This is a genomic window from Paenibacillus sp. JDR-2 (assembly GCF_000023585.1).
Classification (GTDB): domain Bacteria; phylum Bacillota; class Bacilli; order Paenibacillales; family Paenibacillaceae; genus Pristimantibacillus.
The window spans coordinates 3130001-3186845 of sequence record NC_012914.1 but is presented as its reverse complement, the minus strand read 5'-3'; the positions used below and the strand labels follow the sequence as shown (position 1 = coordinate 3186845).

Here is a 56845-nt window from a genome sequence, read left to right as displayed (position 1 = left end):
GGGAAATGAATCAACGCCTGCTCCATCACCTGAATACTCGTCAAATCAAGGTGATTCGTTGGTTCGTCCAATATGATGACGGCCGCACCGGAGAGAAGGCATTTGGCCAGCGCAACGCGGGCCTTCTGCCCGCCCGACAGGTTGCCGATAAATTTGCTCAGATCACTTTCCGAGAATTGCAGCATAGACAGGAACTTATTGACCTTTTTCCTCGGAGCGTCCAGTCCAAGACCATACGTATTCACCGCGTGGCTGACCGTGTCCTTCGGATCAAGCTCCTCCCACATCCGGTTGAAATAAGCATAGCTTACCCCTCTCTCCCAGACGACTTCGCCGGACTCCTGCTTCTCCTGCCCCGTCAACACTTTGATGAGAGTGGATTTCCCGCTCCCGTTAGGGCCAACGATCACAAGGCGGTCTTCCTTTTGAATATCAAAGCTGATATTCTCGAAAATCTGCCTGCCGTCATAGGTTTGGCTGATCTGCTTCACTTCGCATAATTTGTCCGGAAAACGAAGCTTCTCGTATATATCGGTGATCAGCACATTAACGGGATGCGGCTCAATCCGTTTCTTATTGTCCGCTAGTTTACGAGAAAGACGGTCTTTCGAGGTCTTTTTGCTGCTTCGGCTATCTATGGCTTCAGCCTCCATCAGGAGAAGCTCCTCTTCCCACTCGAACTGGCGGTCCAGCTCCTTCTTGCGCATTTTCTTCTTGCGGACGTAATCGGTATAATTGCCGTCGTATTCCTGAAAATGATAGTTCTCGATCTCAATCGTTTTCGTAACGACTTTGTCGATGAATTCCCTGTCATGGGAAACCAGAATCATGGCCCCTTTGAACCGGAACAGCCAATGTTCCAGCCAAGCAATCCCCTCCATATCCAGATAGTTCGTAGGTTCGTCGAGCAAAACAACATCCGGCGTCTGAATGAGCATCTTGGCTAGTGCCGCACGGTTTCTCCAGCCTCCGGACAACTCGTCGACCGGCTGATTGCGCGAATTATCATTGAACCCCAGCTTCGTAAGCACGGTGTTAATCTCGACGGACACATTCCAGCCGTCCAAATGCTCCATCTGCTCGAACAATTCCGCCTGTCTCGACAGCAGCTTGTCCATCTCTCCGTCGTCCGTCACCGATCCCAGCTTCTCCGCAACTTCCTGAAGCTCTCTTTCAATGAGGGCAACTTGCTCGAAGCACATCTCCAGCTCCTGTTGAACGGATAAGCTGCCGCTTAGTTCGGAGAACTGCGAGAAATAGCCGATCTTCACTTGAGGATCAATTTCTACTTTGCCTGACGTTGGCTCTTCCTTGCCCATAATAAGCCTGAATACCGTCGACTTACCGGCACCATTCCGGCCAATCAGGCCAACGCGCTCCCCTTGACTCAGGCGAAAATAAATATCGCGAAAGATCATAGCGTCTTCATATTTTTTCGTCACGTTCTCTAGTCTAATTACGCTCATCGCTATCATCCTTTCATTCTTCTAACGATTATAACACTATCAAGTAAGATTCCGGGTATAATGAACAAGTATAGGCCTAAAATGTACGGCATAGTACGGCGAATATCATGCAGAAGAGGTTAGAGATGACGGTATTTAAGGAATTAAGCAAGGAAATTACGACAGCCCTGAGCAGCTTGGGCTTTGACACTCCAACGGAAGTGCAAGCGAAAGTTATCCCCATTGCGCTTGAGAAAAGGGATTTGGTCGTCAAATCGCAAACCGGCAGCGGCAAAACAGCCGCTTACGGCATTCCGCTCTGCGAGCTTGTGGAATGGAACGAGAATAAGCCGCAAGCTTTAATCTTGACGCCAACCCGCGAGTTAGCGGTTCAGGTCACGGAGGACATTACCAATATCGGCCGGTTTAAACGAATCAAAGCGACGGCCCTTTACGGGAAATCCCCTTTTCATATTCAAAGGGCTGAGCTCAAGCAAAGGACGCATATGGTTGTCGGTACGCCGGGACGTGTGCTTGATCATATTGAGCGCGGCACGCTTGCGCTGGACAAGCTGGCTTATCTGGTCATTGACGAAGCCGATGAAATGCTGAATATGGGTTTTATTGAACAAGTCCAATCGATTATTCAAGCTTTACCGAAGGGCCGGGTAACGATGCTGTTTTCCGCCACCTTCCCCGAGGATGTCGCCAAGCTGTCGAGACGATATATGGACAGCCCCGCGCAAATCGAGATCCAGGCAAGCGGATTAACGACGGCAACCATCGAACATTCCCTTATTGAAGTAAAGGAAGCGGATAAGCTGGCCTTGCTGCAGGACGTTCTTGTTGTGGAGAATCCGGACAGCTGCATTATTTTCTGCCGGACGCAAGAGAATGTCGATAAGCTGTTCCGGTCGATGGCCGAACTCGACTATCCGTGCGACCGCATCCACGGCGGTTTGGAGCAGGAGGAACGCTTCGAAGTAATGAACGCGTTCAGAAGAGGCCAATTCCGCTATCTCATTGCGACGGATGTTGCGGCAAGAGGCATCGACATTACGAATATCACCCATGTCATTAACTACGATATCCCGCTGGAGAAGGAAAGCTATGTGCACCGGACGGGGCGTACAGGGCGGGCTGGCAAGAACGGGAAGGCGATTACTTTCCTCGCGCCAAATGACGGCAAGCGACTCGCGGAGATTGAAGACTATATTGGTTTCTCGATTCCGAGAGTACAAGCTCCATCTGAAGAAGCCGTTAACAATCGCCTTGAAGAATTCGAACGCAAAATTAATGTTGGGGTTGAGCTGAAGAAGGACCGACGCGAGCAATTGAACAAGCAGATTATGAAGCTTAACTTCAACGGCGGGAAGAAAAAGAAATTCAGGGCGGTAGACTTCGTCGGAACCATCGCGAAGCTTGAAGGGGTAACGGCTGACGATATTGGGATCATTACCATACTCGACCATGTGACCGATGTTGAGATTCTGAACGGCAAAGGATCGCTGGTGCTTGAGCTGATGAAGAATACGACGATAAAAGGCAAGCAATTAAAGGTACGCAGAGGAAATAAATAAATTTTTCCTTTAAAGACGAAAAGCCGCTTCCGCTCTATCCGACAATAGAGCCAAGCGGCTTTTTAACATGCAACGATTAGAATACGCGCGGGCGAAGCGTTTCTCTTTTTTCCCCGAATACGCGCTGCTCCAGGTCTTCCAGACGGCGTTTGATCATGAAGTAATCGAAGGCTTCCTTGTCCTTCATCAGTTCCTTATGTATGTTCGCCAGGTCAGCTTCAAACTTCACGATCAGCTCCTGCATGCGGCTGTAGTCCTTGATAATCTCGTCGAGGAACTCATCCACCTGCTCTTGGCTGTAGCCTCTCATCTTCTTCTCAAATTGCTTAGCATGTATGATTTGTGCTGTTAATTGGATACCGTATTGACTCAACTCGCTCATGGTATAAATGCTCCTCTCAAAACTCGATAAAAATGACGCTTAGTCTATATAATACGACGATTTTCGACTTTCTGCAAAGCCGCTCTCTTCCAGTTAACAAAAAAGGACCGCTTAACGCGAAATCGCGTCAAGCAGCCCTGGATAAATTCAACTTATTATTAAGGGTTATTTCAGGTAAAAGACTTCTCTTAGCGGACGAATCGGCTCGGCTTCGCGGAAGTCGAATGAGCCCTCCACCATTTGCGAGGTAATGGCATTCCAACGGTTGCATGGCTCGCTCTCGGCGATCATGCTGAACGCCTTTTCTACATCATCGCATTCGAAGCAATAGAAAAACTGGTTGCCATTTTGAAAGATCGAATAATTACGGATCCCTGCGCGCGAATGCTCTTCCATAATTTCAGGCCATGGGGCCAGATGCATGGCTACGTATTCCTCAAGCATTTCCTCTTTGATTTTCCAGGTCCAAGCGAATTTATTGCTGTTCTCCATTTGCTACCTCTCCTTCTCTTTCCTTCATTGCTGAACGTCAAACATGTCTTTCCTTATGAAGACGTTTTCAATAATGCTGACAGGTTCAATATAGGCTATCCATGTCATGGTGTAAAGAGAAGATTTTTCGCGCGATATTATAAGCGGTCTGCGGGCAATCTAATTTCGCCACAGGATGTAGGCGCCATTCTATCGCAGGGAGGAATAACAAACATGTCGCATAATAAACGACGCTCTTTCCAAGGTAAAATGCATGCACTGCAGTTCAACTCGTTAGAAGCTGAAAATAATGTGGCGGGGTCAACCGACCGGAACCGCAACCAGAAAGGCCATGTTCCGAACGGTCCCTCGACGGGCTAGCTGTTACGTTAAGCCTGAAATTGGTTGAAGCAATGAAACGAAGGAGCTCCGTCATTGGAGCTCCTTCGTTCAATTGTTCAAATAACCAATCATGTCGCTCCAATTCGCCCTGCCGTAATAATCCTCGGCAACGGTCAACTTTGTGATCCAGGATAAGGACCTTCTTGCACCCGGTTTGATCAGCTTAACCTCCGCGGAGCCTTGACCGGACTGTACAAAAGCAATCATCCCGTTGTTCATGATTGTTGGCGCGTAATCGCCATAGCCTTCGATGGCTCTCGTCACATTTTTGCTCTGCCCTGTTCGAAGATTAACTTTGGCCAGCAGAGGCAATGATCTGTCCTCTTCGTCCCCCGACCAGGCCGCTTCTTTCCTTCGGGACACGATAACCGCTTCATCGCGGTCCCAAGTAAAGTCGTTGTCGGCATAGCCTTGAGGCGTCAGCACGCGTTTCTTCAGCGAAGAGATGTCTTCAAGGATAGTCAGCTTTTTGTTTGACGTAGCTTCCCTGCCCGTACCTTCGATGAAGGCTAGCTGGCCGCTTGACGGCGCCCATTGGAACCAGTCAGCATAGCGTAGCATCTGACCGGCTTTCACAAAGCTCTGCCCATCCGAAGAGAGCAGGATCAATGTGTTGGCATCGGAAGACAAGGAAGCTGTCGGCTTTGCAATAAACGCAATCCATCTTCCGTCCGGCGACCATTTGAACGGACTTGTCTGAATCGCGAAAAAATCATCCGATTGGGCAGGCAACCGGTAAAACAGCTGCTTTGACCAGACCCCAGTCGTACCGTTAGGCTTTAATACATACAGCTCAATTGGAGCCCAGCCTCCTTCCGGCCGCAGCTCCGCCGCAGTAGATACAAGCAGTCCGCTGCCGTCCGGCAGCCACGAGAACTCCCCTGCATTGTCCATAATATTGTCCTGCGAATGGTCGCTTGGCCTGTCGGCCGACATGACGCTCAGCGTTCTTCCCGACAGGATGGCTAATCGATTGTCGTTTGGAGCCCATTTGGCATTTGCACCTTCCCCAAGCCTTCTAATGCCGCCGGTTGCAGCTTCATAGCTCCACACTTCCGGCCTGTTCTCATCCCGGAGGAAGGTCATCCATCTTCCGTCATTTGACCATTGGGGGCTTCGAATATATTCTTCCTTCGTCAGCGGCTTCTGAACCTCATCGATGGCCAGCCATAAGTTATCGGTCCGGATAAAAGCAGCCTGCAGTGCTTCCCGTTCCCCTTCCGCCGCTGCGCTTGTCACAGCCAACAAGGACGAGCCGACAACCGCGGCAATCATTAAAGCCGTTAATTTTTTGATCACGGAAGCAACCCCTTCCCTTCGTTAACATCATGATGATGGGCTTTGAAAGCAACTTCCTCGGGCAGCTTTCTCGACATGCTTGGGATATGGCGGTGTTTGTACTCAATTAGCTCTGAGGAGTAAACGGAAACAAAGACACGCCCGCTTCCGGCGAAAGCACGGATCAGAACCGGTTGATTGTATTGATTCTTGAATACGAAGTCCGGTCCGTCCCAGCTTACCGTAGCATCCCTCCCAGGCATCACGTAAGGCACATGCCGGCTATGCGAGTATCGCTGGATGATTTTGAGACCCGCGCTGTCAATGGCATTAAACAAAGTGGAAGATACTTGGCAAATGCCGCCGCCCACTCCCTCGGACAGCTCCCCGCGGACGATTATCGGCGCACTCAAATATCCTTTCTCCGGCGTTCTTGGCCCCACGGTACGGTTAAACGAAAACGTCTCCCCGGGAAAAACGACCGTATTGGAAATCGCTTTTGCGGCTAAGGAAATGTTATGGGAGCGGTTCTTATTGTTGCTGTTGTAATAAGTGACATAGTTACCGATCGCTTTTTCCTTAATACTGGCTAGCAATTCGCTGTCCACCCTCGCGTGCACGTGAGTTAAGGGCACCTCAATGGTCGAAGGCTTGTTATTAAAGAAATAGCTGTAAAATTGCGTGGCAAATTGATCGCGATCCAGTTGATATCCCGACTGTTCCGGAACGATCGTCCCCCTATCTCCGATATAAGCGTTAACGGGGGGCATATTGATCTTTTTCTCCAGCTTGGTCTGCAGGTTATCGAACTTCCCGATATCCAAAAAGGACGTTCCCGGAAGATCGTAATCCCCCCGCTTGATCTGGGCAAGCGGTTGTCCGCGGAACTCAATAGTCAGGTGTTCAGGTACGATATAAGGCCGCTCGGGCTGTACGGGTTGTACAGGCTGCTGCAGCAAGATAGCTAGTCCAGCTATCCAGATTCCGTTAAATCCCATTCTTCACTTCTCCTATCGTCACATAAGCACTAATTCAGCCGAGAATAATAATGGACAAGGGATAGTATGGTTCGCCGAAGCTTCAATTATTTAGTAACAGGAGGAAAATATGCTTTTTCAGCGATTTAAGCGTATTAAGGCTTGCAGAATGATCGTGCTTGCGCTCATCCTTGCTTGGCTGCCGGAAAACAATCTCCATGCAAGGTCTGCTGTGATGAAAGAAGAAATGAACGGTCAATCCGTTCTGCAGTTAACCGTCAAATCAAGTCCTACCGCCATATTCGAGGACCGTGACAAGATAAAAGACCCGGATATCGTTAACGCCATTAATTCTCCGAGGTGGCAAGCATCCGATGAAATCCCGCGGTTTTCCGATTTGTATATTTCCCCGGAAGGAAACGCTGCTCCGTCTTTTCGCGTAGATGTCAGCGGCCGCGTATGGGATGAAGCGCAGTCAAAAATGCTCGTTCTCCCGGATAAAGCAGTCGCAAAGCTGCAGCAGTCTGCCGAAGCATTGCGTGCTCAGCATTATGGACAATTACTGGATTGGCAGGATGCGGAGAAGCTTTTTTCCAGGAAAGCCTATTTTGTAATCAAGGATATGGAGACCGGGTTATCGTTCCGCGTGCAACGCAGAGCCGGACATGATCATGCGGATGTTCAACCCGTGACCAAGGCGGATACCGAAATTATGAAGCAGATCTACAACAAAGGCTGGACTTGGGACAGAAAGGCGATTATCGCGGAAAAGGACGGCAGGCAAATTGCGGCTTCCATGAACGGGATGCCGCACGGCGGAGACGGAATACCGGAGAATGGCTTTTCGGGGCATTTTTGCGTGCATTTCCTGAACAGCTCTACCCATAAATCCGAAAACCCGGATTTGCCTCATCAACTAATGGTTTACAAGGCTGCGGGAAAGATTCGAAATTATTTTGCAGGCTCTTCCCCATTTCTTCTTGGTCAAGCTTTGATTGAAGCCATTCACCATGAAGAACCCGAGATGACCCGCCTTCTAACGGAAGGGCTTCCCAAAGAGCAGTTGGAGGCGCTGCTTTCGCAGCAGCAGGATTGGCGTTCTATACGGCGGAAGGACGGCCGTGAACTACCCCAGGAGGAATCTTGGCTATCCGAGGTGCAAATGGAGGCCGAGACACTACACGCAACACGGGGCAAACGGCTGGTACGATTCCAATCCCGGTTCGTGCGTACGAGTCCGATCAGCCCGTGGGAAATGAAAGAATTAATTCTTTCTTGAAAAACAAATAACGTCCGCTTCCTTCTTTATGAAGAAGGAGCGGACGTTATTATGTCTAGCTTAGAATGGGCCATTAACGGATGTCCCGTGGATATGAGGATTTGCCATATTTGGGCTTACCATGTTTGGGTTTGCCATGTTTGGGTTTGCCATATTCGGACTTGTCATGCTGGGGCTCACCATGTTTGGCTGCACGTTAGGCTGGGTATTACTTTGTTGAAGCGATTGCGTTGCCGGAAGATCCATGTATGTTTTGTGGCAATACATATTGGAGATTCGCGGAATGACAACAGTCTCGCCATGCTTGAGGGATTTTGGATTCGCAATATGCAGGTTGGCTTCCTCTAGCAGCGTGTTTGGAATGTTGTACGCATGGGCGATTTGCTCCATCGTATCTCCTGCCTGCGCTTGGTGATGAGCGTAGTAGTAATTGCGGTCGTCCTCCCGGAAGAAAGGGAAGAAGAACGGCGAAAAGAAGAAGAACGGGAACAGGAAACGACCTGGAAAGAAAGGATGCGGGAAAGGCCGGAATGGTGGACGAAATCCGCCGCCAAAGCCGCCGCCGCCAAAAGGAACAAAACCACGATTATCCATCTTGATACCTCCGTCATATAGTCATTTGACTATATAACTTATTGAATCCTGGGCCAAAAGGTTCCTGTTGCCCGTTAAGTTATGTTAGAGCTTCTTATAATCGCGTTTCATAATATTCATAACCAGACCTGCCCACTTCGGATTGGCCGGACAGTACTTACTCGCTACTTTGTCAATCGTCGTGTAGCCTTTATCGATATAATTTTTTGCCAGCAGCTGGCCAAACTTGCGGACGCTGTCACCTTTCGTTTCGAAGGCAAATGCTTTGTTATATTTGTCGCTATCTAATGCATTAAGGCCAAACAGATTGTTTTTCTTCTTGGCCAGCGTACTCTTGCCGTTACCGCTTTCCAGCTTCATGACGGCAATCGTAAAGTATGCGTTAATGCCGTATTCCTCTTCGATTTCGAGAACGGCCTGCTCTAAGCCGTGATCCGCAAGAGCCGTTTTCTCAAACAGCTTCGCAATATGCTCTTCCGTGAGTCCCGAGTCCGATTCCACAACGGATGTTGGCTTCTCAGGGTCGGAAGACAATGATAATATTTTAACGGGCTTGATCTCTAACGTATCGTTAAGCGGCGGCGCTGCTTCCGCAGTTGAATTCGCTTTCGCCAAAACTTCTACCGCAGGAGCCTTTTCGGAAACAGAAGCCGCTTTTCCTTCAATCTGCTGGGCGTAACGTCCATGGACAAAGCCTTGATCCTTCAGAGCCAGCCATCCGTTATCCGTTGCGTGGTCCACCTCGATGGTGTCCCCTTGCTTAAGCACTTGAATAATATTGGAGTTTGCATCCGGCTTCTCGCGGACGTTGAGGTAAAACGCGGTTACTGCGTATGTAAGAATGGGCGGTTCTTGCACAGAGGGTTGCGCGGCTGCGCTATGTATTTCGGGGATTATACTTGGCTCTGGTTCCGGCAGCGCTGCTTCTTGCCTCTCTACAGACTTTATTTCAGCGGCTTCCGGCAGCTGCGGCGTAAACAGCTGTAAAGCGTCACTTACCACGATATTGCCGTCAGCGATGGATAAATGAGCAGTCGATAAATCATGCGTTACTTCAGCAGACACTTTATTTGAAGGTAAAAAACGCGTGCTCAAGGTCATGAACAAAGCTATACAAAGTAAATATACGAGCACTTTTGAATTGATTTTTGTACGCATCGTTACACCTCTTCCTCGTTTTTGTAAATCAGACATACCTGCTGTGGTATAGGTTAGATTGTACATAGGAGGATTTGAAAAACGTGTCAAATATCCTGCGCGGCTCACTTGTTTCTTTGTCGGAGCTTCATGCCAAACTTTGGCTGAAAAAGCGGATTTTGAGCAGATGCCGTCCGTTCGAATCGCTTTGACCGAAAAACGCACGAAAAAGTTGCTCCTATCTGACCCTATCCGCGAAAATTAGTAAAATAAAAACAAAAGAACCGCACCCTGGTGCGGTTCTCTAGCTTTATTTGTATTATTTTTCCGGCATTTGAGGTCCGGGATGGGACTTGAGAAACTGCTCGATCTGCTCAGGCGTCCAGCTTGGCCCTTGAAAAAGGCTGCCGCTCCTTACCAGCTCCAGCAGTTCCAGCAGCCACTCCTTCTCCGCCTCTCCGAATTTCTTGATTCCGTTAATCATCATTCGGGAGCCGGTCGGAAGAAAGGTCCCTTTTAAATCCAGTACCGCTTCCATGCGTTTAATACGCTCTTCGCATGCGGCCAGCTGCTTCTGCAGCAGCTGCTCGGTCTGCCCCTGATCGCCGTGACGAATGAAAGCCAACGCGAGGAAAACGGGATGCTGCGGATAAGAAACCTGGCTGAGCTGTTCATAAAGCAGTTTATGGAATGCTTCTTTGCCTGACTCCGTAATCCGGTAAATCGTCTTGTCGGGCCGGTTATCGCCCGGAACCGCTACAATCTCCGCCGTTTCAATCAGTGCGTGATCCCGCAGCTGGTCTACCGCGTAATACAAGGAACCGTCACGAAGCCGAAACGATTCATTCCAATTCCGTTGCTTAATCGTTTGTCTTATATCGTAAGGATGTCTGTCCCGTTCCATTAGAAGCCCCAATATTAACAGCTTCATTGACATGGTCCTTATCTCCCCGAGAAAGAAGGCTCCGGCTTGCCTGCATCCTCTTTGGCTGGAGCCTGATTCGATTTGGGTGGAAGCTCAAGACGGGCGCGGCCCATCAGAATCGCGAATACAAACGCCAATATCGGCAGGATGACATTCCATTGGAAAATAAACAGTATGGAATCGGACAGCTTGCCAAGCAGAAGCGTCACGAAATCAGCCGGCAGCCCCATTTTAGCCTGAACCGTCGGATCAAGCAGCGCCTGTCCGCCTTTGATCTGTGCCGCCATTTCCGGCTTGATGCCTTGCACGTCTTGCAGCGAGTTCTGGAAATGCGATTTCTGCATCGCGCCAAACACGGTAATGCCTAGCGCGGAACCGATTGTGCGGAAGAACGTGATCAAGGACGACGCCGAACCCTTGTATTGAGGAGGAACGGAGTTCAATGTCGAGATATTCAGCAAGGAGAAGGATACGCCAATACCGAGGCCTATGATAACCATAAATACGGTAATCAGAGCACGGCTCGAGGAGGCATCCATCACATAGCCAAGCAAATACGTTCCGACCATCAGTACGATCGAAGATACGATCATAACGTCGCGGAAACGGACTTTGTTCGCAATCCGGCCGCCGACCTGCGCACTGATTACGACTCCAAGCATCATCGGTGTCAGAACCGTACTTGTGCTGGTCGCCGACAGATGGAATACGCCTTGCATGAACAGCGGAATATAAGTTGCGACGGCAATCATAATACCGCCGTACAGAAGGCTGATCATCATGCTGCTGGTGAAAAGCTGCTTCTTGAACAAGGTCAGCGGAATAATCGGATCCTTCGCCATTTTCTCAACAATCAGGAAGACAATAGCCAGAATACCCGCGCCGGCAAGCAGAGAAATTGTTTTGAACGAATCCCATGCCCAGCCGTCGGTGCCGCCAAGCTCGAGACCAAACATCAGAAGCAGAACCGCCGCCATCAGGATAATAGCACCTGCCCAGTCAATGGCTTGTTTCCGGTGATTTTTCGATTCCTGATAGCCTCTCATAATAAAGATCAGAGACAAGATGCCAATTGGAACGTTGATGTAGAAAATCCAGCGCCAGCTGATATTATCGGTAATGGCACCGCCCATAATCGGACCAAATACGCTCGAGATGCCAAACACGGCACCAAACAGACCCATCATCTTGCCACGCTTCTCGGGCGGGAACAAGTCGAAGATAATGGTGAAGACAATCGGCATAATCGCGCCGCCGCCGACACCTTGAATAGCACGGTAGATAATCAACTGATTCATGTCGGTTGCCGTGCCGCAAAGTATGGAACCGATCAGGAAAAAGATCAGGCCTGAAATAAAGAACCGCTTCCGTCCGTACATATCGGACAGCTTGCCGAAGATAGGCGTTGCGACCACCATTGCGATCATGTAAGCGGAATAAACCCATACGAATTTATCCATTCCGCCCAGCTTCTCGATGATCTTGGCCATCGCCGTCGATACGATCGTTTGATCGAGCGCCGACATAAACAAGCCAAGCAAAAGGCCCGCGATTACTAATTTGACACTACTTTTTTTCGCGTCCATAAGAACTTCCCTTCTATAGTCATTTGTCCGTACTCAAATTTGAATACCCTAGCTTATTATACTCAAATTTGAGTGATGATCAATCCCTAAAATGAATAAATTAATCCCTAGATTGAATAAATTAATTGTTAACCTATCTGATGTATAATGACAGAGAGAAAACAATCGATAAGGTGGGATTTGTACATATGTCATATTTATCGTTAAGTACCTGGAGCCTGCACCGCAATCTCGGACCGTTACGCTGGACCGTATGGAATGAAGAAACCGGCACTCTCGATACGGCCGTTCAGGAACAGCCGTTACTGCATTCTCTTCTCGAGCTGCCCTCGGAAGCTGCCAAACGCGGTTATCAAGCCGTTGAGGTCTGCCACTTCCATTTTCCGTCGACCGAACCTGACTATCTGGCACAAGTGAAGCAGGCATTCGCGGCAGCAGGCTTGTCCTTCGATACCTTGCTCCTTGATTACGGTGATATCACTTCCTCGAATCCAGCCCGCGTAGAAGCTGATATGGCCTATATCCGCCAATGGATTGAAATCGCTTCCTTAAGCGGGGCAAAGCAGATCCGGGTTGTTGCAGGCGAGGCTTCTCCTACGAATGAAGAGGCTGTAACGTTCTCCGCAGCCAGATTGGCCGAGCTTTCGGAATATGGCCGCACGCTTGGCGTGAAGGTGATCACGGAAAACTTCAAGGCACTTACCTCTACTGGCGCAAGCTCCAAAAAGCTTCTCGACCAATGGGGCGAATACGCGGCAACGATTACGGATTTCGGCAACTTTAAAGGCCAATTGAAATATGAAGAGATTGCTCTTACGACTCCGCTTAGCGTATCCGTCCATGTCAAACCGCAATATGATGCAGACGGCATTCCGGATCAAGCCGAGCTTCGCCTCTGTCTGGATACCGTCGCATCCGCGGGATTTGACGGTGCTTATGTATTGATCTACGACGGTCCCGGTGATATGTGGGAAGGCATGGAACGCGTGAAACGGATCGTTTCCTCTTATCTGGCTTCCTAGACGGCAAAAAGCGATACAGGGTAATCCCTGCATCGCTTTTTTTGTAATAACTATCCTTTTATTTTCATTCCTGATGTATGCGCCGCAATGATGCGGTCCATTTGCTCGTTCCAGGCTTCGTCCTCCATACATTTCTCCGGATGAGCTTCGAACCATTCAATGGTCCGTTTAATCCCTTCCGCAAATGGCACAGTAGCCACAAAGTCCGGAACCAGTTTCTTGATTTTGCTGTTGTCAAATACCGCGCTTACCGCTTTATCGCCAAGCAGACCGCCTTCCAAATCCGGGTCGTAGGTGATCAGGAATTCTGAAGAAATATGTACCAGGTTCGGCTTAACTCCGGCAGCAGAGCCAATCGCCTCGTAAATCTGATTCCAAGTCAAAACTTCATCGGATGTAATATGGTACGCTTCTCCAATCGCGGTCTGCTCGCCAAGCAACCCCACGAAACCTTTTGCAAAGTCCGAATTATGTGTCATCGTCCATAGGGATGTACCGTCTCCGTGAACAATAATCGGCTTGCCCTCGCGCATACGCGCAACAAGCGAATAAGGATGCGACCAGCTGTTAAGCGATGCCGGGATCATCGTATCCCCGTACGTAAAGGAAGGACGGACAATCGTAACCGGGAAGCCGGTTGCGGCATACTCCTTCATAAGAAGCTGCTCACAGTCGATTTTATCTCTAGAATATTGCCAATACGGATTTTCAAGCGGCGTTGCATGCTCCGTTATGATATAATGCTGCAGCGGCTTCTGATAAGCCGAGGCCGAGCTGATAAAGATATATTGCTTCGTGCGTCCCCGGAACAAATCAATGTCGGTCTGAACATGCTCCGGCGTAAAAGCGATCCAATCCACCACGACATCGAATTGATAGTCTTCCAGCGCTGCCGCGGCGGACTCGGGATCTCGAATATCCCCGGTAATGATCTTCGCGCCTTCGGGCACAAATCCGTCCCGGTTTCCCCGGTTGAACAAATAAAGGTTAATTCCTTTCTGTACAGCAAGCTTGGATACGGCTTGGCTAATCAAGCCGGTACCGCCGATAAACAATACATTCATGTCTTATCGCTCCTCCAACCAACATAATGGCTTACTTCAGTACTAGTGTAAAGCTTAAAAGCAACAGGAGCAATGTTTAAGGTATAATAGAAAGATAGATCAATAGAATAGGAGATAAGTGATGGATATTGTACAACTCCCATTAAACCAAATCGACGAAGATACGGATCAGCCCCGCTACCAGTTCGATGAAGAAGCTTTGGTCGAACTGATGCGTAATATTGAAGAAATCGGGCTTCTCTCCCCCATTAAAGTAAGAACGATTGATGGCGGAAGATATAAAATTATTTACGGCAACCGCCGTTATAAGGCTTGCAAGCGGCTTGAACTTGACACGATTCCTTGTATCGTGACGAACATGACCGATGAGCAGGAGATCTATTTGGAGCAAATCGCCGAGAACCTGACGCGTCAAGGCTTCTCTCCGATTGAAGAAGCAGAGGCTTTCAACAAGCTGATGACCGACCCTAAATTTAGCCGATCCGTTAAATTCCTTGCCAGCAAGTTCGGCAAACCGGAATCGTACATAAAGAACAAATGCGAGCTGCTTAAATTTGGAAACTCGGTTCGAAAGCTTATCATTGGCGGCACGGAAATCCGCAAGGACCGTCTCACGGAGGATCAGCTGCTGCCGCTTAAGGATTTGCCAATGGAGCATCGCGATCCGCTGGCTCTTCTTATGGCAAGAGACGAAATGCCGCCTACAGACGTGAAGAAGATAGCCAAGCTGTTCAAGGACAAAGATATCTCTGCTGCTACAAAGGACAAGCTCCTTTACAAATCGGGTCCCGGATTACTGGAGACCTGGTCCATTCAGCAGCATAACAAGGCGGAGAAAGCGAAGCCGGCCGAACCGAAAGCACCTAAGGCGGAGAAGAATAAGACCGCCGAGGCGACTGAGACAGGAACAACAGCTGCAGTCGAGGCTACGCCTTCTCCGGTCAGCCCCTACGAGGCGGTGGATAAGAAGCTCAATCAGCTGCTGGCTGCTCTGCCCTCTTTCACCCCGCTGCCCAATGAAGCGGCTTTATCCTTGCAGGAGCTGAATGCCGAGGAGAGAGCGGAGCTTATTAGAAGGATGGAAGCGTTGTTAGAGCAATTGCGGAGCCATACCGAGGAATGGGACAAGCTGAAAAAAATCGCGGCATCCAATTAATTCGATACGCTTTGCTTGATTTGCCCCGCTATCCAGATCAGAATCGGACAGATGATCCCGAAGATCATCGCATAATATGGCCAAATGCGGAAGGTCGTGGACAAGACTGCCGTGTTTGGCCATACTGTTCCGGCCATCACATAGGAAATAAGGGCAATCGGTATTAATAAAGACCGGTAATCCTTTAAATTAAACACGGTCGTTAAACCTTTTGCGCATACGTACATAAGTAAAGACATGCGGAAAAAGATCGCGATAAACCAGATAACGGACACCGCGATCTCAAAACGTTCGAAGAAATCGCTGAAGCTGATCGTCCGGACGGCAAAATAGCTAGAAAAGCCTATGGTTGAGACGACACCTTGACTCAAAACGGCAATAACGATAACCGTGACGCACATAAACAGAAAACCAGAGAACAGCGAGCTTTTGATGACAAGCTTTTTCCACTCATGCGGCTTTTTCGTATGCGTGGCGAAGTACAGGAACAGTACGCTTTCAATATAGGGAAAAGCGATAGTGGTAAAGGAAGCATGAACAATCGGCTTCCAGCCAAACTCGAATACCGGGAGCAAATTGTCCAGGCTCATTTTGGGGATCAGAGGAACATAACCTAACGCTAACAGCCCCATGACCAGGAAAAAGAGTACTTCCGCCGCACGCCCGATTGTTGTTACCCCGCAGTACACCACGTATATGACCACGCCAAGCATCAGAGCAAAAATAGCCGACATAGGCGTTTCCGGCAAAATCACCGTTGTTATGTAATCCGCCAGATCGCGCAGAACCAGACCTAAGATGAGAAAAGGATACAATAGCGTAAAGAGCAGCAGAAGCAGCTTGCCGAACCATTGGCCAAATAACGTCTGTAAATATTGTTCAAACGGGACACCGTTCAGCTGTTTGACAATTCCGCCGTACACCGTAATCATCGTCAGTTGAACAAACAATACCACGCAAAGAGAAATCCAGGCATCCTGCTTGGCAATGGAAGCCAGATTAGAAGGCAGAACAAGAAATGCGCTGCCCAGCTGATACAGGATAAACCACATCGTCATCTGTCGGATCGTCAGCTTCTCATTTTCCATGCTCTGCCTCCCTTCTCTTTCTTCCTCGATTAAAAACTACTTAAGCAGGTTGGACATAAATAAATCAATCGGCTTGAATATGGCATTGATCCCCATTATTGGACTTGGCAGCTTCACTTGAAGCTGTTGAAGCAATACAAGCACAACTCCCACGGTAAGGAAACTCGCGCTGACTGCAATCTCGCGTATTTGCCGTTTCTTCATCAGGACGCGATACTCCATATAAGCTCCTGCCAGAAAAATCAGCAGAATAATCAAATGATCCATTTCGTCCGCCTCCCGAAAGATTAACCTCTCTTAGCTGTTACGGCTGCTTGTGAATCGTGTTCACGATCTTTCCTGTTTTGTGCAGCTCGCTTTTGATAACAACTTCCACCTGCAGATCATTTTTGAATATCTCAGGCCATTGCTTCTTCCATTTGCTCCATTGTTTCGGGTATTTCCGGTGAAAGGCTTCCCCAAAGCCGTAAATATCCGAGCCGTATTTCTGCTGCACATGACGGATGCTGTGCTCAAGCGTAATCTTTTGTTCTTCCCTGGCTCCCCGCTGCAATTGGCTGAATGCCTTCTCATCGCCAAGATCTTCTTCGCAATGATATTCGCCGATGTTGGCATCGCTTTTCATTTCTATTTTCACGTGCGGTTTGCCGTCTTTTATGGAAGGAATAATCTCGGCATGCGATTTATAGATCTCAATGACAAAATTATCCTTGCCGCTGGGGCATCTCACATGGCCAACTGTACTGCGTACATTGTTAGTCACATAACTGTAGCCTTTGCTGTCCGATTCGCCCAACCATCCCACAATACGGTCATCCAGAAGCACGCCGATTCCCGTATATTTGTATTCGGCATATGCTTTGGGCTGCTTCACATTATCCATCTTCATCCCTTTGTTTCTGTTGCCGATAAGCGTAATTCCCGTTAGAACCGGTTCGATTCCATCCTTCGTTACCTTCTGCATCATATCAACCACATTGACCGCGGAAGTAGGCGCCCAGGCACTCTCTGATACTTTAAGCGATTTGTATAAATCGATGGCTGGCAGCACTTCCATTGGCGTAACGAACGCTAGAATGTCTTGGGCGTCGCAGCCTTTCGCAACGGCCATGAAAAAGTCCGGACGGACCTCGTGATCCCGGAATAGAAAATCAAGAGGATTCCGAATCCCGCGCTCCGCAATCTTTTCATTAATAATGACGATCCGCATATGGGATAAATACATCCTTCGCGAAGCCTTGGTCGTAATTTTGCGCAGCGCTTCAAAAATTGTTGGCGCGCGTTCCGAGAAAATAATGGCAGGAGATCGCTCGCCTGAACGATTCATCGACATCTGGGACGGGTCTGATACTTGAACGGTCAATTGATACTGTTCGTCTACCCAATCTATTCCCATAGCCAGCACAACGGATATCGCGTTCAGCTCTCGCCGGTTCCAGCATCCCGTCAGGAGCGAAGCCACCAGTAATAAAGCGGTAAAAGCCAGTCCTATCCTTTTGCAAGCGTTCATGAAGACCGACCCTGCTTCGTCTGCCCTTTCGTTGATTTCCAATAAGGCAGGCGAAAGATCGCATCGCTTTGCTGGCTGGCATGGAAAGGAGCGCTTGGACTTAAGTACGGAATGCCGGCAGAACGAAGATGGCACAGATGCACAACAAGGACAATGATGCCGATAGTCAGGCCGTAAACGCCAAAGGAAGCCGACAAGACCATAAACGCGAAGCGTATGATCCGAATGGGTATTGACATGGCATACGCCGGAATGACAAAGCTGGAAATTGCGGTTATCGATACGATAATAACCATTGCCGCGGAGACGATACTAGCCTCTACAGCGGCCTGGCCGATCACAATCGTGCCAACAATCGATACCGCTTGGCCGATCGTACGCGGCATACGTATTCCGGCTTCCCGCAATATCTCGAACGTGCCCTCCATCAGCAGCGCTTCGATAAAGGCCGGAAGCGGTACGCCTTCCCGCTGGGCAGCCAGACTTAACAGCAGCTGAGTCGGCAGCATATCCTGATGAAAGGTCGTAAGAGCAATATAGACAGACGGAGCGAGTAGACAGATTGCAAGAGCCACGTAACGAAGCAGCCGAATAAGGTTGCTGTAAAAAGGACGCTGGTAATAATCCTCCGCCGACTGTATGAAATCAACAAACAGCGCAGGCGTCAGCATCACAAACGGGGTGCCGTCAACGAATAGAGCGATTTTCCCTTCCATAATGCCTGCTGCGATCGTATCCGGCCGGTCCGTGTTATAGATCGTCGGGAATATCGTATGCTGCTGCTTCTCACGCAGCACCTCTTCCAGGTATTCTCCCTCCAGAACCCGATCCTGCTTGCAAGCTTGCAGACGTCCAATTAGTCTATGCAATTGCTTTTCATCGGCAAGTGTGTCCATATACATAACCGCTACATCGGTTTTGGTCATTTTGCCGACCTTGAGCGAGACAATCCGTATTCTTGTATCCTTAATTCTGCGTCTGACCAGGGTAGTATTGGTGCGCAGAGTTTCCGTGAAGGAGTCTTGAGGACCGCGGACAACCGATTGGGTCTTGGACTCCGTAATGGCGCGGTCGTTCCAGCCTGGCAGCGCAACGCTTAATCCATCCACAATTCCATCCACCATAATAAATAAGCTGCCGGAGAAAATTTGCTCCAAAGCAGCTTCAAGCGTACGGATAACGCATACATCCCCTGCGTCCAGAACATGATCCTTCAGTTCCTGAAGCGTAACCGGCTCCTCAGGCGTCCGATCAAGCAATGCGGAAATAACACTGTCTTGAAGCTCCCTCTTGTCTACCATGCCATCAAGATAAAAGATAACCGTCTTCTTGTTGCCAGCGAGGATCAGCTCGCGGACGATAAAGTCCGAGCTGTATCCCATCATCAGCTTCATTCTTTCTATGTTGGCATGCAGCAATGGGGAGAAGCCATCCTCTTTCATCCTCATGTCCTCCTACTTGCAGACCGCGCCTACGCGCGGTCAGGATCCTTACCTTTTGTTTCCCGGCCAAACAACATGACCGTTAGCGCACCGATGACGATCGCAACAAAGAAAACAACAAAAACGGCATTAATCGTTGTGCCGTTATCAATTAGCAAGCCTACCAGATACGGTCCGATTATCCCGCCAATCCTCCCGAAGGCTGCGGCAAAGCCTACTCCGGTCGAGCGAACGCTTGTAGGGTACAGCTCCGGCGTATAAGCATACATGGCTCCCCATGCCCCCAAATTGAAGAAGGACAGGAAAATGCCTGCAGTAAGAAGCATGCCGGCGGTACTGGCATTACCGAACCAAATGGCACACGCGGCCGTCATAAGCAAATAAATGCCGAGTACCGCTTTTCTACCGACCCTTTCAATCAAATAGGCAGCCGTAAAATATCCCGGTAATTGGGCTAATGTAATAATAAGCACGTATTGAAAGCTCTTGACGAGCGTAAAGCCTTTCAAGACCATAACGGTTGGCAGCCACAGGAACATGCCGTAATAAGAGAAGACGACGGTGAACCAAAGAATCCACAATGTTACGGTGGCCCGTTGGTAGGGACCCGACCACAAGGAAGCCATACGCTCGCCAAAGCTAAGCCTTCTCCTGTCGGCCTGCTCTTTATAGCGCGGGGAATCTTCAATTGCCCGTCTTAGGAACAACGCATAGACCGCGGGTATAGCACCGATAACAAGTGCCATTCTCCATCCGTAATGCGGAATAAAAAAGTAGGAGATGAGAGCAGCAAGAATCCAGCCGCCTGCCCAGAAGCTCTCAAGCAGAACAATCGCTCTGCCTCTTACTTCAACTGGCACCGATTCGGATACTAACGTAGATGCAACCGGAAGCTCCCCGCCTAAACCAAATCCCGCAACAAAACGCAGCAAAGCCAGAACAAACAAATTGGGTGCAAGGGCAGATAATCCGCTGGCTACGGAAAACAGCAGCAAGGTCCATAGTAGCACGGCTTTTCGGCCGTAGCGGTCAGCAAGCGATCCGGATACCGCTGCGCCAAATGCCATTCCCGTAGAGTTTATCGCGGCAAGCAGACCAATCTGCTCAGCATTGAGGTTCCAATCGACGCTTAAAGCCGCTGCGATAAACGAGACAAGCCCAACATCCATGGCGTCAAATAACCAGCTAAATCCGGCGCTGAACAGCAATTTGCGGTTTTTTGACGTACGCAGTAACGCCGCAGCTTCACTCATCTACACCCAGCCTCCATTCTTAGCCAAATTGTTATTTACAATGTGCCCTGTGACGAATGCCATTATGTAACAGGTAATCCGAATGGGACAAATATAATCCGCAATAAGATGGGAAATAGAGATTATCGGAGCTGGAGGAAGCAGAAATGGGAAATAGACAATCGATTGTTATCGTGGTTATTCCGATAGCGGAGGTTAGAAAGTTCATTCTGATTGATATCGTTATCAGTACAGCTACATACTACGCCCTAATCATTCCCTTTCATTCGTTTATAGCAGCAACAGCCGGAAGCATGACCTTGCCTATGCTGATCCGGCGTACATTAAAACTCCGCAGCAACCGGTAGTTGTCAGTTGTACAGCCACTGGGTGAGCGTATGGCGAAGCAAATATACATAACTGCTGTTCTGCTGCAGCACTTCGCGGAACCGATCCGGATAATCCGTGTATATTCCGTCAACTCCCCAGCTCAAGGCCCGATCCATGTTTAATTGATAATTAACGGTATACGGGTAAATGCGAAGACCGGATTTTTGAACCTTATGAACATAGGCAGCATTAATTTTCGGAAAATTAGGGCTGATCCCTGTCGCGTATTTTTTAATTTTATTTAAAGAAACGCTGCTGATCCGGGCTGGCGTGTTGTACCACATCAACTGCAGTAATTCGATTCTGTCGTTCAGCCTATGGATTTTCTTTAAGCTCTTTGCGTCAAAAGACTGGATAATAACTTGATCCTCAAGCCGGTACTGGTAGATGGTCTCCAATAGCTTTTCTTCAATTCCCGGGTTGTAAGTCGAATCTTTTATCTCTAGAATATAATGCGTTTCTCGGCCAAAAGCGGTAAATATATCGGTTAGAGAGGGCACTTGCTGCCTCGCGTACTCTTCTCTGGCATACATCGGATGATGTTTATTAAACCAGGAGCCGGCATCCAGCTGCTTAATGACATCAAGGGTCATGGCCCCCACCTTGCCTTTTGCGTTTGTGGTACGGTTAACCGTATTGTCATGCATCGCAACGATCTGGCCGTCCTTCGTAAGCTGAAGATCAATCTCGATAAAATCCGCTCCCGCTTCAATGGCGCTGCGAAAAGCAGCAAGGGTATGCTCGGGGGCATAACCGGATGCTCCGCGATGGGCAATAATAGCTGCGTGCTTCGCAATCCTCTGACCGGCGGACACGGCCGGATGCTCCGCTAATGACAAGACTAGGACAAGAACTACAGCAACAAGCAAGCCATGCAGCATATAGAAATAAAAGGACGGTATTTCTTTCCTTCGCATTGCTGAACGCCTCCCTTCCCTTGCCATTAACGTGTCACGGCATTTCCCTTTTTATGCGATTTGCGGATAATCGAAAAAAGCTGCCTCCGTAATAAAACGGAAGCAGCTTTTCGTTTTAAATTAATAGGTTGCGCCCTGCAAAAACTTAACGCGCTCACCCATCGGAGGGACTTCGTTCCCCTCGACATTGATCTCGATGACGATTGGTCCCCTCGATTGGTCGAACCAGTCTTTTGCAAGCTCCGGACGGAGCTCGTCCAAAGATTCAGCCTGAGCGTACCGGACGCCAAGCGCTTTGGCAACATCCGCGATGCTTGTCCGCTGCTGGGAGAAATCCTCCAGGCAGCGTCTGTACTGCATCATGTGTCCATGATATACCATGCCAAGGCGGGCATTGTTTATGACGACAAATACGATCGGGAGGTTGTATTCCTTGGCCGTCAGAACTTCCATGCCATGCATAAAGAAGCAGCCGTCACCGGTAATACTGATAACCGGGCGAGCCGGCTCTGCAAGCTGAGCGCCGAGAGCACCGCTAATACCCGATCCCATTCCGCCGAAGTTAATGTTAATATCGAACTCTTGCTCCTCGCGGATTACGATATTCTTAATCGAGTATGTCATAAACTCGCCGATATCCACATAGTACCTTGCATTGTCTGGCGCAAGAAGATTAAGCTGGCGAATTGCAGATCTTGTATTCCAGTCTTCAGTACCGGGACCAGCTGCTTCCAACGCGACAGCAGCTTCCTTGTACGCGCTGGAGATTTCCTCAAGCTGCTCTTCCTTCACGCCTGCGGTCAATCGATCGATCAGTTGCCATACCGCAAGCTCAATATCCCCATGTACCGGATAATCGGTATCGAAATTCTTGCCTAATTCCCGTTTATCATGATCGATGTGAATGATCTGTTTGCCGTTCACCAGCCGCTCATCCCAACTGCTTGTTGCCGACTCGCCTAATGCGGAGCCAACTATCATTAACAGATCATGGTTATCGCCGCGCAGGTAGTCTACTGCCGAATCATTGCTCGCTAAACCGTAGACGCCGAGCGCAAGCGGATGATTTTCAGGAAAAGCGCCTTTGCCGCGAGGTGTTGTCGCCACATGCCAGCCGGTGAGCTCGGCGAAACGCCGAATCGTATCTTTAAATTCCTTGGAGCCATGTCCAAGCATTAACGCGCCTCGGCGCCCAGCTTTCTTAACGGCTGCTGCTGCAGCTTCAATCTCATCCGCGCCCGGCTGGATGGGTTGTGTCTGAACCGCCGTTAACAATTCAGGCTCGCCAATCTCCGTCATTTGCATGTTGATCGGAATCGTAATGTGTACAGGTCCCGGAATTCCGCTAATTGCGGTGTTGTATGCTTCGGCAAGAACCCTTGGCAGATCTTCGGGATCCGTAACAGTCTTGCTCAGCTTCGTGACGGAAGCGAAGATTGGATCTGCATTAAGCTCCTGTCCTCCGCCTTTGCCGAATTTCGTAGTAGGGATTGCGCCCGTCAGGAAAATAACCGGAAGCTTCTCGCGCCATGCATTTGCGGCAGGTGTAACCAAATTTGTTGCGCCGGGACCGCTGGAGCCCACGCAAACGCTTGGAATACCCGTAATTCTAGTATAGGCTGCCGCCATATAACCTGAACTTGACTCATGCTTGGCTACAATGGATGTTAATTCTGGAAGTTCATGCAAGCAATCATACAAAGCGTTGATAGAGCCCGCCGGGACTCCGAAAATGTACTTGACCCCTTGACTAACCAAAAATCTTAATCCAGCTTCGATTGCTCTCATCTTATTCTCCTTCGTATCTCTTTCTCTTATTTCTTAACGGTAAATTTGAATACGGAGCCTTCTCCTTCCGTTGATTCAAATGAAATTTTCCCCCCATGCATTTCAATCAGCTGCCTCGATATCGCAAGGCCAAGGCCCGTACCGTTAATTTGATTGTTCACCTGATAAAACTTCGTGAAAATATTTTTCTGCTTCTCCACGGGAATTCCAATTCCGGTATCAATCACTTCGATCGTCATCTCATTGTCTTCCATATAAGCCTTAATCGTAATCTTGCCTCTTTGAGGGGTAAACTTGATGGAATTGGACAGAAGATTCAGCAGAATCTGCAAAATCCGCTCGCGGTCAGCCCGCATCGTTCTGTTCTCGCCCGCATGAATCTCTACGGCAAGCTCCAGCTTCTTCTTATTGATTAGAGAGTCTACGATATGCGTGGCTTCCCGGATCAACTCTTCGAAATCGAATTCCGAATACATCAGTTCGAATTTCCCGTTCTCCATCTTGGCGAAATCAAGCAGCTCATTCACCTGATTCAGCAAGCGCTCGATCGATTTACCCGCCGTCTCGAGAAGATCGAGCTGGGAATCGTTCAGCTTGCCGAGCACTTCCTTGCGCAAAATATCAACGGTACCTTTTACGGCCGTAATAGGAGTACGAAGCTCATGGGACAGCGTTGCGATAAAATCGCTCTTCAGCTCATTCAGGTACTCGAGCTCTTTCACCAATCCTTCGAGTTTGAAGTTTGCCTGCTGCAGTTCCATCGAGCGAACATTTACCGAATAATCCAGATGCTCGGTATGGATGGCATTCGCCAGAGCAGTAGCCGTTACATCCGCAATAGACTGGCAGAATTCGATCTCGCCCGGCTCGTATTCGCGGCATTTGTTCATGGTCGGGATGACTACGTCGCCAAACACGCGGTCCTTTGCCACAAGCGGAATGAGCAGCAGGCTTTTGATGCCAAACATCTCGCAAGCCCGGTGATCCGGGCGCGGATCCGCATAAACATCCGAAATCGCTATCGCTTTTTTCTCCGTAACAACCTCATAGAACAGCTTGTCTTTATCAATGCTCAGCTTGATATCTTCGCGGTGCCTATTCTTCCATTCCTCTTCCGTTACGCTCACCGAGGAAATATGATAAGGCTCGATCGTACGGTCCTTCTCGTTATATAAGTGGATCCCCACTTCATCCGAACCCGTAGCCCGTTTCATATAATGGAAGCAGGTTTTTAATACCTCTCGGACAGACAGCGACTTGGACAATGCTTTTGTTGCGTCCAGCAGCAGCTGCTGCTTGTCCACGAGATTTTTCGTGTTTTCGAACATCTGTATATTATGAATGGCAACGCTGACCATATTGACGAACGCTTCCGTTACTTCGATCTGTTCGCGGGTCAGATTCATCGGCTTACCGAAATCATGGACGAATACAACGCCAAATACCGAATCATTCACAATAACAGGAATACCTAAAATCGATTTAATTTTCATCAGCAGCTTCTTATCATCGTCAATACGCGGGTCAAAATTGGTGTCGTCGATATAGTCGCTTGCTCTTCTCTCCAGAATATCGCAGACAAAGCGGTCCTTCTGAGGATCAATCAGGAGCTCCGTAATATCGATCGACATCTTGTTCCCCTTGTACCCGATGAAAGTACCGTCAGGCTGCTTAAGGAAAAATCCGACCAAATCAGCCTGCGTAATCTCGCTTGCAATGGCGTCTACGAATACTTGCAAAATATCGGATAGCTCAAATTGCGAATTAATCACTTTCGTCATCAGAAATAATTTCTTGAAGCTCTTTAATTCCATCATAAATATTCACCTATCCATCCGTTTAATAGATCGTGATCTGATTTTTGCCGCTTTGTTTGGACCGCAGCAAGGCCCGGTCGGCAAAGCCAATGATTTGTTCAAAGGAATAATGGTCAGAGCTCTTTGTAATTCCGATGCTGACTGAAGCTTTCGCACTCTGTTCCACCAGCGAGCCGATTGCAAGTTCGTTTACCGTCCGGATTATCTGCTGCGCAGTCTCCATTGCTCCTTGTTCCTGCTGCAGCAATACAAGGAACTCGTCCCCTCCGAAGCGGAAGGCAAGATCATTCTCCGGCGAGATGGCCTTCTGAATAATGGAGGCAATCGCTTGCAAGACTTGATCGCCTACAAGATGGCCAAACGTATCGTTAATAATTTTGAAGTTGTCCATGTCGATCATCAGCATCGCGCCATAATCGTCCAAGCTAACCGATGATTCCAGCAGCACCTCGTTCAGATACATCCGGTTGTACAGTCCGGTTAAAGCGTCTGTATTCGCTCTTTCGGACAGTTTTTCTTTGTCGCTAATCAAACGCTCCAGCTTCTGCTTTTGACCTAGGGCATAGCTGACTTTCATTTCGAGCAGATCAAGATCATAAGGCTTGGTCAAATAGTCAAAGGCCCCAAGCTGCAGTCCTTGCAAAATATCTTTCTTTTGCACGTTGGCAGACAAAAAGATAACTGGTGTATCAAATTCTTCCCGGCTCATCCATTGCTTGCAGACGTCAAAGCCCGACATGTCAGGCATCATCACGTCAAGTAGTACGAGATCCGGCCGAATCTCATCGTACAACCGTAATGCCTCAGAGCCGCACTCTGCCGTATGTATGCTGTAATTTAAGGAGTTCAAAAATATACGAAGAATTTGTACATTATGCGGTTCATCGTCTACGATGAGTATCTTTTCACGCAATGACATACTCCAACTCTCTTTCCGATTTCATTCACCTGTAGATAAGGTTCTCATCGTCATTTGCTCATCGATGATCTCGAGGAACAGCGTGACGAGCTGTTCGTCAAACTGCGTATTAACGTTCGTAATTAACTGCTTCCGGACTTCCTCCACATGAAGGGAGCTTCGGTACACCCGGGTTGAAGTCATCGCGTCGAATGCATCCGCCAGGCTGACAATCCGGACAAGCAGCGGGATTTCATCCCCCTTCAGGCCATCCGGGTAACCTCTTCCGTCAATACGCTCATGATGCCACCTGACAATAGGCAGGATGTCCTTCACTTCCGGCAGATCCTTCAGAAGCTGGTAGCCGATAGACGGATGCTGGCGGATCACGTCAAACTCGTCATCGGAAAGCCTGCCGGGCTTCATTAATATATGATCCGGAATTGCCAGCTTGCCGATATCGTGCAGAAGAGCGGCCAGCTTCAGCAGCTCAAGCTCTGACGGACAAAGACCAAGCCTTTCTCCAAGCAATGAGGAATAAAAGGCGACATTATAGCAATGGTCCACGGTGAAGCTGTCCTTCATCCTCAGCGTATTAAACAGGCTTTCGTAAGACTGTTCCTTCAGGAATTGCTTGCGGAAGTAGATCTTATCGATAAGCTGGTCCATATGCAGTTTATTAATTCGGCAAATTTGAAGCTCTTCGGGTGTTAATGATCGCTGAGATTGAAAACAAAGCAGGAGTGTGCCATACGTTGCATTACGTTTAATATGGAAGGGATATATCGTGTGGAAAGACGTCTCCGAAAGGGAGATTCCGTCTATCGTATCATCTAGTCGCAGTGGTCTTCCATCTGGAATATGCTCGAAAAAATCAGCTTCTACGGCAAGCTGCTGGAGCTGGCTGGTATCCACCTGCAGCATGTTGTACGAATACGCTGCCGGCTCCTGACGCTGTGAATCTTCCATTAGAAATAAACAAATTTGCTCGCAGCCGATCGTATCTTTTAAAAAATGGCCAAGAAGCCCCATTGAATCAAATATGGAGTTTGAGTTAATGACGCTCTTGAAAAATACCGAATTATGCATGCTTCAACCTCTATTTCTCATGAATACATGAAGCTTTAATCCTTATTTCATTCGACATATAGTCTTTTTCTCCTTCCTTTGTTTAGAAAAATTTGTCGTTTCATGCGAAGCTAATATTTGACATCACTCTCGCGCTTCTTCCCTTAGGGGCTTCGCATCGACCGGAATGTGCCGCATGGGGATTAATTCAGCGTCAAAGCTCCCTTCATAATGAAAAACCGTGCCCAATACGGGGCTGCTGACGATCACCCAAATCCGGTACTTTTCCCGGTCATCGTCATACCATTCGGTTACATCGGCCGTTCCGGTGAGCTGTGCCGGCCAGGTAAATTGAATCAGGCCTTCATAGAACCTCTGATCTCCCGAACGGATCCGTATTCCTCCGTTGCTTGCAGCGGTAATGTCCAAATCTACCGCCAAATGCTGCTTATTACCCAGGTAGTCCACGATTCCTTTTCTATCGGTGCTGTAAATCATCGTTGCGTCAAAATGCCGGATGGACCGCTTAAATTGGAATTTGCGTATCCAGGTTACCGTCTCTCGGCCAAACCCGTCCCGATAAGCATAATTTTCAATCGTAAAGGGGATGCCGCTTCCTCCCTGCGGGAACATAATATGCCGGGAAGCTCCTAACGCAAGCGGCAAAGCCGCCCACTTGTTGAACCAGATCCGGTCCATGACCCCTTGGCCGATTGAAGCGATCTGATCCTTGCTGCTGAAACCAAATCTCTCCTGGATGCGTGGATGGAGATTCTTGAATTGCGCTCCCAATGCTTGTTCGTAGATGGATCTAGTCATTTCTTCGATTCCCCTTTCCTGCGGATGCAATTGGCGGCGTCAGGCAAGTCCCTGGAAGTCCACATGCCCGTCAAGCATAGACCTAACATAGCCGCACTTAGTACAAAAGGATTAAACGGCTGAGCCAGAAGCGAAGGTGTATAAATCAAGGCGCCTCCTGCAAGAGCCAATAATCCGACTACCTGAAGGTAATAAATCCATTTCGTCCGGTGATACAGCAGAAGCAGCAATCCTAACAGAATTTCCGATGCTCCTAGCCATTTCAGAGCCTGCAGTTCAATTCCCGGGAACATATGCATGCTTTGCATAATGCCTAGTTCCCCCGCTTCCGGATGCATCCACTTTGGCACAAGACCTTCATACAGCCATAGCAGACACAATAGCCCCGTGCATAAATAATGAATTAACGTTCGCTGCAAGCTAACTGCCGGCGGGATCCGCTTCTCCAGCCACAGCCGCAAAACATCAAAGCTGAGAGCGGTAGCCCATCCGAATAAAGGCCTGAACAAGAGGCGGTCGAACCATTGCCCCAACCGCCCGAACCGGGTGGCATAATCATATTTCGTAAGGAAGGTAATCGAATCCGCGTTCGGGCGGTACTGCCAATATCCCGCACCATGACGAATTAAGGAAATCGGTTGCTCCGAGCCGAAAGCAAGGGTAGAAAGCCTCGCCCCCGTTCCTTCATGTATGGATGATTTCGTCCGCCCTGTACCGCTAATCCGAAGGCCAAATCCAATACGCGTCTCATAGCGAAAGGCTTGCGTGTTCCTATCTGTGTTACGGGGCAGATAAGTAATGCTTGAAAAGCGCAAATCCCACTGTTCGTGCAGCTCGGCGGTCTGGGTACAGGTCCACAGCTTTTCCATATCGGTATGAATATTTAGTTCCACATAAATCGGTTCTCTTTTCATTGGACATTCAGCTCCCTTCCCCTACATTCTAGGACGGGAGACGGAAAGCCGGCAGTTCTAACTTTTTTAGAACCTTGCTTTTCGCAGAAAAAAAAGGACACTGCTTTTTCAAAGCAGCGTCCTTGCCATATAGCTTTATTTTGGGGGAAGCAAGCCTTTGCGCCGCACCTTTTCCACGGCTTCTTTGCGGCTTGTTACCCCCAGCTTTTTAAGCATTTTGTTCACCTGATTCTTCAGAGTGCTTTCCGTCTTGTAGAGCTTCTTCTCCAACTGCGGCTGCGTATAGCCCTGCTCGATCAGTTCGAACACTTCGCGCTCGGCGGCAGTGAGCTGCTTGAGCTGCTCCTCCCGCTTCAGCCTGGCGTAATCCTTAAGCAAAGCATCCATTGCCCGTGGATGCTGATACGCGTTCCTTATGACATGGGGGAGCTCCTTGTAGTTGGTCTTCTCCACGTAATTAACCGCCCCCGCTGTAAAAGCCTGCATGATGATGGATTCATCCTTCATGGAAGTAAGCATAATGATCTTCGCCGGATGAATATCATTCAGCTCGATAGCGGTATGAATGCCTTCTTCCTCGTAGTCCGTCAGCTGGATATCCAGCAGGACAACATCGAAGTCCAGCTGCCGCGCCTTCTCAATCGCTTCACGCGATGTGTTCGCGAAGCCTGCGACCTCCAGATCGGGCTCGCTGTTCAAATAGGCGGTCATTGCCCGGATCCAGTCCGGATCATCTTCGACTAGAAAGATTTTTATCGTTGACATGGTATGATCCTCCTGTCAGCCGAAGCGGATGTTTTTAGCGGTAAAATGAAAAATGACGGTTGTCCCTTCATTCTCCCTGCTAATTACGTCAACCGAACCTCCGCTCTTTTTCATCACATTATAGACGTAAGAAAGGCCTAGACCATAGTTGCTTGAGCGGTTCTTCGTGCTGAAGAACGGTTCAAATACCCGCTCCAACTGATCAGCCGGTATCCCTTTCCCATCGTCATTTATCGTTAATTGCACGGACTTTTTTTCTCGTCCCAGACGAATGGTTAATTCCCCTCCGGTCTCCACCGCTTCAGCTGCGTTCATAAGTACGTTGCCGATTGCTTCAGATAAATGAACGGGATCGCCAATCATAATTGGACGGCAGGCATAATCGTACTGGATATGGATTTCCTTCTTCTCAAACAACCCTTTATTCAAAGCCAAGCAGCTTTCCACCAGCTGGTCCAGCCTGAATGGCTTCTCTGCAAGAACGATGTCTCGCATCTGGCTGTGAATCCGGTTGACCATGTCAAGCATGTGCTCCGAGGCAGACGTTATGATAGCAAGATGCGATAACGAGTCTGGCGACCGGTCTGATAGCTCCCTCTTCAGGTTATCCGAGCTGATGGCAATTTTGCCGATTTCGTTTTTGATGGAATGATTAAGCTGCACCGCTCCTAAGCTGACCGCCTTCATTGTTCCTTCGAGCGGATCCTTCTCAAAGCGCAGCCTAACTCCCAGCACACCGTAAATAAACGTACAAATCAAAGCAACGGATAACGAATAAATGATGAACAACGATACATAGCGGAAAGCCTCCAAATCGGGAGCAACAACTGCCGCTATGTTAATGAAGAGCAGCACCGCCAGAATAGTCGGCACAATAATAATAGTTGCTATAAAACGGTTCCGTCGCTTGCGGCGGTTCGTCTCCTTCCATAAGGAGACGATAAGCAAAAGGCACGCAGCGATGTAATAAAGGGCTGCCCAGCCCAGCAAGAACCGGTAATCCAGCCGGATTTCGGGCTTTAACGGCGTCGTCAGAATCATCCAAACAGGAAGAACAAGCAAAGCCAGCTTCAAATAAAGCCTCATTCTTTTTTCGGATACCAGTTCCGAATAAACAATGCTAAATACAAGAATGCCGTAAGGCGATAATGTATGGTTAAGCAGCTGCTCGATGTTCGCCCATTCGTTATAGCCATACCGAATCAATACATCCGTCAAACCGCCTATCGCGGCTGCGCTGAGGAAAAACGCCGCCCAGCGGTTCATCTCGCTGCGGGGATTGTTTACCAGCAAGATGACCGCGGCTGTCAGCAGCGCGAAGAAGTAATAAATCATCCGTTAGGAAACGGATAATCCCAAGTATGCAAGCAGCAGAGCTGCGGTATTTACGATCGCATCGGCGTGAGTCCGTTCCATCGCATGCGAGGCATGCACGCCGGGACCGATTAATGCTGCGCGAATATTGCTTCCTCCCCGCAGCGCAGCAGAAGCATCGGAGCCATAATGCGGATAAATATCCACGGCATAAGGCAGCTGATGCAGCTTTGCAAGCTCAATCAGTTTCGAAGTCATCTCGTAATCGTACGGTCCGGAAGAATCCTTGGCGCAGATCGATACATCCCGCTCCGTCGTGGACAAATCGTCTCCAATCGCTCCCATGTCAACCGCAATGAGCTCCGTAATGTCGGCTGGCATATAAGAATTGCCGTGTCCTACCTCTTCATAAGTGGAGAAAATAAGCTTAAGCGTACGCTCCGGCTTTTTATCGACCCGCTTCATCCATTCCAGAAGACCAAACAACGCCGCAACGCTGGCCTTGTCATCGAGATGCCGGGATTTCACCCAGCCTAGCGGCGTAATCCGCACTCTCGGATCCCACGACACGATATCGCCTACCGCAATGCCCAGAGTCTCCGTTTCCGACTTGCTGGACGTATTCTCGTCGATCCGGATCTCCATGTTGGCTTCGTCCCGCTTCCATTCCCTTGCGTCCGAATAGACATGGACAGAAGTTTTGTTAGACAAGACCGTACCTTCATACTGCCTTCCGTCCCTAGTGTGAACCAGGCAATATTCTCCTTCTACCGTCTGCATGTTATACCCCCCGATAGGAGTAATCCGAAGCATGCCGTTTGGTTTAATGGAACGAACCATAGCGCCAAGCGTGTCGACATGGGCGGTATAAGCAATCGCATCTGCCGAATTGCCGCTGCCCCCAATCGTAATCATTCCGTTCCCCTTAGGCGTTCGCTCCATCGTATAACCAAGCTTCGCCGCTTCTTCCTCGAGACGGGTCATGATGTTCATGCAATAGCCGCTAGGACTTGGAATCTGAAGAAGTTCCTCCAGAAATCTTAAGATATACCTCCGGTTTAATGTTTTATTTAATGGGTTATCCATGTGTGATCTCCTCCTGCTTATTTCTTGGAATATGCCTTTTCGTGAAAAGCGGTTATGTAACGGAACAGCTGTTTTCCGCTCCCGTCCCCAAGCCAGGCCTTTTCCTTGCTGAGCGGTTTGTACATCGCCCGGTATGGCTCCGGCACCCAGATATAAGGATGCTCGTAATCGGTAATCTTGAACCCGTTCCGCTCCCAGAACCGGATGCGCCGCTCGTTTGCTGGCGCATGCTCCGACTCCACCTCGATAAGCAGTCCGTCAAGCAGCATGACCTTTTGCGCCCAATCCGCAATGGCTTCGATCAGTTGAGAGCCGATTCCCTCTCCCCTGCGCTGCCCGGAAACCGCGATATAATCGATAAGCAGTATTTTCCCTCCGCCCGTAAGACCGGACAATGCCATTGCTTCTACACGGCCCTCATCGGTAAGGGTATGGAGATAGCACGGCATTCTCCGGAACATCCCGTTAATAATCGCATCGGGCTTTCGCCCTTCCTTCGGAAACGACTGTTCGTACAGCTTCTTTGCAAGCGGCCACACGGTAATGTCGAGCTCATTCAAGGTCGTAAACAACATTTGCTGCTCTGACTCCTTTTCGCCTATACTCATCTGAGTTCTAGTGTACCACTTCTGCCCGTTATTGACGTAATTTTCAAAATGTACGATAGTAAATAAATAATGGTTCGCGTGAATTTCTTTTCAGCAAGGAGCTTATTGGGTTTATGGCAAATATTACGAAAACATCCCTAGTCCGGCTGGCCGTTGCGGCTGTCGTCGGCATTTGTACCGGGTCGGCGTCCGCTCTATTCCTGACAAGCTTGGAATGGGCAACGGAAACATCCATGACGCACGCGTGGCTGCTGTGGCTTCTCCCTCTAGGCGGAGCGTTGGTCAGCTGGCTTTATATGCAATACGGAAAGGATGCGGCAAAAGGCAATAACCTGTTGCTTGACCGGATCTATGGCGGAGAGACCGCTGTTCCTCTGCGCATGGCGCCGCTAGTCCTATTTGGTACGATTATTACCCATCTGTTCAGCGGTTCTGCGGGTCGGGAAGGTACGGCGGTTCAAATGGGCGGCAGCTTGGCGGAAATGATCGGCAAGCGCTTCAAGCTTAGCGGCGCGGAACGAAAAATCATCCTGCTGTGCGGAATCAGCAGCGGATTTGGTTCCGTCTTTGGCACTCCCGCTGCCGGTGCTATATTTGCCCTGGAGGTTGCCGCGCTTGGCGCCATTTCACTCGAGTCCATTCTGCCGATTTTTCTCGCCAGCTATGCAGGCCATTATACGACGTTAGCCTGGGGCGTACGCCATCTTCATTATTCGATGGGGACAATCCCTCCCCCTAGCGTTATGCTATTGATCAAAGTTGCCGCGGCAGCCGTATTATTCGGACTTTCAGCCCTCTTGTTCGTTACTTTAACCCATAAGCTGAAAGCCTGGTTTACGAAGCTGCTGCCGAATCCGATGATCAAAAGCTTTGTTGGCGGTCTAATCATCATCGCATTGGTCTATCTCATCGGCTCACGGAATTACTTAGGCCTTGGTCTTCCGTTGTTGCAGCATTCCTTCGAGGAAGCAGCAGCTCCGCTTGCCTTCTTGTGGAAAACGCTCTTTACTTCCATTACTCTTGGATCCGGATTCCAGGGCGGCGAGGTTACGCCATTATTCGTGATTGGCTCAACATTTGGCAGTGCGCTTGCCAAGCTGCTTGCCGTTTCCGTTCCCCTGCTTGCCGGTATCGGCTTAATCTCGATCTTCAGCGGGGCAACCAATACACCGCTTGCCAGCTTTATTCTCGGTCTTGAGCTGTTTGGCCTGCAAGGCTACGGCTGGCTCTATATGCTGATCGGATGCGCAGTCGCTTATCTGTGTTCGGGGGCGCCGGGCATTTATTCCGCACAGCGTGCGCGGCGTTATTTCAAAGAATTGTGGAGCTAAGCACCTTAGGGCATTTACCTTCATAGGATGGAGAAGCGAATGATAGAAAGTGCGTTTACGCTCCATGATCCTGTTCGCGATCTGCTAAGACAAACAAAAAACAGCCGTAAACGTATAACGTTCACGGCTGTCCGCATGACTGATTTCCTTATTTGCCGAAGCGCTGGCGGTAGCCGCATTTGCGGCATAGCTCCTCAACCGCTTCCCGTCTCGAGAAGCCTTCCAAGAGATTTGTCGCACGCTCGCCTTCGATGATGTCCGAGAACCGCTGCTCATTCATATTGCCAAGATTGATAACACCCTCGCCGTCGAGGCAGCATGGCACCACGGTACCGTCAATAAGTATGCCTGCCTGATTCCGCAGTCCGTAGCAGAAGCCTTTTCCGTCGTCCTCCTTCGCTCTCAGGTCCGGCCATTCGAATTCATAGTCTTGATTCAAATAAACGCGATCGGCGATCTTGACTCCGCTTCCGGGCATAACCTTTTCTTCGATAAGATAATCCAATTCGAATTCGTTCTCAATCATCGACAAGATCTCGCGGTTCCGCTGTCTCTCCGCATTCGTCATATTATCCTGCGTCAAATTCCACAAGCGGAACGAAGTAATCATGTTCGTCTGTTCCATCGCTTCGCGGACGAAAGATAATACGCCGCTGATATACCCTTCCTTATCCTTGGAGCCGGCATGCCCGTCAAAGCTATGAAGCGAGAAGTTCATCTGCCGTAGCGCCGGCTTGGACAGCAGTTTATCTTTATTTTTCTGAAGCAGCGTTCCGTTCGTCGTGATATTGACCTTAAAGCCCTTCTCGTGGCTGATATCCAGCAGCTGGTCAATCTTGGGATGAAGCAGCGGCTCGCCCTTTAAATGAAAATAAATATAGTCCGTAAACGGTTTGATCTGATCAAGCCGCTCCGTGAAATCTTCTATGCTAATAAAACCTTTTGCGCGTTCGGTCGGTGGACAGAAGGAGCACGCCAGGTTACAAATACTCGTAATTTCGATATAAAATTTCTTGAATCTCTTCATGCTTCCAAGCTCCATTCTCTCGCGTTGCTAATCGTCTACCCACCATTATACCATTAAAGTCAATCAGGAGGTTGATTGGATTATGTTTATGCAGGGTCAAATGTCCATTCAGCAAAAAGCGCTGATGTTAATCGGACGCCCAGTCGGCATTTCTCTCCGCAACGGCCAAGGCGTATCCGGAGTCATTTGCAACGTGCAAGGCGGCCAGGTTTACATCATGCAATATATGTACGCCACGCAGTTCGCTACCTTCCATTACAGCTTTAACGATATTAACGATATATTGCCGTATCCAGCCTGCTAACACAAAAAACCGCGGATTCGCGGTTTTTTTGTTGCCCTTAACGGACAATTACGGCAATGATTTTGTTCAGAGCCACATAGATCTTCGCGTTAAACGCTTTAAGGACAACGACTCCTTTTTTCACCGTTACTACGCGTCCTACAATTTCTTCACCGGAAACCGTTTTAAGAACAACAAGCTTGCCTTTCTTTTTTGCGGCTTCCAAAATGTCAGGAAGTTCAGTCGGAAACATCACACCCATGGCGATCCCCCCTTTCCACTCTACTACTCTAGTAATATGAAAGTGGTAGGATAGGGTTCGGGCTCTTCCAAAAAAAATCAGCGGCAGATCGGGATAGACATCCCATTCTGCCGCTGCTGGCCTTAAGACTATTCTTTTATAACGGATTTATTAATGGCCGGAATCATATCAGGCGAATATTTGCCATACAAGCCCAAGCGCCAAAGCGCAGCGCCCTTCAACTGGTAACGCTTGGCTAGGCCAAGTTTATCGTCAATGGATTGCGGGGTTTCCGCACTCAAATCGATGCCAAGCAGAAGCTTGGATTTGGGCACGCCTGCTTTTAAAGCCATTTGGATTGCTTCGTTCACCTTATTATTGGGATTAGGTACTTGAGATGCCGTCCCTGAAGGATTGTATTTGTAAGCCATGAGAACAAGGTCATCCGCAAGGCTTGCCAGCGTCTTGTAATCATAGCCTTGATAAGCGCTGTTTGGCGCATGCACAACAAGAGATAATGCTACATCCTTCGGGAGCGCATCCTTCAGTTGCTTCACATAGCTATTAAGAAGCTTCTGCTGCTCCACTTTGTCCATTTGGAAGCCAAGCCCTTCAAAATCCAGGACCACGCCGCCAAAGCCGTAATCCGAAATAGCCTTTGTAATGCCGCTGATCGAATTGGCGCGAAGGTTCTCGCTGCCCATCATTGTCGTCAATTCATTTTGCCCGTCCAAGGAATACACCATAAGATAGGGCTTTATCGACTTGTCTGCGGCATCGCTGACTAACGATTGCGGCGTAATATCGCCGCTAGGTTCTGGAACCCGGTATTCGGAGCCTTCTAGCGTAAAATTGCCGTCACGGTCGATTCGGCTCCAGCCATAAGCAACGGAGTTTGCCGAATTCACCAGATCCCGCTCCGCGAAAGAAGATAACGCGTAGAATGTACGCAGATGCATCGCTTTTTGCGGTGACTTGATCGTTACGGTATTGGTCGACTGACTCCATCCGACTTGAGCGCCGAATTGGGTGCTAAAAAAGCTTAACGGGATAAGCACGCGATTATTTCGCATCATCGGCTCAGCCGGCAGCTTTACGTTTGTCCCGTTTACAACGGCTGTGCCGCTGCCAATCTTCATGGACAGCTTTACCGCCTTGCCTTGCTTGCTTCCTTCCGCGGTAACCGTCTGCGTCTTCTCGTCCCAGACGACCTTCTGAAGCCCAAGCGCTTCGCCAATCGTGCGGAACGGAACAAAAGTAACGCCTTTTACGATAATTGGCGGGCTATCGAAAGGCAGCTCTACATCATCTAATAGAATCGTCGTCTTGGCAGGAACGGCAGACGTCGCCGTTGCCGTCACGGCAGCTGCCGATTCGGCCTTTCCTTCGGAAACACCGCTCGTTAACAAGGCAAGTGCCAGTACGGCGGCGGCAGATTTGATTCCCCATTGATTGATCACCATAAACCTCCCATGCTCTACCCTTATTCTACCAACAAGTGGAAGCGGTATAGCAACGGCCCTAGTATATCAAATTTTTGCTAGGGAGCACAAATGATAGAATAGTCACGAGTGAATGACGGGAATAGAAAAGGACTGAACGGGATCCCAGGCAGAATCCGTCCAGTCCTTTTCTCTATACCGTTAAATTCCGGTGCATGCCGTAATAAAGGCCTTCCTTCTCCATCAGTTCGCTGTGGGAGCCTTGCTCGGCAATCGTTCCTTTGTCGATAACGAGAATCGTATCGGCATTCTGAATCGTAGACAGCCGGTGGGCGATGATAAAGCTGGTGCGTCCTTCCATCATCTGAAGCATCGCTTCTTGAATCCGGAGCTCGGTCCGGGTATCAATGCTGCTGGTCGCTTCATCCAGAATAAGAATGGACGGCTCGGCAAGAATAGCTCTGGCAATAGCGAGCAATTGCCGCTGCCCTTGGCTCAGGTTGCCCCCGTTCTCCGTAAGCGGAGTATCGTATTGCTGGGTCAGGCGCCTGATGAAACCATCCGCTCCCGCCATACGTGCCGCTCTCCGAACTTCCTCATCGGTTGCCTCCGGCTTGCCGTACTTCAGGTTTTCTTTCACCGTGCCGGAGAATAGATACGTATCCTGAAGTACAATGCCAAAGGTCCGGCGAAGACTGTCTCTCGTGTAATCCCGGATATCTCTCCCGTCAATGAGAATCCGCCCGCCTGTCACGTCATAAAACCGGCTGAGCAGATTAATGACGGTTGTTTTCCCCGCTCCGGTCGGTCCGACTAAGGCTGTGCTGCTGCCGGCTTCCGCCTTGAAGCTGACGCCTTTCAGAATCTGTACGTCGCTGCGGTAGCCGAACTGCACATTTTCAAATACAACCTCGCCTTTGGGAGAACGAAGCTCGACAGCATCGGGAGCATCTTCTACCTCTTCCTTCTCGTCAAGCACTTCAAATACCCGCTCCGCGCCTGCAATCCCTGACTGGAGAATGTTATACGTATTCGCCAAGTCCATCATTGGCCGGACAAATTGCCGGGAATAGCTCAAGAAGCTCGCGATGATGCCTACCGTTATCATTCCGTGCACAGCCATAACCCCTCCGACTATCGCCACTGCCGCAAAGCCGATATTGTTAATCACGCTGAGCAGCGGCATCATAAAGCCGGACCAAATTTGTGCTTTGGTGCTTACTTGGCATAACTCATCATTGTCTTTCCGGAATTCGGCAATCGAAGTTGCTTCATAGTTAAAGGCTTTGACAACCTGGAAGCCGGTGATCGTCTCCTCGACTTGACCGTTTAATCGTCCCAGTTGAGCTTGCTGATTTTTGAATAATGCGCTGGTTCGCTTCGTAATGGTTCTGGCAAGCAGAAAAACAAGCGGTACCGTAATCAGGCTTGCCAGCGTTAAAAGAGGACTCAGCACAAGCATCATGATCAGCGATCCGATCAACGCGATTGAGCCAGTCATCAGCTGCGCCGAGGTCTGCGAGACGGACGTGCTGACATTGTCGATATCATTCGACAGACGGCTCATCAGCTCGCCGTGCCTGCGCGTATCGAAATAAACAAGCGGCAAACGCTGCAGCTTCTCGAATAAGGTACGCCGAAGCCGGCTGACGATCCGCTGGGAGATCCCTGCCATCATCCATCCTTGCAGGAAGCTCAGCGAGGCATCCGCCAAATAAGAAGCAACCAGCGCAAACAGTACAAGGTGCAGCAGACTGAAGTCAACCGCTCCTTTCCCTTCTACCATCGCGTTTACGGCAACCCCGATTAAATATGGCCCAAGAAGCATGATAGCGGAATCGACCAGGATAAAGCCAAATACCAAGGAAAGCTGCTTGCGCTCACCGCTCAAATAACCCCATAGGCGCATTAATGTCGCACGAAAGTTTTTTGGCTTTTGCTTGGGTCCGCCGCGTCCGCCAAATCCGGGACCGCCTGGACGTCCTCCCATCGGCACATTAACCTCGGAACGCGTTGTGCCGTTATTACTTGTGCTATTTCCGTTAGGCTGAGGCATGGTTATCCACCTCCTTGCCGATTTGCGAGCGGTAGATCTCCTGATAAACCTTGCAATCCTGCATCAGACGGTCATGACTGCCCATGCCTACTATTTCTCCGTCGTCCATTACGATGATGGTGCCAGCATCCTTCACGGAGGAAATCCGCTGGGCAATGAGCAGAACGGTAACATCCTTGGCGTATTCGCTAATCGCGCGCTTAATCGATGCCTCCGTCGCGCTGTCGAGCGCGCTTGTGCAGTCGTCGAGAATAAGAATATCAGGCTTCCGGATGAGCGCTCTCGCAATCGAAATTCTCTGCTTCTGTCCGCCGGAGAAATTCACCCCGCCTTGGCCAATCATCGTATTGTACTGTTCCGGCAGATCCGAAACAAACGAATGAGCCGAAGCCATTTGGGCCGCAGCCACAACTTCCTCCATAGACGCGTCCTGCTTGCCGATCCGGATATTATCGACTACCGGTCCGGTAAACAGCACCGATTTCTGCGGAACGATGGCAATCCGCTCTCTCAATTCATGAGTATCCACCTCACGAATATTGATGCCGTTAATTCGGACTGCTCCTTCAGTAACGTCGTAGAAACGAGGGATCAGATTTACCAGCGTGCTTTTTCCCGAACCGGTTGAGCCGATTACGGCTACGGTCTCTCCGGGCTGGCAGCTGAAGCTGATCGACTTCAGAACAGGCTCGCCTTTGGGACCTTCATAAGAAAAGCTGACATTGTCGAATTCGATAGCGCCTTTGCCCTTCAGCTCTTTCACATTAGATTGTTGAGCCAGGTCCGCCATTGGATTGGTCTCCGCAAGCACCTGCACAATCCGGCCAGTTGAAGCCTTCGCCCGAACGAACATGTTGAAGATCATCGTCATTGTCGTCAGCGAGAACAGGATCTGCGTCATGTAGTTAACGAACGCTATAATATGACCAACCTGAGTATGTCCGTTATTAACCCGGATTCCGCCGAGCCAGATGACAGCCACAATCCCGATATTCATCGTCAGCGTTACGCCGGGACCAAATACGGACATAACCCGCTGCGCGGAGGTAGACCGAGTCTCATATTGCTTGTTAATGCCGTTGAATTTGTCGACCTCAAGATCAAACCGGTTGAAGGCTTTGACAACTCTGACCCCTGACAAATACTCGCGCATAACGCCGTTTAACCGGTCTAGCGCATTTTGCACCTTCAAGAACAAAGGCAGACCAACCTTCATGTTTAGCACAATCATTAAACCGACGATCGGAATAACAATCATAAGAACAATGGATAAATACGGGTTTAACCGGAAGGCCATAATAAACCCTCCGATACAAAGCATAGGTGCCTTGACAAAAATCCGCATCATGCCGTTAACGAAGTTTTGGACTTGCGTCACGTCATTGGTAAGCCGTGTAACCAGCGATGCACGGTCGAAGCGGTCTACGCTTTCGAAGCTTAACCCTTGAATTTTCTCGAACAAATCCTGGCGAAGCTCTGCGCCAAAGCGCTGGGATACGATGCTGGAGACAATATTTCGGCCGGATGCCGCAATAGCGCCTCCAAGCGTAATCAGCAGCATATATCCTCCGAAATGGAGAACCTTATCCATCTCCTTGGCCGCAACTCCTTCGTCCACGATATGCGACATCATGGTCGGCTGAAGCAGATCCGCCAATGCCTCAACGCTGACGAGCAGGACGCAAAAGGTGAACAACAGGCCATATTTTTTGACATATTTCATCATGTGCTGCACGCGTAGAACCCCTTTCCTATATACGAAAGCACAGCTATTTCAATTGGCTTTGCCATAATACGAGCGACTTCTGATCGCTCTCCGCCCCAATCTCCTTCAGCAGCTTCCCTTCATCCGTCAGCGCGACCGTCTCGCCGTTCCAGCGTTCAACCACAATCTTCGAGAGATGCTGGCGGCGCAGCAGCGTCATAAAAATCCACTTCAGTTCCTCTGCCGAAGGCTGTTTGGCGAATTCCCGCGGTTCCATTGTATGGATCCGTTTGCCGTTGTTCTCCATCCAGTACAGCCATTGATCACCGCGTATAACGAGGAAATGCCCGGGCTTCCTGGCAAAGGAACAATCGAAGCCTTCCGGCCATTCCATCAGCAGGCCAAACGGATTAGCCGGATCTACCGCCGACAACAGCGTAAGCGTCTCATTTGCAGGGGTTCCCGAAGGGAATGGTTTACGAATAAGCTCGGCGACCTCCGGTGTCGTGAACTGCATCGTTATCGCTCCGTCGATAAACAATCCTCGCGTCAACGTGCCCCATTCCTCGAGCTTCCGGAGAACCGGCTGAAGGCGGTCCCAGCTGTAAGGCGTAACCGAAGCGGTCAGCTCCTTGGTAACAATCCCGTACGTATCCAGCAAATGGCGGACCCAATACATTTCCGGAGGATCCGTATCCGGAGAGGTATGACTGCTTGATCCTTCATCCGGCAAAACATCTGCCAGACTGCCGGTCCAGTACCATCTGCCAAGTCCCGATCCGGTCTTTGCCCAATCCTTACCCTTCTTCAGCGTTAGTAACCGAAGGGGAGCAAACTGGTCATTGGATGCATGACCTTCCCAAACAAGCTCGAGCAACGCCGACAAAACCTCCGTCGGAAGCTTCCCGGTCTCTCTCGCCAGCCGGGTAAGGAAGCTGGCCCCGCTCCTCTTCAACAGCTCGAGCAGCTCCGGATGCGATACGGATTTTTCTCTGCTCTCCGCCAGATAAGGCTCATAGATTGAACGGCTGCCCGCGAGGAAGAAAGCTACTTTGCCTTCCTTTTCATCCGGCTGCTTCTTGCCGATCCAGATTACTTCTCCTGCTGCGCACAGCAGATCGAGCTCATCCTTCCGGTAATCCGTTACGCGGGAAGGGAAAATAACGGACTCCCAATGCGATAACGGCAGAAAAATGCCTTGCAAACGCTCGATAACAAGCTTGAGTCCTTCGCTGCCGCGAAGCTGCGCGCCTTGGAGCGCATGCTGGCGAAGCGCAATCTGCGCGCACCAGCGGATCGGCGAGGCCGGCTGCACCTGCTTGCGGGCTTCCCCGATCGACAGCCGGATCATACGCTCCGCTGCGCGCCGGCTCGACCAGATCCTCTCCTCCGGCGATACGGCAAATGGCGCCTGTTCAAGGCTGCCTTCCTCACGCAGTTTGTCGATTAGCCTCTTCGCTTCAGCTAGCGACAATTTTGGATAACGCTCGCATAGCTCAAGCTCTGTAAAGGCAATCCGGTTCTCGGCAAAACGGCGGATGATAAAGGAAGCTGCTTCATCCGACTCCGGTAAAGCTTCATATATCTCCCGTTCATCGCGGCAAATCCACCGATGCTCTTCTTCCGGCGTATCTTGCGATGGCCGGTAGACGGCTAACTCTCCGGTTTGCAAAAGCTGCTCCGCCCATTCCAGAGCCCTTGTGTCCGACAGCTGGATCAGCTCGCCCGGAGCAAGGTCGCCTCGACGCTTCAGCAGCCGAATAACATCGCTGGATTCGCGAAGCTCCAGCTCTGGCTCGGACAGCCTTTGCCGCTCCGCATCCAATACTTGCTCGGGGATTGCGCTGCGGATAGCAGCCTCGCCGAACAAACGGCCCGCCAGCTCCTTGCTGACATTCATCAGCTGCATTTGAATAGCCGGGTCCAGACCGTCACCCTCATAAATCCGCATATTCACGTAATCGGCTAGGAATTGGGTAGCCATCGGGGACGGATATTCCGTTTCCTTAACCAACACTTCGATCTCACCCTCCTGAATAGCGGTTAACAAGGCGCGAAGATCATCCAACGATAAATACTCATGCAGACAAGCCTTCATCGCCTCCATCAAATAGGGAAAATGCTCGGCATACGGCAAGGCAGACCGAAGCAATTCCTCGCTTCTCAGCCGCTTCTGCCATAGCGGCGTCCTGCTGAAGCTGCGGGACAGCAGCAGCGAGGTTTCCGCAATATGACGGAAGGCAATCGCAAGCAGCGGCGAGCCTGTAATCGCTTCGGTCAGCAGTGGCTCTACATTAGCTGGCGTAACCCCCCAGATGGTCTGCAGCCAGGAGGAATCCCATTCCGGCAGCACAAATTCGATGCCGTTGTCTTTTGCATTGCCGTACAATCGGTAAGGCAGAAGCAGCTCGAACTGCCGTTCAATCGCCAGCAGCCAGGTCCGGTTAAGCCGTCTGCCAAACGGATTATGCATAATGACATGCGTCTGATTCATCAGATCGCGGTATGTTTCAATGACGATGCGTTTATCTGTCGGGAGCTCGCAGTTGGATAATTGGGAGCCGATTAACGACAGCAGCTGCTGTGCCGTATAATCATCCATCTGATATTGCCCGGTCAGCCAGCCGATAAGCTTATCTTCGTCTTCCCGTTGAAGACGCTCTTCAATTTCCCCGATAAACGCCCCGACTTTTTTGCCGAGCGAATAAGTCCGCCCGAGTCCTTCAGCACGCCAAAACGGTATTTCGCTAAAGCGGTTGCTCGCTTCTGACACATAGACCCGGTCCTTATCAATCCGGCGAATCATCCAGCCATTCATTCCAAGCTGGAATACATCCCCCACGCGGCTCTCTTGAACAAATTCCTCATCAAGCTCGCCGAGATGAACGCGACTGTCGACATGATGCACCGGGTAAGCAGAGCTTGACGGAATCGTTCCCGCACCGGTCAATGCGCCGATCATCGTATTCCGCCGCTTCACGAGCAGATCCGTGTCGCGGTTCCAATCCAGAAGCGGCCGCATAAACGGGTAAAAGCCGGCCAACACCTGCAGCATGCCCCGAAGTTTGCCAGCGGGAAAGCTTCGGTAGCTGTCGCTTCGGGCGATCAGCCTGTGCAGATCGCTCACCGCCATGTCCTGCGAAGCAACGATGGATATCGTTTGCTGCGACAGGACATCCAGCCGATCCCGCGGGATCTGGATCGGCTCAATATCGCGCTCGGCAATTAACTTGCCGAGCACGGCCATCTCCGGCAGCACGCCCCGCTGCCGGGCAACCATCGCGCCGCGGCTGGCGCTGCCGACGGCGTGGCCCGCACGGCCGATCCGCTGAATGCCGGATGCGGCTTCAATCGGGGAATCGAGCTGGATAACCAGCTCGATATGTCCCACGTCAATGCCAAGCTCGAGCGAGGAGGTAGCTACAATGCAGCGCAGCTCGCCTGCCTTCAGCATCCTCTCTACTTCAAGCCGCCGCTCCTTGGCAATACTGCCGTGATGTGCTCTCGCCATCTCGTAGCCGGCATGATCATTCAGCCGTAGACACAGACGCTCGCATAACCTCCGGCTGTTTACGAAAATAATGACCGAACGGCAATCGGACATCAGCGCAAACAGCCTGTCCAGAATCGGGAGCCATACCGCCTCGCGGGTCTGCATCGGCTGCGATTGATCAGGCATCGTTAACGATACTTCAAGCTTTTTGCTCATATGGCTTTCTACAATCGTTACCGGGCGCGGCACTAGCCCTAGCGGATGTACGAATCCTTCGCTGTCCGTCTCTTGCCTCTCATCCGCTTGACTGCCTGCCGGTTCCTGCCAGCCGCCAAGAAATCTTGCGACGCGCGCAAGCGGCTTCTGCGTAGCCGAAACGCCGATACGTTGAATCCGTCTTCCGCATAACTCTTCCAACCGTTCGAGCGAAACGGAAAGATGCGAGCCTCTTTTATCCGCTGCGAGATCGTGAATCTCGTCAATGATGGCGTAGGAGACCGTCTTCAGCATCTCCCTCCCTTTCTCGGAGGTCAGAAGAATGTACATGGATTCCGGCGTAGTGACCAGAATATCCGGCGGCTTCCGATACATAGCGGATCTAACCGAGCTAGTCGTATCCCCTGTTCGAACACCGCTTCGGAGTCCCGGCCAGCTGGTATCCGATGAGGCGGCAAGCTTATCAATCTGTTCGATAAATGCAACCAGATGATCATGGATATCGTTATTAAGCGCCTTGAGCGGCGTAATATACAGCAGCCTGACGCCTGCTTGACGCTGCTGCTGCTTCATTCGGGCAATCCCATCGAGACATGGAAGGACAGCGGCTAATGTTTTGCCCGAGCCTGTCGGAGCGGCAATCAGCGTATTGTCGCCTGCTGTAATCGCTTTCCAAGCTTGTTTTTGCACGTCGGTCGGCTCGCCGAACGAGGCCTCAAACCAATCTGCAAGGGATGGATGAAAAGAAGATAATGACGAGCTCTGCATGACTTTCAGCTCCATCTGATTATAGTCGGGCACAATTCTTTTACTACTATATTATATCAGCACAACCGGGCAAGCGCCAAAGCGAAAACAGCGCATAAAAGCTCCCTTCAGTAAAGGAGTCTTTCATGCGCCAGCTTGCATATTTTAGATACAAATTGTATCATACTTTTATAACACTCTTCCAATAATGGGATGGGATGTGCTGGAATGTCTGTCATCCTTCGGCTGCCAATAAGAGGACTGCTGCTATGGCTGCTTTTTTTCAGTTTAACCGATGCGTTATTTACCGATATCGGAATAAGATTAAAGCTTATCACCGAGCTGAATCCGTTTGTATCCTGGCTGTATAACTGGCACTCCATCGCTTATTATGGCGTTAAACTGATGTTCCCCGTACTCTTCTTGGTTATTTATCCCCAGTTAAGTGCCCGCTTATGGATCCGTTATTCAGCAGTCATCCTGTTCCTGCTCTACTTATTCGTTAACATGTATCATTTACTGTGGGTAGCTCTCGCTCTCGTTAACGGCCATCATGGATGAAACGAACGCCAGAAATCGCCGCGCTCATCAATGATGTTCATGATCTGCGAATAAGGGATTCTGAACGCGGGGAAGCCCGCTGCATAAGGACCAATCTCATAAGGCTCAAAATACAAATGCAGCGCATCCTGCGTTACGAAAAACGGCTGATCCGGTTTAATGCCTTTATACGTATCCGGGAAAACATAATCATACTGAGGGTCCGTTTTGATCTGTTCCCCAACAATGTCGCTCAGCACCTTCACATAGTCACTTCCCGGTTTGAACAAGTCCTTCAGCGTATACATATCGCCATTCGACACATCGATATGGGCATAGACCTTCGTTGGCATGCCATGCGCTGCCCCGGCCGGGTAATTATACCCCGTCATTTCAATCTCCAGCAGATTTTTCTTGAACAACGTCACTTCGAAATCCCCGCTATACGTATAACCAAGCAGCTCGTCGCCAGGGATCGGCTTGACCTGGGACATGACCTTTAGCGTTTCGTTCAACCGCTCCTGCGCGGCATGATCGGTGATCCCTTCCACAGCCGGATAATAGACGACATAGTCCTTATTCGGCTTATACTTATGCTCCCTGACCAGATAAGGCAGACGAAGCGGTATAACCGTGTTAGGCTCCCACACGATACGTCCGTTACGGTTGGCATATTTAATCCTCTGATCAATATTGACCTGAATGAGGTCATCCTCGAGTTTCAAGGTACCGCTTCCCTGGAACTGCGGATACCCGGGAGCCGGATTTCCGCTGGTGTTAATGAAGAAAGTAGTCTTCCCGTTGCTGACCGAAGCGAGTCCTTTTCGATATGGCTGTACGTCGGTATAGACAAAATCCGTCAGGCGTTTGCCATCGGAATCAAAGATCGCATACATTGAGCCAAGGAACGATTGATCCGGATCAATCGCTTTCCCAACCGCATACCGCTGCTGGCCAATCGCCATGATATCGTTATAGATCGTCTGTATGACCAGATTTCCTTTTGTATCAATCACACCGTATTCCGCGCCAAAATCCTCCGCGTTATTCACGATTGCCCGGCCGTTCTGGAACGGAAACGCCATCGAATAGGTCGGCTGAATTTTCACCGTGCCCTTCTCGTTGATATAGCCGTATTTCCCATTCGCCGTCTGCTGGAATGGCAATAATCCATCTCCCAGAACTCCTACAAAAGGGAAATGATACTCCGCTTCCTTTGAACCGTCATGACGGATTAAGGCATAAACATTGTCTTTTATTTTTACAACCGCATGTCTATTAGAAAAATCTGTAGCATCTTCATAACGAAGCGGTATAACCTCTTTACCTGAGCGGTCAATATAGCCATAGACGGTCTTGCCGCCTTCAAGCTGGTTGTTTACCATCGCTCTTCCATCATGCATATCTGCCATATAGGAATAACCATTGCTCGTAACAATAATTCCAGAATCATTAAGCAGCCTGTATTTTCCCTTGTCGTCAATAACAACCGCTCTTCCTTCCGAAAAAGGAGCAATGAAGCTATAAACGGGTCTGACAAAATAAGCTCCTGTTGTGTTAATTAAGCCATTGCCATTATCCGCGCTTACAATAGCAAGCCCATTCGTCTGAAAATCCTCTGCACGGTCAAAACGCGGGGGTATTACCATCGTGCCAATTCCGTTAATATAGCCCCATCTGGTTCCGCTTGTTGTTTTCTCGGATCCCGGATAGAGCGATATCGCTCTAGTCTCCAACAAACGATCATCGGGTACAATATTCCTGAAGCCTACAGGACTCCATTCATAGACAGCGCGTCTCGTCTGTTCATCCCCAGTCCGCCAGTTAATAATAAGGTTATTAACAAAACGACTCGTTACTGGCACAGCGGTCAGCTCTGCGACACCATAACCTTCGCCTTTCGCAGCTGCCGCTATCGTCCAGCCGACATGCCGGTATTGCAAAATATGGACATAAAGCTCATCTTGCCAGCGATACACAACGGTCAGCTCCGGAACGCCATCCCCGCTTAAGTCTTGGGGATAAATCGCATATTCGTTAGGAGGATCCTCCATCATGACGAGTTCCGCCTCCGGAGGCAGTGAAGATTGTGCCAATCGGATAATCTGGTCATTGATCCAATCCATTCGCATTTGGTCCCCTTTCCCAGCACGTTACATCAACTCACTATTCGTATGCGGGAATTAAGGAGAAATATGACAGGTTTTGAACTGAGCCTGGACCGTCGACTTGTAGTGTTACCGTTTCTTCTTGAACATGAAGTAGGCAGCGACAGCAATCGCAGCATAAATAAGAATGACAATTCCTAATGTAATCATTCTCTCCGTCATGCTCCCGTCAGCAAATAACACGGGACCAAGTCCAAAGAAAGTGACCAGCAGAAATACGATTATCAAAATAATACCTGGAAGTATTCTTATATCCAGCGCCTCCTACTTGTCTACCTTCGATTCGCTAAACACAATCCGGTTGCCGAACGGGTCGCCGATTCTGCATTCCAGCGTGTTCCACGGCGTTTCTTCCAGTCCGGGCCTTGCATATTTATATTTCTTGTCCAATAATTCCTTATGTAATTCCCTTATCCCGGTCATTTCGATACGAATAGCCGAACCCGGGCTGCAGTCTCCATGATGTTCGCTCAGGTGTAGTCTGATTCCCCCCTTTGAAACCTGCATATATAAGGGCATATCCGATTCAAAACGATGCTCCCAATCCACAGTGAAGCCTAAAAAGTCCAAATAAAACTCCCTTGCTTTCGCCTCGTCAAAAATACGAAGAATCGGTACCAGCTGTTCAAAGTTCATTGAGGTAATTCCTCCTTATTATTTTTAGCGGATGTTCTAGTAAACAAAGAAGGCTGCGTTTGCAGCCTTCTTTGTTTACTTAAATAGACTTACTTGCAAACCATCAGCAAGTTTCCATCCGGATCCTTGAAATTAAACCAGTGACCATTCTCGATTCCCGTAATCAGATCCACCTTCTTCTCTTGCATAAATGAATAGGCCTGTTCAATGTCTGCCGTATGAAATTGAAATGCCGGTGCCTTATACAGGTTTTCACTCGAGTAAATTTTGCTGTCCAACACAATGCTTGGCCCTTCCATCGGCAGGACATAAATATGTCCGAAATATATCTCGCCGTCAGTAGGAAGACCTAGAATATCACAATACCAATCGCGGGCATTTTCAACATTGCTTACGGGTATAAAAATGCCATTGATTTTATTAGAGATAGGATTCATAATCGTCCTACTTTCTTATCATGGTATTAAAGACTATACCTTTCTTCGCATTGCGCCTAAAACAATATTGTAATGGTCTGGATCATGGATATGGGCATTCTTGAATTCCCAGCCGCCATGTTCGCCTGTAAAGGCTTCAACCCCGATAATACCGCCTTTGTCACGGACCTCTTCCACAAATGCGTCGAGCTCTTCCCAACCAATATGGATATAGGTATCCTATGCATTTTCCGGCCCATCCCATTCCGTTGGATAGCTATGACGCTTGGCAGAGACGGCGTTCGGTATAACATCCTCTCCGGCAACAGCCTGTTGGAGGATAAAACAGACTTCATCACGCTCCGCATGTCCCCAATCATCAATCGAAAATCCAAGGCAATCGCGATAATAAGCTTGTGACTTTGCCAGATCCGATACTAATCGAACCTGAATGGTCTTGCCAAGCTTAACTCTGGATTTGCCCTTCTCTTCTTTAAGGACTTGTTCGCTCATAAATTCTGACCTCCCGTACAGGATAATAGATTTACTGATCCTTTAGCAGATCCGAAATCAGAATTCCGTTGATTCGCAAACCGGCAATATTGCAATTGTCGAGATTAACATTGGATAAATCACAGTTGTTAAATTGGGATTTCGAGAGGTTACAGTTCTTAAAGATTGTTGAATCATATTGACCGTCAGGTTTGTATTGCGGTTCGCCTTCCTTGGGCAAAACGACATTTTTAAACTCGGTGCCAATCAAATAAACATGATCGATGCTGGCGTGACTGATATTCGCAAGTCTAATGCTTACCCCCGTCATGTTTGCATCCGTAATTTGAATTTCGCTCATATTCACATCGTTCAACTTCATGGCATTCATATTTACATTATTAATCGAAGTTCTGGCCAGGCTGACATTATCGATGACCAGTTCTTCCGCGCGAACCTCCTGCCACTTCGCTCCTGAAATATCAGATTGCTGCAGATCATACGGTCCAACTTTTAAACTCATCCTCAGATCTCCTCCAATAATAAATATTCAACCAGGTAATTCGATACAGCATCAAGCTTTACCTTTATTATCCAAATCATAGCACGTAAATAAAAAGAGAACAAGTGTTTGCATTTAATCTGAATTGTGATATGATTTTCTAAATTATTAGTGGAGGTATGGAGATGACGCAGAATGAAATTCTTCATTCATTCAAAAATTTCTCTAATTGGATACGCTCATTGGAAAATATGAATGAAACGTTATGGTTTGCGCCAATTGCGAAGAACAAATGGTCAATCAGCGAGGTCATTGCGCATCTTTTTAATTGGGACAGATACCTTATATCCGAAATTCTGCCCGCTGTTCAAAGCGGCAATGAAATAAGTTTCCCTGATTATGATACCTTCAACAAGCGGGCTTCCGAGTATATACAATCAGGTATCTCTAAATCCAAGCTTATCGATGAAACAGTAGCTACAAGACAACTATTAGTACAATTGCTTCATGAAATGACCATTGAAAGGCTAACTAGGCGATTAACTGTGAATGGTGTATCTAATTGTCCTAGTACTGGAGCTCATTATTCTCTAATTTATATCATTAAGGAATTTACGGAACATGACACCCACCATAAACAACAAATCATACGGTTTCTACAGTTAAACCAATGCGAATAAGAGGATACTTGGTATTTGCATTTCAGAGGAAGAAATTCGAATAATTCGATTCTACAATCCTGAGCAAATCCGCACGCATCCCTTCGCCCTCCGTTTTAATGATCATTTGTTTCGCTGTTTCTATATTCATCGTTACTCTTCCTGTTGTTTCAAATCCATTCGGGATTTCAACGTATCGTTTCACTTTGGCGATTACAAATACCGTGTACGTATTAGTACTTTCCCAATACCATGCAACTACAGGAATTCTCTCGTCTTCTAAAAACAAGCCTGCTTCTTCTACCGTCTCACGGTCAAGCGCAGTAATGAGGTCCTCGTCTCCCTCAACTCTGCCTCCTACCGTTGTCAGGTTTTGCTCGTATTTATCCCACACCATAACGATGGAACCATCTGAGGTAACAGGTATGCTATGAATCCCTGCAATCCGTTTGTCTGTTGGCCATACACCAAACAATGGTTTTAGCATGACTGATCAGCTCTATTCTTTTGTATATTTAACAGCCTTGACCAAGAGCCATTGAGGAAGTGCAGCTGAAGGATTTTCACGCCAATCGGAATAGCTTTCCACTTCTTCAGCGGTTAAATTATCGCCTTCGTTTTCTGAATCATCCACCCAGAACCAGCCATTCTCCGCATACATCTCTTCAATTTGCTTGATTTGTAGGCTAGAGCTAACTAAAGCATTCAAAATATCCTGTATTCGCCATTTGAATGTAGGCACTTCTCCAAAAGGACCCGTTAGGTGATAAGGCTTATTTATAGCGAGTGCTTCCTTTGCCTTGATTCCAAACGGCCGCATGAAAGGATGAATATCGTACATGATATACATTCCATTGTTTTTCAAAACTCTACTTACATTATTGTACATAGACTTTAGATCATGAATCCAAACGTGCACCCCATTCGAGGTGTAGACCAAATCATACTCTTCACTTGGAAGTTGGGATAAAGTCATCGTATCCTCGCAAATAAACTCGATATCCCAGCCATGATGCTTGGCGATGATGGAAACGTTCTCTATTTGTTTATCCGAAATATCGCTGGAAGTGACTTGTGCTCCCAATAGATGAAACGCAAACACCGCATGATTATCTCCACTCGAAGGAACCAACACACGTTTTCCTGTTAAATCAGGGAAGGCTTCTCTAATCATGCCGTATGTCGCAGGATGAAAAGCCGATGCCGGTGCCGAAATGACTCTTGCTATCGCCTCTTCTGTTCTATATTTCAAATACCAGGTATCTGACCACTCGTTCCAGCTGTCCTTCACCATATTCTCACTGCTCAATCTGATCGCTCCTCCAATTCACATGCTTGATATAGACCGCCATTAACGGAAACAGAAGTGCTTATTAGACTAAAAATTTGACTCGCCACGCGAGCCGGATCCATTAAATTCCCTTCAGCCTTCTGTGCGGCAAAATAACCGGCTAACGCCATATCCGACTCACGGGCTGTCCGCTGCATCGGTGTATCCATCATTCCCGGATCAACCGCGTATACCTGAACTTCATTAGCCGGCTGACCCTGCTCTTGTTCCATACCTATACATCGGGAGAACATATTCATCGCGGCTTTCGCCGAGCAATAGAGGCTCATGTTTGGTGCAGGGTACTTTCCAGATCCGGATGAAATATTTACGATTTTTCTTGCAACATGCCAATCTGAGGTGAAACGAATAAAAGCCGAGGTAAGCAGCATCGGAGCTGCAATATTAAGCTGTATATTTTTCAAAATTTCATCATCCGTGCAAAGCTGTATGTCTTTTAACGGAGTGACTGAAGCTGCATTATTTATAAGGGTAATTGATTGCAAGTCATGTTGATCAATAGCCGAAATAATATCTTGTAGTACAGCTGTAAGACTCTCCGTAAGAGTCAGATCAACGGGGTAAAAGAAGTATTTTCCGTCTATTGGCTTTCGGCCGATTTCCTCATTATCCGTACGGGATAGGCCAATAACGGTGTTCCCATTCTCTAAAAGCCTTTTAGCAAGCTCCGCACCAAGTCCGCTGGAAACTCCGGTAATGATATAAACATGATTAGCCAGCATAATCATCTCCTATTCAGTTCCTAAGTTTAATCATATAGTAGGTAATCGTACTGCCTACTCCCAGAAAACAGAAAACAATGGTCAGGAACATTAACCCGCTAAGATAAGCATTATTCTTATCTGCCTCTATTAGGTAAAGCAACGGAATTAGAGAAACTACAAATGCCGTAATAAACAAGATACTCAACAGTCTTCTCCATTTCATTCCCATACCCCTCCTTTGAGAGTAACTCAATCGCACTTCAACATTTTTCCAGTAAAAACATAACATATCTCTATGAACCATGCACGCAAAACTTCAGTCTAGTACCCAACTTATTGCCGTTATCAATTTAATCGGAGGCTCTATTGCGTATGATCTAAGAATAAAAACGGAATATTGAAAAGAGCTAGAAATACATTCCCATTTCATGCTATATTGCATTAGGTTAGAGATTTTGAAGAAGAGAGAGGTTACAACATGATTGATCGTACTATTTTAGTAAAATTCGGCGAGCAAACGACTAACGAACAGCTCCAGGAGATCGTAGACCGTTTTATAGCGCTGAAAGAACATTTGACTGGTGTTGTCGAAGTAAATGCCGGCATCAATTTCTCGGATAACAACAAAGGTTACCAGCTGGTCCTTCGCGTCAGATTCGAAGATAAAGCTGCATTGGACGCTTATGGTCCTAACCCGCATCACCAAGCTGTAGCAGCGCTTATCCGCGAATATGGCCGTGAGGATAGCATCGCAGCCAATATCGAAGTGTAACATCAAAACAGCGGAACGCTTTGCAAAGCGTCCGCTGTTTTTTTGAGCACAAATACTTTCATCAACTATTTAATTAATAGTACTTCATCTTTCAAATTCAACTTGTCCCGAAAATCTGCCTCTTCTATATCAGAATATTCAACTGCGATTTCGACTTGCTGATTGTTATGTTTTATTTCCGAAATAACACCGGTCAGTTGCAAAAAATTGTTCAAGGGAGCATAGGTCACCATACCTTTATAAATCTGTCCTTCTAATAAATTACCGTGCAATATAATAAAGTCAGTGACCTTCTTCAACGTGTGAGTAACTTTAAACTTGGGCATATGTACCTCTTGTAAAGCATAACTACATTCTAAATATACGATGCAACAAAAAAATCCGATCACTAATGATCGGATTAAAATTCGTAAATGGTGCCGGCGATAGGAGTCGAACCCACGACCTACTGATTACAAGTCAGTTGCTCTACCAACTGAGCTACACCGGCATAAAGGTATATTTATACCTTGAAAACTGGATGCGAAAGTTTGAATTCCTTAAGTGTTCCGATTGTTACACCGGGGTCCCCGAAAAGTAATCGGAATAAGCTGCAACGCTTAACTTCACTTTTTGGGGGTTGTTTTAGGATAAGCCCTCGACCGATTAGTATTCGTCAGCTCCACACATTGCTGTGTTTCCACCCCGAACCTATCAACCTCGTCGTCTTCAAGGGGTCTTACTAGTTGGGAAATCTCATCTTGAGGGGGGCTTCACGCTTAGATGCTTTCAGCGCTTATCCCGTCCGTACTTGGCTACCCAGCGGTGCTCCTGGCGGAACAACTGGTACACCAGCGGTACGTCCATCCCGGTCCTCTCGTACTAAGGACAGCTCCTCTCAAATTTCCTGCGCCCGCGACAGATAGGGACCGAACTGTCTCACGACGTTCTGAACCCAGCTCGCGTACCGCTTTAATGGGCGAACAGCCCAACCCTTGGGACCTACTTCAGCCCCAGGATGCGATGAGCCGACATCGAGGTGCCAAACCTCCCCGTCGATGTGGACTCTTGGGGGAGATAAGCCTGTTATCCCCAGGGTAGCTTTTATCCGTTGAGCGATGGCCCTTCCATTCGGTACCACCGGATCACTAAGCCCGACTTTCGTCCCTGCTCGACTTGTTGGTCTCGCAGTCAAGCTCCCTTATGCCTTTGCACTCTCCGAATGATTTCCAACCATTCTGAGGGAACCTTTGGGCGCCTCCGTTACATTTTAGGAGGCGACCGCCCCAGTCAAACTGCCCACCTGACACGGTCCCCGAACCAGTTTCATGGTTCCAGGTTAGAACTCCGATACGATCAGGGTGGTATCCCAACGTCGCCTCCACACAAGCTGGCGCTCATGCTTCTCAGGCTCCCACCTATCCTGTACAGATCGTACCAAAGTCCAATATCAAGCTGCAGTAAAGCTCCATGGGGTCTTTCCGTCTTGTCGCGGGTAACCTGCATCTTCACAGGTATTAAAATTTCACCGGATCTCTCGTTGAGACAGCGCCCAAGTCGTTACGCCATTCGTGCGGGTCAGAATTTACCTGACAAGGAATTTCGCTACCTTAGGACCGTTATAGTTACGGCCGCCGTTTACTGGGGCTTCGGTTCACAGCTTCGGATTGCTCCTAACCGCTCCCCTTAACCTTCCAGCACCGGGCAGGCGTCAGCCCGTATACTTCGCCTTACGGCTTCGCACAGACCTGTGTTTTTGCTAAACAGTCGCTTGGGCCTTTTCACTGCGGCCCCCTCGGGCTATTCACCCTACCGAGGCACCCCTTCTCCCGAAGTTACGGGGTCATTTTGCCGAGTTCCTTAACGAGAGTTCTTCCGCGCGCCTTAGCATGCTCTGCTCGCCTACCTGTGTCGGTTTGCGGTACGGGCACCTAGATCTAACTAGAGGCTTTTCTTGACAGCCGGAGTACATGACCTTCGCTACTGCATTTTTCGCTCCCCATCACAGCCTAGCTTACGCGAGTTGCGGATTTGCCTACAACTCTGCCTCACTGCTTGGACGGACTATTCCATCAGTCCGCGTCACTGCCCTTCTGTGTCACCCCATTGCTCAAACAATCTTCGGTGGTACAGGAATTTCAACCTGTTGTCCTTCCACTACGCCTTTCGGCCTCGCGTTAGGTCCCGACTTACCCTGAGTGGACGAGCCTTCCTCAGAACCCTTACGCTTTCGGCGGACAAGATTCTCACTTGTCTTTTCGTTACTCATACCGGCATTCTCACTTGTATGCTGTCCACCAGTCCTTACGGTCTGACTTCAACCTACATACAACGCTCCCCTACCCAAGCACCATACGGTGCATGCCATAGCTTCGGTGGTGTGTTTAGCCCCGTTACATTTTCGGCGCAGAGTCACTCGACCAGTGAGCTATTACGCACTCTTTAAATGGTGGCTGCTTCTAAGCCAACATCCTGGTTGTCTTTGCAACTCCACATCCTTTCCCACTTAACACACACTTGGGGACCTTAGCTGATGATCTGGGCTGTTTCCCTCTTGACAATGGATCTTAGCACTCACTGTCTGACTCCCGGTAAACATGTCTATGGCATTCGGAGTTTGACTGGACTTGGTAACCCTTGGCGGGCCCCGCACCCAATCAGTGCTCTACCTCCACGACACTCTTAACCGAGGCTAGCCCTAAAGCTATTTCGGGGAGAACCAGCTATCTCCGAGTTCGATTGGAATTTCTCCGCTACCCCCACCTCATCCCCGAATTTTTCAACATTCGTGGGTTCGGGCCTCCAGTGCGTGTTACCGCACCTTCACCCTGGACAGGGGTAGATCACACGGTTTCGGGTCTACGACCACGTACTCATTCGCCCTATTCAGACTCGCTTTCGCTGCGGCTCCGTCTTCCCGACTTAACCTTGCACGTGAACGTAACTCGCCGGTTCATTCTACAAAAGGCACGCCATCACCCTTTTAACGGGCTCTGACTTTTTGTAAGCGCACGGTTTCAGGTTCTTTTTCACTCCGCTTCCGCGGTGCTTTTCACCTTTCCCTCACGGTACTGCTTCACTATCGGTCACTAGGGAGTATTTAGCCTTGGCAGATGGTCCTGCCGGATTCC

At 49.0% G+C, this 56845-nt stretch carries 54 protein-coding genes, 1 tRNA gene and 1 rRNA gene (2 of these 56 cut by a window edge); 11 read left to right on the top strand and 45 right to left on the bottom strand.

Annotated elements, in window-relative coordinates:
- On the bottom strand, nt 1-1466 hold the 5' portion of the coding sequence (locus PJDR2_RS13985; RefSeq protein WP_015844354.1) for an ABC-F family ATP-binding cassette domain-containing protein. The gene continues 106 nt to the left of window position 1, outside the view; only the first 1466 of its 1572 coding nucleotides appear in the window; it begins with the start codon at nt 1464-1466; the stop codon falls past the left edge of the window.
- A gap of 125 nt (nt 1467-1591) precedes the next feature.
- Between PJDR2_RS13985 and PJDR2_RS13980 the strand changes: the two genes are divergently transcribed.
- The gene (locus PJDR2_RS13980; RefSeq protein ID WP_015844353.1) at nt 1592-3025 is read left to right on the top strand and encodes a DEAD/DEAH box helicase; all 1434 of its coding nucleotides are present in this window, start codon (nt 1592-1594) and stop codon (nt 3023-3025) included.
- Between the two features lie 76 nt (nt 3026-3101).
- Here PJDR2_RS13980 and PJDR2_RS13975 read toward each other — a convergent pair whose 3' ends face one another.
- Together PJDR2_RS13975 and PJDR2_RS13970 are read right to left on the bottom strand one after the other, a co-directional pair.
- Nucleotides 3102-3407 (bottom strand): DivIVA domain-containing protein, encoded by a 306-nt coding sequence (locus PJDR2_RS13975; RefSeq protein ID WP_015844352.1) that lies wholly within the window; start codon nt 3405-3407, stop codon nt 3102-3104.
- Nucleotides 3408-3572: 165 nt separating this feature from the next.
- Nucleotides 3573-3899 (bottom strand): L-rhamnose mutarotase, encoded by a 327-nt coding sequence (locus tag PJDR2_RS13970; protein WP_015844351.1) that lies wholly within the window; start codon nt 3897-3899, stop codon nt 3573-3575.
- Nucleotides 3900-4112: 213 nt separating this feature from the next.
- Here PJDR2_RS13970 and PJDR2_RS33180 point away from each other — a divergent pair, with 213 nt between their 5' ends.
- The gene (locus PJDR2_RS33180) at nt 4113-4259 is read left to right on the top strand and encodes a hypothetical protein (protein WP_015844350.1); all 147 of its coding nucleotides are present in this window, start codon (nt 4113-4115) and stop codon (nt 4257-4259) included.
- A gap of 69 nt (nt 4260-4328) precedes the next feature.
- Here the strand turns inward: PJDR2_RS33180 and PJDR2_RS13965 are convergent, their stop codons facing one another.
- Together PJDR2_RS13965 and PJDR2_RS13960 are read right to left on the bottom strand one after the other, a co-directional pair.
- Entirely contained in the window at nt 4329-5579 is a 1251-nt protein-coding gene (locus tag PJDR2_RS13965) for a TolB family protein (RefSeq protein ID WP_015844349.1), read from the bottom strand.
- Complete coding sequence (locus PJDR2_RS13960) at nt 5576-6556, bottom strand: VanW family protein (protein ID WP_015844348.1); 981 nt, start codon at nt 6554-6556, stop codon at nt 5576-5578. Before PJDR2_RS13960 ends, PJDR2_RS13965 begins: the two co-directional genes overlap by 4 nt.
- 109 nt (nt 6557-6665) lie before the next feature.
- Between PJDR2_RS13960 and PJDR2_RS13955 the strand changes: the two genes are divergently transcribed.
- Nucleotides 6666-7814 (top strand): hypothetical protein, encoded by a 1149-nt coding sequence (locus tag PJDR2_RS13955; protein WP_015844347.1) that lies wholly within the window; start codon nt 6666-6668, stop codon nt 7812-7814.
- Between the two features lie 60 nt (nt 7815-7874).
- Here PJDR2_RS13955 and PJDR2_RS13950 read toward each other — a convergent pair whose 3' ends face one another.
- The 4 genes from PJDR2_RS13950 to PJDR2_RS13935 form a co-directional block, all read right to left on the bottom strand.
- Nucleotides 7875-8408 (bottom strand): LysM peptidoglycan-binding domain-containing protein, encoded by a 534-nt coding sequence (locus PJDR2_RS13950; protein ID WP_015844346.1) that lies wholly within the window; start codon nt 8406-8408, stop codon nt 7875-7877.
- An 84-nt stretch (nt 8409-8492) separates the two neighbouring features.
- Entirely contained in the window at nt 8493-9566 is a 1074-nt protein-coding gene (locus PJDR2_RS13945) for a glucosaminidase domain-containing protein (RefSeq protein WP_015844345.1), read from the bottom strand.
- A gap of 298 nt (nt 9567-9864) precedes the next feature.
- Nucleotides 9865-10482, bottom strand: coding sequence for a PadR family transcriptional regulator (locus PJDR2_RS13940; RefSeq protein ID WP_015844344.1), 618 nt, complete (start codon nt 10480-10482; stop codon nt 9865-9867).
- 5 nt (nt 10483-10487) lie between these two features.
- Nucleotides 10488-12056, bottom strand: coding sequence for an MDR family MFS transporter (locus tag PJDR2_RS13935; protein ID WP_015844343.1), 1569 nt, complete (start codon nt 12054-12056; stop codon nt 10488-10490).
- Nucleotides 12057-12244: 188 nt separating this feature from the next.
- Between PJDR2_RS13935 and PJDR2_RS13930 the strand changes: the two genes are divergently transcribed.
- Nucleotides 12245-13078 carry a sugar phosphate isomerase/epimerase family protein gene (locus PJDR2_RS13930; protein ID WP_015844342.1) on the top strand — a complete coding sequence of 278 codons (834 nt, stop codon included), beginning with the start codon at nt 12245-12247 and terminating at the stop codon, nt 13076-13078.
- A 50-nt stretch (nt 13079-13128) separates the two neighbouring features.
- Here PJDR2_RS13930 and PJDR2_RS13925 read toward each other — a convergent pair whose 3' ends face one another.
- A complete protein-coding gene (locus tag PJDR2_RS13925) occupies nt 13129-14142 on the bottom strand; it encodes an SDR family oxidoreductase (RefSeq protein ID WP_015844341.1) in 1014 nt (337 codons plus the stop codon).
- A 121-nt stretch (nt 14143-14263) separates the two neighbouring features.
- Here PJDR2_RS13925 and PJDR2_RS13920 point away from each other — a divergent pair, with 121 nt between their 5' ends.
- Nucleotides 14264-15298 carry a ParB/RepB/Spo0J family partition protein gene (locus tag PJDR2_RS13920; protein ID WP_015844340.1) on the top strand — a complete coding sequence of 345 codons (1035 nt, stop codon included), beginning with the start codon at nt 14264-14266 and terminating at the stop codon, nt 15296-15298.
- On the opposite strand, the gene PJDR2_RS13915 is transcribed toward PJDR2_RS13920, so the two are convergent.
- From PJDR2_RS13915 to PJDR2_RS13895, 5 genes are read right to left on the bottom strand one after another with little or no spacing between them, the layout of a single operon-like run.
- Complete coding sequence (locus PJDR2_RS13915) at nt 15295-16386, bottom strand: GerAB/ArcD/ProY family transporter (RefSeq protein ID WP_015844339.1); 1092 nt, start codon at nt 16384-16386, stop codon at nt 15295-15297. The two genes, PJDR2_RS13920 and PJDR2_RS13915, sit on opposite strands and share 4 nt — an antisense overlap.
- Nucleotides 16387-16422: 36 nt before the next feature.
- A complete protein-coding gene (locus PJDR2_RS13910) occupies nt 16423-16653 on the bottom strand; it encodes a hypothetical protein (RefSeq protein ID WP_015844338.1) in 231 nt (76 codons plus the stop codon).
- A 37-nt stretch (nt 16654-16690) separates the two neighbouring features.
- Nucleotides 16691-17896 (bottom strand): Ger(x)C family spore germination protein, encoded by a 1206-nt coding sequence (locus tag PJDR2_RS13905; protein ID WP_015844337.1) that lies wholly within the window; start codon nt 17894-17896, stop codon nt 16691-16693.
- Nucleotides 17893-19338 carry a spore germination protein gene (locus tag PJDR2_RS13900; RefSeq protein ID WP_015844336.1) on the bottom strand — a complete coding sequence of 482 codons (1446 nt, stop codon included), beginning with the start codon at nt 19336-19338 and terminating at the stop codon, nt 17893-17895. The genes PJDR2_RS13905 and PJDR2_RS13900 overlap by 4 nt, the downstream gene beginning before the upstream one ends.
- 29 nt (nt 19339-19367) lie before the next feature.
- Nucleotides 19368-20591, bottom strand: coding sequence for an MFS transporter (locus PJDR2_RS13895; RefSeq protein WP_015844335.1), 1224 nt, complete (start codon nt 20589-20591; stop codon nt 19368-19370).
- A gap of 146 nt (nt 20592-20737) precedes the next feature.
- Here PJDR2_RS13895 and PJDR2_RS13890 point away from each other — a divergent pair, with 146 nt between their 5' ends.
- Nucleotides 20738-20938: a hypothetical protein gene (locus PJDR2_RS13890; RefSeq protein ID WP_015844334.1), complete on the top strand. Its 201-nt coding sequence runs from the start codon at nt 20738-20740 to the stop codon at nt 20936-20938.
- A gap of 3 nt (nt 20939-20941) precedes the next feature.
- On the opposite strand, the gene PJDR2_RS13885 is transcribed toward PJDR2_RS13890, so the two are convergent.
- The 11 genes from PJDR2_RS13885 to PJDR2_RS13835 all read right to left on the bottom strand — a co-directional run bounded on the left by PJDR2_RS13885 (nt 20942) and on the right by PJDR2_RS13835 (nt 32921).
- Nucleotides 20942-21877, bottom strand: a complete 936-nt coding sequence (locus PJDR2_RS13885; RefSeq protein ID WP_015844333.1) for a glycerophosphodiester phosphodiesterase — start codon at nt 21875-21877, stop codon at nt 20942-20944.
- Between the two features lie 120 nt (nt 21878-21997).
- Complete coding sequence (locus PJDR2_RS13880; protein ID WP_015844332.1) at nt 21998-23665, bottom strand: thiamine pyrophosphate-binding protein; 1668 nt, start codon at nt 23663-23665, stop codon at nt 21998-22000.
- A gap of 26 nt (nt 23666-23691) precedes the next feature.
- Complete coding sequence (locus PJDR2_RS13875; RefSeq protein WP_083778124.1) at nt 23692-25482, bottom strand: GAF domain-containing sensor histidine kinase; 1791 nt, start codon at nt 25480-25482, stop codon at nt 23692-23694.
- A 22-nt stretch (nt 25483-25504) separates the two neighbouring features.
- Nucleotides 25505-26401, bottom strand: coding sequence for a diguanylate cyclase (locus PJDR2_RS13870; RefSeq protein WP_083778123.1), 897 nt, complete (start codon nt 26399-26401; stop codon nt 25505-25507).
- A 21-nt stretch (nt 26402-26422) separates the two neighbouring features.
- On the bottom strand, nt 26423-27469 hold the full coding sequence (locus PJDR2_RS13865; RefSeq protein WP_015844329.1) for an HD-GYP domain-containing protein: 1047 nt from the start codon (nt 27467-27469) through the stop codon (nt 26423-26425).
- A 123-nt stretch (nt 27470-27592) separates the two neighbouring features.
- Nucleotides 27593-28267, bottom strand: a complete 675-nt coding sequence (locus PJDR2_RS13860) for a DUF4166 domain-containing protein (protein ID WP_015844328.1) — start codon at nt 28265-28267, stop codon at nt 27593-27595.
- Complete coding sequence (locus PJDR2_RS13855; RefSeq protein WP_015844327.1) at nt 28264-29181, bottom strand: DoxX-like family protein; 918 nt, start codon at nt 29179-29181, stop codon at nt 28264-28266. Before PJDR2_RS13855 ends, PJDR2_RS13860 begins: the two co-directional genes overlap by 4 nt.
- A gap of 135 nt (nt 29182-29316) precedes the next feature.
- Nucleotides 29317-29946: a response regulator transcription factor gene (locus PJDR2_RS13850; RefSeq protein ID WP_015844326.1), complete on the bottom strand. Its 630-nt coding sequence runs from the start codon at nt 29944-29946 to the stop codon at nt 29317-29319.
- Nucleotides 29947-29961: 15 nt separating this feature from the next.
- Entirely contained in the window at nt 29962-31281 is a 1320-nt protein-coding gene (locus PJDR2_RS13845) for a sensor histidine kinase (protein ID WP_015844325.1), read from the bottom strand.
- 3 nt (nt 31282-31284) lie between these two features.
- On the bottom strand, nt 31285-32346 hold the full coding sequence (locus PJDR2_RS13840; RefSeq protein ID WP_015844324.1) for a M42 family metallopeptidase: 1062 nt from the start codon (nt 32344-32346) through the stop codon (nt 31285-31287).
- A 17-nt stretch (nt 32347-32363) separates the two neighbouring features.
- Nucleotides 32364-32921: a GNAT family N-acetyltransferase gene (locus tag PJDR2_RS13835; protein ID WP_015844323.1), complete on the bottom strand. Its 558-nt coding sequence runs from the start codon at nt 32919-32921 to the stop codon at nt 32364-32366.
- A 146-nt stretch (nt 32922-33067) separates the two neighbouring features.
- Here PJDR2_RS13835 and PJDR2_RS13830 point away from each other — a divergent pair, with 146 nt between their 5' ends.
- The gene (locus PJDR2_RS13830; RefSeq protein ID WP_015844322.1) at nt 33068-34285 is read left to right on the top strand and encodes a chloride channel protein; all 1218 of its coding nucleotides are present in this window, start codon (nt 33068-33070) and stop codon (nt 34283-34285) included.
- Nucleotides 34286-34433: 148 nt separating this feature from the next.
- On the opposite strand, the gene PJDR2_RS13825 is transcribed toward PJDR2_RS13830, so the two are convergent.
- Entirely contained in the window at nt 34434-35312 is an 879-nt protein-coding gene (locus PJDR2_RS13825; protein WP_015844321.1) for a radical SAM/SPASM domain-containing protein, read from the bottom strand.
- Nucleotides 35313-35412: 100 nt separating this feature from the next.
- Here PJDR2_RS13825 and PJDR2_RS13820 point away from each other — a divergent pair, with 100 nt between their 5' ends.
- Nucleotides 35413-35616, top strand: coding sequence for a hypothetical protein (locus PJDR2_RS13820; protein WP_015844320.1), 204 nt, complete (start codon nt 35413-35415; stop codon nt 35614-35616).
- Between the two features lie 37 nt (nt 35617-35653).
- Here PJDR2_RS13820 and PJDR2_RS13815 read toward each other — a convergent pair whose 3' ends face one another.
- The 5 genes from PJDR2_RS13815 to PJDR2_RS13795 all read right to left on the bottom strand — a co-directional run bounded on the left by PJDR2_RS13815 (nt 35654) and on the right by PJDR2_RS13795 (nt 45516).
- On the bottom strand, nt 35654-35857 hold the full coding sequence (locus PJDR2_RS13815) for a hypothetical protein (RefSeq protein ID WP_015844319.1): 204 nt from the start codon (nt 35855-35857) through the stop codon (nt 35654-35656).
- 128 nt (nt 35858-35985) lie between these two features.
- Nucleotides 35986-37299: a stalk domain-containing protein gene (locus PJDR2_RS13810; RefSeq protein WP_041613446.1), complete on the bottom strand. Its 1314-nt coding sequence runs from the start codon at nt 37297-37299 to the stop codon at nt 35986-35988.
- A gap of 172 nt (nt 37300-37471) precedes the next feature.
- Nucleotides 37472-39268, bottom strand: coding sequence for an ABC transporter ATP-binding protein (locus tag PJDR2_RS13805; protein WP_041614275.1), 1797 nt, complete (start codon nt 39266-39268; stop codon nt 37472-37474).
- A gap of 52 nt (nt 39269-39320) precedes the next feature.
- Nucleotides 39321-41069 (bottom strand): ABC transporter ATP-binding protein, encoded by a 1749-nt coding sequence (locus tag PJDR2_RS13800; RefSeq protein ID WP_015844316.1) that lies wholly within the window; start codon nt 41067-41069, stop codon nt 39321-39323.
- 34 nt (nt 41070-41103) lie between these two features.
- Nucleotides 41104-45516 (bottom strand): DEAD/DEAH box helicase, encoded by a 4413-nt coding sequence (locus PJDR2_RS13795; RefSeq protein WP_015844315.1) that lies wholly within the window; start codon nt 45514-45516, stop codon nt 41104-41106.
- A 207-nt stretch (nt 45517-45723) separates the two neighbouring features.
- Here PJDR2_RS13795 and PJDR2_RS13790 point away from each other — a divergent pair, with 207 nt between their 5' ends.
- On the top strand, nt 45724-46056 hold the full coding sequence (locus PJDR2_RS13790) for a DUF5658 family protein (RefSeq protein WP_015844314.1): 333 nt from the start codon (nt 45724-45726) through the stop codon (nt 46054-46056).
- On the opposite strand, the gene PJDR2_RS13785 is transcribed toward PJDR2_RS13790, so the two are convergent.
- The 7 genes from PJDR2_RS13785 to PJDR2_RS13765 form a co-directional block, all read right to left on the bottom strand.
- The gene (locus PJDR2_RS13785; protein WP_015844313.1) at nt 46047-48161 is read right to left on the bottom strand and encodes a WG repeat-containing protein; all 2115 of its coding nucleotides are present in this window, start codon (nt 48159-48161) and stop codon (nt 46047-46049) included. The two genes, PJDR2_RS13790 and PJDR2_RS13785, sit on opposite strands and share 10 nt — an antisense overlap.
- 111 nt (nt 48162-48272) lie before the next feature.
- Entirely contained in the window at nt 48273-48449 is a 177-nt protein-coding gene (locus tag PJDR2_RS33175) for a DUF6954 family protein (protein WP_416202273.1), read from the bottom strand.
- An 18-nt stretch (nt 48450-48467) separates the two neighbouring features.
- The gene (locus PJDR2_RS13780; RefSeq protein ID WP_015844311.1) at nt 48468-48839 is read right to left on the bottom strand and encodes a glyoxalase superfamily protein; all 372 of its coding nucleotides are present in this window, start codon (nt 48837-48839) and stop codon (nt 48468-48470) included.
- A gap of 89 nt (nt 48840-48928) precedes the next feature.
- Nucleotides 48929-49276, bottom strand: a complete 348-nt coding sequence (locus PJDR2_RS13775; RefSeq protein ID WP_015844310.1) for a VOC family protein — start codon at nt 49274-49276, stop codon at nt 48929-48931.
- 33 nt (nt 49277-49309) lie between these two features.
- Nucleotides 49310-49453: a hypothetical protein gene (locus tag PJDR2_RS33170; RefSeq protein ID WP_190276195.1), complete on the bottom strand. Its 144-nt coding sequence runs from the start codon at nt 49451-49453 to the stop codon at nt 49310-49312.
- Nucleotides 49454-49495: 42 nt separating this feature from the next.
- Nucleotides 49496-49768, bottom strand: coding sequence for a hypothetical protein (locus PJDR2_RS13770; RefSeq protein WP_015844309.1), 273 nt, complete (start codon nt 49766-49768; stop codon nt 49496-49498).
- Between the two features lie 31 nt (nt 49769-49799).
- On the bottom strand, nt 49800-50270 hold the full coding sequence (locus PJDR2_RS13765; RefSeq protein ID WP_015844308.1) for a pentapeptide repeat-containing protein: 471 nt from the start codon (nt 50268-50270) through the stop codon (nt 49800-49802).
- A 164-nt stretch (nt 50271-50434) separates the two neighbouring features.
- Between PJDR2_RS13765 and PJDR2_RS13760 the strand changes: the two genes are divergently transcribed.
- Nucleotides 50435-50929: a DinB family protein gene (locus tag PJDR2_RS13760; protein WP_015844307.1), complete on the top strand. Its 495-nt coding sequence runs from the start codon at nt 50435-50437 to the stop codon at nt 50927-50929.
- Between the two features lie 22 nt (nt 50930-50951).
- Here PJDR2_RS13760 and PJDR2_RS13755 read toward each other — a convergent pair whose 3' ends face one another.
- From PJDR2_RS13755 to PJDR2_RS13745, 3 genes are read right to left on the bottom strand one after another with little or no spacing between them, the layout of a single operon-like run.
- Nucleotides 50952-51395, bottom strand: coding sequence for an NUDIX domain-containing protein (locus tag PJDR2_RS13755; protein ID WP_015844306.1), 444 nt, complete (start codon nt 51393-51395; stop codon nt 50952-50954).
- 12 nt (nt 51396-51407) lie between these two features.
- Nucleotides 51408-52217: a class I SAM-dependent methyltransferase gene (locus PJDR2_RS13750; RefSeq protein ID WP_015844305.1), complete on the bottom strand. Its 810-nt coding sequence runs from the start codon at nt 52215-52217 to the stop codon at nt 51408-51410.
- Entirely contained in the window at nt 52214-52981 is a 768-nt protein-coding gene (locus PJDR2_RS13745) for an SDR family NAD(P)-dependent oxidoreductase (RefSeq protein WP_015844304.1), read from the bottom strand. Before PJDR2_RS13745 ends, PJDR2_RS13750 begins: the two co-directional genes overlap by 4 nt.
- A gap of 460 nt (nt 52982-53441) precedes the next feature.
- Here PJDR2_RS13745 and PJDR2_RS13735 point away from each other — a divergent pair, with 460 nt between their 5' ends.
- Nucleotides 53442-53735, top strand: coding sequence for a Dabb family protein (locus tag PJDR2_RS13735; protein ID WP_015844302.1), 294 nt, complete (start codon nt 53442-53444; stop codon nt 53733-53735).
- Between the two features lie 65 nt (nt 53736-53800).
- Here PJDR2_RS13735 and PJDR2_RS13730 read toward each other — a convergent pair whose 3' ends face one another.
- The 3 genes from PJDR2_RS13730 to PJDR2_RS13720 all read right to left on the bottom strand — a co-directional run.
- On the bottom strand, nt 53801-54061 hold the full coding sequence (locus PJDR2_RS13730) for a hypothetical protein (RefSeq protein WP_015844301.1): 261 nt from the start codon (nt 54059-54061) through the stop codon (nt 53801-53803).
- Nucleotides 54062-54149: 88 nt separating this feature from the next.
- Nucleotides 54150-54225: transfer RNA gene (locus tag PJDR2_RS13725), tRNA-Thr, on the bottom strand.
- 135 nt (nt 54226-54360) lie between these two features.
- Nucleotides 54361-56845: ribosomal RNA gene (locus tag PJDR2_RS13720) — 23S ribosomal RNA — on the bottom strand (it continues 446 nt past the right edge of the window).

What these genes read in the sequence shown, in the direction of transcription:
- PJDR2_RS13900 (WP_015844336.1), bottom strand. Translation starts at nt 19,338, where the DNA reads ATGAAAGAGGATGGCTTCTCCCCATTGCTGCATGCCAACATAGAAAGA.
- PJDR2_RS13865 (WP_015844329.1), bottom strand. Translation starts at nt 27,469, where the DNA reads ATGCATAATTCGGTATTTTTCAAGAGCGTCATTAACTCAAACTCCATA.
- PJDR2_RS13860 (WP_015844328.1), bottom strand. Translation starts at nt 28,267, where the DNA reads ATGACTAGATCCATCTACGAACAAGCATTGGGAGCGCAATTCAAGAAT.
- PJDR2_RS13955 (WP_015844347.1), top strand. Translation starts at nt 6,666, where the DNA reads ATGCTTTTTCAGCGATTTAAGCGTATTAAGGCTTGCAGAATGATCGTG.
- PJDR2_RS13815 (WP_015844319.1), bottom strand. Translation starts at nt 35,857, where the DNA reads ATGGGTGTGATGTTTCCGACTGAACTTCCTGACATTTTGGAAGCCGCA.
- PJDR2_RS13890 (WP_015844334.1), top strand. Translation starts at nt 20,738, where the DNA reads ATGGGAAATAGACAATCGATTGTTATCGTGGTTATTCCGATAGCGGAG.
- PJDR2_RS13945 (WP_015844345.1), bottom strand. Translation starts at nt 9,566, where the DNA reads ATGCGTACAAAAATCAATTCAAAAGTGCTCGTATATTTACTTTGTATA.
- PJDR2_RS13940 (WP_015844344.1), bottom strand. Translation starts at nt 10,482, where the DNA reads ATGTCAATGAAGCTGTTAATATTGGGGCTTCTAATGGAACGGGACAGA.
- PJDR2_RS13950 (WP_015844346.1), bottom strand. Translation starts at nt 8,408, where the DNA reads ATGGATAATCGTGGTTTTGTTCCTTTTGGCGGCGGCGGCTTTGGCGGC.
- PJDR2_RS13745 (WP_015844304.1), bottom strand. Translation starts at nt 52,981, where the DNA reads ATGCTGGCTAATCATGTTTATATCATTACCGGAGTTTCCAGCGGACTT.
- PJDR2_RS13970 (WP_015844351.1), bottom strand. Translation starts at nt 3,899, where the DNA reads ATGGAGAACAGCAATAAATTCGCTTGGACCTGGAAAATCAAAGAGGAA.
- PJDR2_RS13885 (WP_015844333.1), bottom strand. Translation starts at nt 21,877, where the DNA reads ATGCGAAGGAAAGAAATACCGTCCTTTTATTTCTATATGCTGCATGGC.
- PJDR2_RS13735 (WP_015844302.1), top strand. Translation starts at nt 53,442, where the DNA reads ATGATTGATCGTACTATTTTAGTAAAATTCGGCGAGCAAACGACTAAC.
- PJDR2_RS13895 (WP_015844335.1), bottom strand. Translation starts at nt 20,591, where the DNA reads ATGAGTGAAGCTGCGGCGTTACTGCGTACGTCAAAAAACCGCAAATTG.
- PJDR2_RS13980 (WP_015844353.1), top strand. Translation starts at nt 1,592, where the DNA reads ATGACGGTATTTAAGGAATTAAGCAAGGAAATTACGACAGCCCTGAGC.
- PJDR2_RS13805 (WP_041614275.1), bottom strand. Translation starts at nt 39,268, where the DNA reads ATGGGAGGACGTCCAGGCGGTCCCGGATTTGGCGGACGCGGCGGACCC.
- PJDR2_RS13775 (WP_015844310.1), bottom strand. Translation starts at nt 49,276, where the DNA reads ATGAATCCTATCTCTAATAAAATCAATGGCATTTTTATACCCGTAAGC.
- PJDR2_RS13930 (WP_015844342.1), top strand. Translation starts at nt 12,245, where the DNA reads ATGTCATATTTATCGTTAAGTACCTGGAGCCTGCACCGCAATCTCGGA.
- PJDR2_RS13820 (WP_015844320.1), top strand. Translation starts at nt 35,413, where the DNA reads ATGTCCATTCAGCAAAAAGCGCTGATGTTAATCGGACGCCCAGTCGGC.
- PJDR2_RS13795 (WP_015844315.1), bottom strand. Translation starts at nt 45,516, where the DNA reads ATGCAGAGCTCGTCATTATCTTCTTTTCATCCATCCCTTGCAGATTGG.
- PJDR2_RS13870 (WP_083778123.1), bottom strand. Translation starts at nt 26,401, where the DNA reads ATGTCATTGCGTGAAAAGATACTCATCGTAGACGATGAACCGCATAAT.
- PJDR2_RS13825 (WP_015844321.1), bottom strand. Translation starts at nt 35,312, where the DNA reads ATGAAGAGATTCAAGAAATTTTATATCGAAATTACGAGTATTTGTAAC.
- PJDR2_RS13785 (WP_015844313.1), bottom strand. Translation starts at nt 48,161, where the DNA reads ATGGATTGGATCAATGACCAGATTATCCGATTGGCACAATCTTCACTG.
- PJDR2_RS13840 (WP_015844324.1), bottom strand. Translation starts at nt 32,346, where the DNA reads ATGGATAACCCATTAAATAAAACATTAAACCGGAGGTATATCTTAAGA.
- PJDR2_RS13910 (WP_015844338.1), bottom strand. Translation starts at nt 16,653, where the DNA reads ATGGATCATTTGATTATTCTGCTGATTTTTCTGGCAGGAGCTTATATG.
- PJDR2_RS13810 (WP_041613446.1), bottom strand. Translation starts at nt 37,299, where the DNA reads ATGGTGATCAATCAATGGGGAATCAAATCTGCCGCCGCCGTACTGGCA.
- PJDR2_RS13935 (WP_015844343.1), bottom strand. Translation starts at nt 12,056, where the DNA reads ATGGACGCGAAAAAAAGTAGTGTCAAATTAGTAATCGCGGGCCTTTTG.
- PJDR2_RS13760 (WP_015844307.1), top strand. Translation starts at nt 50,435, where the DNA reads ATGACGCAGAATGAAATTCTTCATTCATTCAAAAATTTCTCTAATTGG.
- PJDR2_RS13845 (WP_015844325.1), bottom strand. Translation starts at nt 31,281, where the DNA reads ATGATTTATTACTTCTTCGCGCTGCTGACAGCCGCGGTCATCTTGCTG.
- PJDR2_RS13905 (WP_015844337.1), bottom strand. Translation starts at nt 17,896, where the DNA reads ATGAACGCTTGCAAAAGGATAGGACTGGCTTTTACCGCTTTATTACTG.
- PJDR2_RS13925 (WP_015844341.1), bottom strand. Translation starts at nt 14,142, where the DNA reads ATGAATGTATTGTTTATCGGCGGTACCGGCTTGATTAGCCAAGCCGTA.
- PJDR2_RS13765 (WP_015844308.1), bottom strand. Translation starts at nt 50,270, where the DNA reads ATGAGTTTAAAAGTTGGACCGTATGATCTGCAGCAATCTGATATTTCA.
- PJDR2_RS13835 (WP_015844323.1), bottom strand. Translation starts at nt 32,921, where the DNA reads ATGTTGTTTACGACCTTGAATGAGCTCGACATTACCGTGTGGCCGCTT.
- PJDR2_RS13855 (WP_015844327.1), bottom strand. Translation starts at nt 29,181, where the DNA reads ATGAAAAGAGAACCGATTTATGTGGAACTAAATATTCATACCGATATG.
- PJDR2_RS13770 (WP_015844309.1), bottom strand. Translation starts at nt 49,768, where the DNA reads ATGAGCGAACAAGTCCTTAAAGAAGAGAAGGGCAAATCCAGAGTTAAG.
- PJDR2_RS13960 (WP_015844348.1), bottom strand. Translation starts at nt 6,556, where the DNA reads ATGGGATTTAACGGAATCTGGATAGCTGGACTAGCTATCTTGCTGCAG.
- PJDR2_RS13975 (WP_015844352.1), bottom strand. Translation starts at nt 3,407, where the DNA reads ATGAGCGAGTTGAGTCAATACGGTATCCAATTAACAGCACAAATCATA.
- PJDR2_RS13875 (WP_083778124.1), bottom strand. Translation starts at nt 25,482, where the DNA reads ATGATGGAATTAAAGAGCTTCAAGAAATTATTTCTGATGACGAAAGTG.
- PJDR2_RS13780 (WP_015844311.1), bottom strand. Translation starts at nt 48,839, where the DNA reads ATGAACTTTGAACAGCTGGTACCGATTCTTCGTATTTTTGACGAGGCG.
- PJDR2_RS13790 (WP_015844314.1), top strand. Translation starts at nt 45,724, where the DNA reads ATGTCTGTCATCCTTCGGCTGCCAATAAGAGGACTGCTGCTATGGCTG.
- PJDR2_RS13880 (WP_015844332.1), bottom strand. Translation starts at nt 23,665, where the DNA reads ATGAGAGCAATCGAAGCTGGATTAAGATTTTTGGTTAGTCAAGGGGTC.
- PJDR2_RS33180 (WP_015844350.1), top strand. Translation starts at nt 4,113, where the DNA reads ATGTCGCATAATAAACGACGCTCTTTCCAAGGTAAAATGCATGCACTG.
- PJDR2_RS13915 (WP_015844339.1), bottom strand. Translation starts at nt 16,386, where the DNA reads ATGGAAAATGAGAAGCTGACGATCCGACAGATGACGATGTGGTTTATC.
- PJDR2_RS13755 (WP_015844306.1), bottom strand. Translation starts at nt 51,395, where the DNA reads ATGCTAAAACCATTGTTTGGTGTATGGCCAACAGACAAACGGATTGCA.
- PJDR2_RS13730 (WP_015844301.1), bottom strand. Translation starts at nt 54,061, where the DNA reads ATGCCCAAGTTTAAAGTTACTCACACGTTGAAGAAGGTCACTGACTTT.
- PJDR2_RS13920 (WP_015844340.1), top strand. Translation starts at nt 14,264, where the DNA reads ATGGATATTGTACAACTCCCATTAAACCAAATCGACGAAGATACGGAT.
- PJDR2_RS13830 (WP_015844322.1), top strand. Translation starts at nt 33,068, where the DNA reads ATGGCAAATATTACGAAAACATCCCTAGTCCGGCTGGCCGTTGCGGCT.
- PJDR2_RS13850 (WP_015844326.1), bottom strand. Translation starts at nt 29,946, where the DNA reads ATGTCAACGATAAAAATCTTTCTAGTCGAAGATGATCCGGACTGGATC.